Source organism: Methanohalophilus sp. DAL1, from assembly GCF_001683555.1.
Classification (GTDB): domain Archaea; phylum Halobacteriota; class Methanosarcinia; order Methanosarcinales; family Methanosarcinaceae; genus Methanohalophilus; species Methanohalophilus euhalobius.
The window spans coordinates 1-57671 of sequence record NZ_MAFX01000056.1 but is presented as its reverse complement, the minus strand read 5'-3'; the positions used below and the strand labels follow the sequence as shown (position 1 = coordinate 57671).

The window sequence follows — 57671 nt, the reverse complement described above, 5'->3', positions numbered from 1 at the left end:
ACCGCTGTGATCGTTGATGAGGTACACCTACTGGATTCGGCAAACAGGGGACCTACACTGGAAGTAACGCTTACAAAACTTAAAAGACTCAATCCGGGGGCACAGGTAGTTGCTCTTTCAGCTACAGTTGGCAATGCGATAGAAATTGCACAGTGGCTGGAAGCCAAACTCGTATTGAGTGAATGGAGACCCACGGATTTACATGAAGGGATTTTTTTCGGAGATGCCATCAATTTCGATGAAGACCAGAAGTTTATCGAAAGACGCCACAGGGAAGATACTGTAAACCTTGTGCTGGACACTGTTATCGAAGGAGGACAATGTCTTGTATTTGACAGCAGTCGTAAGAATTGCGTCGGATTTGCAAAGAAATGTGCTCCTGTTGTCGGAGAACTGCTCGACAGGCAAAATCGCAATGAACTGGAAGAAATTGCAAAAGATGTTCTGGAAAACGGGGAAACAAAACTCACTGAAACTCTTGCCGACTGCATTAAAAAGGGGGTAGCCTTTCATCATGCAGGACTGAATTCTGCCCATCGCAGAATCGTAGAGGATGCCTTCCGGAACAATTCTATAAAAATGATCTGCAGCACACCCACACTGGCAGCCGGATTGAACCTGCCTGCCCGACGTGTGATCATCCGCAGCTACAAACGTTATGACCCCAATGCAGGAATGCAACCTATCCCTGTACTTGACTACAAACAGATGGCAGGCAGGGCAGGCAGACCACATCTGGACCCTTACGGAGAGGCTGTAGTCATAGTGAAAACCTATGAAGAATTCACCGATGTGCTGCAGAGATACACCAATGCTTCTGCAGAAGACATCTGGTCCAAACTGGGTACCGAGAATGCACTGCGCACTCATATCCTTTCAACTATTGCAAGCGGTTTTGCAAATTGCCACAGGGAGATACTTACCTTTTTGGGTTCCACATTTTTTGCCCACCAGCAACAGAGCTGGAATTTCGAAGAACTGCTTGAAGACTCCCTGATCTTCCTCAAGAATGAGGGAATGCTTGAACAGGACAATGAGACCATCAGAGCAACCGCACTGGGAAAAATGATATCCTCGCTATATATTGACCCCCTTTCGGCTTCAAAAATCATCCGCGGCCTGGAAAAAACCACATATGCCACAGATATGACTTTGTTGCAACTGATTTGCAGTACACCGGATATGCGCCTGCTTTACTTGCGCAACAGGGATTATGAAATAATAAATGATTATGTGATGAATCATACAGAAGATTTTATTGAAGTTCCCAGTCCTTTCAAACAGATAGAATATGAATGGTTTCTCTCAGAGGTCAAGACCGCTTTGTTACTGCTGGAATGGATCAATGAAAAAAGCCTGGAGAAAATTGTTGAGAATTATCAGGTCGGAGAAGGAGACATTTATGCCAGCTCTGATATTGCCGAGTGGCTGATGCATGCCACCCAAAGAATTGCATCCAGGATAAATCCACAACTTGAAACTGAATGTGCTAAACTTGAAAAACGGATACATTATGGTGCAGGCAGTGAACTAATGGAATTGGTGGAAATTCCCAATGTGGGCAGAGCAAGAGCACGCAAACTTTTCAAGAAGGGGTATCGCAGCCGCCAGAAACTTGCAACAGCAGATGAAAAGGAACTTGCAGGAATAGTCGGGCCAAAGATTGCCCAAAAAATCCTTTCATACCTAGGCAGGGAAACTCACAGTAATGGTTATGTAGAGCCGGAAACATTGGAAACTAAAAAACAACAAAAAACATTTCAGGACTTTATCTGAAATAACGATTTAATACATAAACACAAAGACGGAGACTTACCCCATGCTTTATAAGAAAATTAAAGACCTCACCAATAATGAATTGAATAATCTTATGGAAAGGGCATCAGATCTGATGGCTGTAAAGGATACAGTTGAAACAATACTTGCAGATGTGAAAAAGGACGGGGATAGTGCCCTGCGTTATTATACTGAAAAATTTGACAAAGCCCGTATTGGTGCCATCGAAGTAACTGAAGACGAAATTAATGAAGCAATGACAAAAGTAGATCCGTCTTTGTTGAAACATCTGGATAAGGCTGCATCGAACATCCGGAAATTCCATGAAGCCCAATTACCCCGGGACAAATGGTTTGTGGAAATTTCCCCGGGAATTAAAGCAGGACAGAAAACCGTACCCTTAAGATCCGTAGGTGCCTATGTACCCGGGGGAAGAGCGTCTTACCCATCCACAGCACTTATGGCAATAATCCCGGCCAAAGTTGCAGGAGTGAAGGATGTAGCCATGTGCACTCCTCCCGGCCCCGATGGGAAGGTAAATCCTCTGACACTTGCATCTGCAAAGGTAGCTGGTGCTGACAGGATATACAGACTCGGCGGTGTGCAGGCTGTTGCAGCTCTTGCCTATGGAACTAAAAGCGTTAAACCTGTAGACAAGATTGTGGGGCCAGGAAATGTATTTGTGACTACGGCAAAGATGCTTATCCGCACACATGCAGAGATAGATTTCCCGGCAGGGCCCAGTGAGATCCTGATAATCGCAGATGAAACTGCAGATCCGGATTTCATCGCAGCTGACATGCTGGCACAGGCCGAACATGACCCCAACGCAATCTGTGTATTAACAACCACCTCTGAGAAAATTGCAGCGAATACGCAACAACGCTTAGGAGAACTTGCAGATACCACCCCCAGGTCAGAGATCGTGAAAGAATCCCTGCAAAATGCGGCCATCCTTATAGGTGCTTCTCTTGATGAGTGTATTGGATTATCCAACAAATTCGGACCCGAACATCTTGAGATAGTGACAGCAGATGATGATGAAGTCCTGGACAGGATTGATAGTGCCGGATCGATTTTCATGGGAAAATATGCTCCCGTTTCAACCGGTGATTATGCTTCAGGAACAAATCATGTTCTCCCTACAGCCGGATATACAAGGCTCTACTCAGGATTAAACATCAATCATTTCCTGAAATATTCCACAATACAGCAGCTGGACAGGAAAGGCTTGCAATCGCTGAGTGATACAATAATCACACTTGCAGAAGAAGAAGGGCTGTATGCTCATGCTGATGCTGTAAGGTTGCGTTTGAAGAAAAATGAATGAGTCCCTCACTCGATAATTATTTAAGAGGTGAGACTTAATAATAATTTATTCAGTTATGCATAGAGCTTGATATCAGGAGTGGAATCATGAAAATCAGAGTTGTCAGTAAAAGGAAAGAAATTGAAACACTCGATGAGGGGGAAAGAGTGATTCATCTGGCTTTCCGACCGTCCAATAAGGACATATTTGATCTCGTTAAAAGATGTAAGAATGTAGAAGTGATCCAGATACCTTCATCTTACAGGAAAACTGTATCAAAATCCATTGAAATGTTCCTTGAGATGGAAGGAATCAGACTTATAGAGGGAGATGTGTGGGGCCACAGGAAAGACATAAATGAGTATTACAGCATCTCACCTTCTGTCAATGAAAGGATAAAGGAATTGAAATCTGAGGGTATGTCAGACGAAGAAATTGCCAGAAAGATAGAAAGAGAGGGAAAACTCAACAAGGATATTTTATTATATATACTCGATAAACAATGAGTATATTTTTTCACTTTTTCTTCCCTTCGGTTCATATCCAGTACATATAACCTTTTTAACCAATCAATTCCTTAGTTCCCCAAACACGTCAATAGAGGATTAATATCATGAATAGTGGATACGGGAAAGTATATCTTGTTGGGTCCGGTCCCGGAGATCCGGAACTGCTCACAATAAAAGCAAGAAAGTTGATCGACAGCGCAGAGGTCATAGTCTATGACCAGTTGCCAGGAGAAGCAATCCTGCAGAGCATGCCCGAAACGGCAGAAAAAATAGATGCAGGAAAATATGCAGGCAATCATAAACTAACCCAGACAGAAATCAACGATATGATAGTGAAAAAGGCAGAAGAAGGAAAGAATGTCGTTCGATTAAAGGGCGGGGATCCCTATATGTTCGGCAGAGGCGGCGAAGAAGCTGAAAAACTTGTGCAGGCAGGAATCGATTTTGAGGTTGTACCCGGTATCACCTCTGCGATTGCAGTGCCTGCTTATGCCGGAATCCCTGTAACCCACAGGGACCATGCATCGATGGTTACATTCATCACCGGCCATGAAGACCCGACCAAAAAGGAAACCGGCCTTGATTGGGAAACCCTGGCCCGATTCCCCGGGACGCTGGTCATATTTATGGGAGTGAAAAGGCTGGAAGAGAATATGAATGCACTGAAAAAATATGGCAAACCTCCGACAACTCCGGTGGCAATTATCGAAAAAGGAACCCGCCCAGATCAAAGGATCACCACAGGAAACCTTGAGAACATAGCAGAAAAAGCAAAAAAGGCCAGTGTAAAGGCCCCTGCAATAACAGTTGTGGGTGACGTGGTTTCCGTACATGATATCCTGGGTATGCAAGAGGTCGTATGGGGATAACATGGATAAAAAGAGTAATACCATAGCAATAATGAGACCACGCAATTACCTTGCAAAATCCCGCGAGATGGCACAATCCATGGGATACGAGGTATTCGAGGCACCAATGATCGAACTCACCGATATGAAAGACGACATGTTCGATATATTCACCGACCATATCCTTTCTGGAAAGAGCGACTATGTTATATTTACCAGTGCCAATGGTATCGACTATACCCTGGACAAAGTAGAAGACAGGAATGAATTTACCAATGCTCTTAACAGGACAAAAGTAATAGCCATCGGCCCAAATACTAAAAAGAGGCTGGAAGAACTTGAAATTGAAGTCCTGGGTATACCAGGTGTCTACAGCTCAGAAGGACTGGTGGAATATCTCTGCCCTGATGTTAAGGGAAAGATTGTTGATACCGCACGCAGTGCTTATGGTTCAGTCCTGCTCATAGAAGGGCTTGAAAAGTGTGGCGCATCGGTTCTGGAAACACAGGTATATACACTTGTCCGACCCGAAGGGGACAAGCAGAGGGAGCTTATCAGAAGGGCGGCAGCCGGAGATATTGCTATTTTTGCCTTCACAAGTTCCATGATGGTACGCAATTTCTTCAGCCTGGCAGAAGAGATGGGAAAAACCGATGACATAAAAGAAGTTATGAAAAAGTCTATAGTGGCTGCAATTGGCACTCCTACAGCAAATACCATTCGGGAATATGGCGTGGAAACAACTATAAAGCCCTGCAAGTACACCTTCGATGAAATGCTAAAGACAATTAAAGACGAATATTTTGACTAAAGAAGGTCTATAAATGATAGGTATTTCAAAGCTCTATTGCGGAACTGTCGAACCATCGGATGCCCTGCGATATGGAAGACATTCCTCCAGATTACCTTCCCACCTACTCCAGTTCTCAAAGGACAAGAAACCTGTTGTAGTCTGGAATATCACCCGCAAATGTAACCTCAAATGCATTCACTGTTATGCCCAGGCAGATGAGAAGGATTTTGAGGGAGAACTATCCACAGAAGAAGGAAAAAGACTCATCGATGATCTGGCAGAATTCAAAACGCCTGTCATACTTTTTTCCGGAGGAGAACCTCTTGTAAGGAAAGACCTGCCTGAATTGGCCGAATATGCAGTCTCAAAAGGCCTAAGAGCAGTAATTTCCACAAATGGCACACTAATAGATATGGACATGGCAAAAAAACTAAAGGAAATCGGCCTGTCCTATGTTGGAATATCCATTGACGGCACGGAAGAGACAAATGACAGGTTCCGCGGACAACAAGGGGCTTTCAAAAAGGCGCTTGAAGGTGTCCGCAACTGCATGAAAGCAGGAATCAAGGTTGGCCTGCGTTTTACAATCAATAAAAGTAATTTCCGGGAAATCCCTGCAATATTCGACCTGCTGGAAGAAGAAGGAATTCCGCGGATTTGTTTCTATCATCTTGTGTATGCAGGCAGAGGCAGCGACCTCATAAAACAGGACCTGACACATGAAGAAAGCCGGGAAACCGTAGACCTGATCATGGATCGTACAAAACAGCTTTATGAGAAGGGAATTAAACCAGAGGTACTCACCGTGGACAATCATTGTGATGCCCCCTACCTCTACATGAAATTAAAGGACGAAGAACCCGAACGTGCAACCGAGGTCCTCGATCTTATGAAAATGAACGGAGGAAATTCCACCGGCGTAGGAATTGGTTGTGTTTCCTGGGATGGAACAGTGCACCCGGACCAGTTCTGGCGCCACTACAACATCGGGAATATCAGGGAAAGACCTTTCAGTGAGATATGGACAGATCTCAGCGACAATTTACTTGCAGGCCTGAAAGATCGCAAACCCCTATTGAAGGAACATGCAAAAAGATGTGGCCGGTGCAAGTGGCTGGACATCTGTAACGGAAATTTCCGTGTCCGTGCAGAAGCTGTTTATGGCAATGTCTGGGCAGATGACCCGGCCTGTTATCTTACAGATGAAGAGATCGGGCTGGAATAATTATTTTTTTGCGGTATTGATACCCAGATAATGATAGGGCGTACAGTGCCTTATCATTGCCGTAAATAATCCAGCCAAAGCCACCAGAGCAACCAGCCAGTTCCAGGGGGAGGTTTCTACCAGATCCATGGCCAGGGCAATCGTTGCCACTGAACCAATCAGGGCTCTGAGGAAAAGGTCAAATCCGCCGACATTTTCCTCGAGCAATATATCTTTGAAAGTCATAGTCGATTGCCTTTTAGAATTCCAATTTATCCATCTGCTTTAATACCTGCCTGCTGAAATCAGTGAAATTCTGGATACCACCTGTCCAGGCAGCGATCATCATACAATCCGTGATCTCAGTACGGGTTGCCCCAAATTTCTTGAGTCTTTCAAGAATTTTCACTGCACTTTCACTGTTATTATTGGAACAGGCAATGGAAAAGACAAGAAGATGTTTCTCCTTCATGGAGAGACCATCCTCCCTGTCTTCCCAAACAGCAGTGTAAAAGGATGCAAGGGCCTCAGAGAAGTCTTCATTTATGTCCTGGGCATACCTTATGGACCTTGGAAGGAAACCCTTGACTTCTTTTACATTATCTGCATTTGTGCCCATGAATTTCACCTAACCTTAGAGTTCGATCAGGTTCTGCCACAGGCCGTGTACATTACAATAGGACATAGCAAACACGGCCTTGAAATCGGCAACATTTAACTTAAACCTTGCAAGAGGCTCGGTAAAAGAGGGGCCAAACTCCGCACGTCCAAGATCTACTACCTGCCCATTCTCTTTCACACCATACAACTCAAGCCATACAATATGATGCTCAACCGTATTGGGATGGGCAACTTCCTTTCCCACATGGACCGTCACAAGGTCTTCCACGTCTGAACCATGGGACTTGCTGATTGAAATATCAGGTACATGTTTCTCTTTGCCTTCCGATACCTTTCCTTTAATTAATTCTTCAATATCCATATCAAATCCTCCTTTTACTGATTACTGTTCTTCCTGTGCCGGTGGGGTGAAAACCCTTGCCCCGAGTTCCTTGTCAATCATAAAAAGGCCATTGCCATCTTCACCTGCAAGTTGGAGTTTGCTGATTATTTCATTGTCATTGCTCTCTTCTTCGACCTGTTCGGTGACAAACCACTGCAGGAATATGTTTGTTGCATAGTCCTTCTCTTCATTTGCAAGAGTGACCAGTTCATTGATGGACCTTGTGATGAACTGTTCGTGTTCAAGGGTTGCCTTGAACATCTCAAGAGGCGTACCAAATTCCTTTGGTGGCTGCTCTATTGCCTTAAGCTGGATTTGTGCCCCCTGTCCATTCAAGTAATCATATATACGCATGGCATGAGTCATTTCTTCCTGATACTGCACCATAAACCAGTTCGAAAAGCCGTCAAGTCCTTTATATGAACTTGCAGCTGACATTGCCATATAAAGATAAGCAGAGTACATTTCCCTGTTTATTTGCTCGTTCAGCGCATCGATCATCTTTTCACTTAACATATTTACCTCCAAATATAGACTCAAAAAAGACAACGACAGTTAAACTGCACCACCTGTTCTCCATCTGTCAAACTCCCGTTATCCATAGAAGAGAAGATAGATAGCTATAAATTTTTATCGTTAGACAGTTTTATGTTCATTTATATTATAAAATAACAATAAAAGAAACAGTATATAGCTTCAAAGGATATATAGTAAAAAACAGCTGAAAAGCCATACATAACATAACTGTAAAACACAGAACTCAAAAGGATTTGCATGCTGCCTCTTGAACAAAAGGTACTGGAACGTATCAAACCTTCATTGAAAGAAAAAGAAAAACTGGAAAAAACTGCCGATTATCTGATGAGAAGAGCGATCCAGATAGCCAAAAAAGAACGTATTACCGATGTGAAGGTCCAGCTGGTAGGCTCAGCTGCTCGCAATACATGGATCACCGGAACACATGATCTTGATATATTCATAAGTTTTGACCCATCCCTTCCACGGGAAAAACTTGAAGAGTATGGTTTGTTCATAGGTCACGAACTCGCAAAAGAAAGCCGATTTTGGGAGGAAGGTTATGCAGAACACCCCTACACCAAAATGAACTATGCCGGATTTGATGTAGATATCGTTCCCTGCTACCGTGTAACCGACGCCTCCAGAATTATCTCAGCTGTTGACAGGACTCCTTTTCACAACCGCTTCATAAAAGAGAGGATCAAAGGTCTTGAAGATGACGTGCTTTTACTCAAACAATTCATGAAAGCCGGAGGGACATATGGCTCAGAACTGAAAACCCGGGGTTTCTCGGGCTATCTCACCGAACTGCTCATAATCCATTATGGCTCTTTCAAAAACGTGCTTGAAGCCGCAGCAGTGTGGGAGCCGAATCAGAAAATAGAGTTCCTGAAGCCCACAAAAGAATATAGCGAGCCTCTTCAGGTGATTGACCCCACAGATGCAGGAAGAAACGTAGCCGCTGCTCTATCCCTGGATAAATTTTGCCTCTTCGTTGATCTCTGCCGCCAGTATCTGAAAGAACCAAATGAATCTTTTTTTGTCCGAAAAAATCCTGTTCCACTGTCCGATGAACAAGTAATCCAGAGAATGAATAAAAGAACAAGCTCCATAATTGCATTGAAGTTCCATACTCCTGAAGTTGTAGAAGATATATTGTATCCCCAGCTTTTCAAAATGCAAAAGTCCGTGGAAGCATTACTTGAAAAACAGGACTTTCAACTCATTAAAAGTGGTATATGGGTAGGCAAGGATGTCGTACTTATCATTGAACTGGAAAATTCCCAGATTGCAACGGTCAAAAAACACAGGGGTCCGCCAGTATGGGTTAAGCAACATGCTGAAATGTTCAGGGAGAAATACACCAACAGAACAGATGTGTTTGCATTCTACATAGAAGACGGGAAATATGTAGCTGAAGTACCGCGCAAATATACTACAGCCTCTTCATTACTTGAAAATGAAATTTACAACTGTTCCCTGGGAAAACAGGTTGCAAAGAACATTAAAGACGAGTATGAAATCCTGTCCGGGAAAAATATCCTGCAAATAAAGGATAACGACTACCGGGCTTTTCTCAATGAATTTCTTTAATCCATTCCACTACCCAGTTTACCTTCACGCCTGTGCTGATAGAAAAGATACTGCTGGGCATAACCACAGTAATGTCCAAAATAGGATCGTGCCCACTCAGCCATTCTGGGTTTGGTATAAGGTCCTTCAAAAATATCGGAATAATAATTTCTGATGACCTTGTCAACATGGGTATCTACAGGAAAAGCTTCCATTTTCCCATAGGAGAAAAGGAGGATACAATCAGCCACCTTTTCCCCGATACCTTCTATATTCATCAATTGCTGCTTGGCCTGAAAATAATCCATATCATACAGCCCATAAAGGTCTAATTCCCCTGATTCTATCATCCTGGCAGCTTTGATAAGTCGGCGTGCTCTGAAACCCAGACTGCAGTCACAAAGATCCTCACCACAACAAGCTGCAAGGGCAGATATTTCAGGAAAGGCATAAATCCCATCTACAATTTCCCTACCCAGCAGCCGGGACAGTTTCTCTATGGATTTCATTATACGAGGAATATTCGAAGCAGTTGCTATCATATAAGACACAAGGCATTCCCAGGGATCCTGCCTAATCAGGCGCAACCCCCTGTATTTTGATATTGCTTCATGTACGTAAGGATCATGATCGATTGAAGAAAAGATACAGGGCAGGTCATCATCCAGCCTGAAATATTTCACAAAAAACTCAACAGGGAGACGGGAATCAATGTAAAGGGTCTCCGCCTCCTGTTCATAGAAGGCATGTACATAATCTCCCTGTACCACACCGTGCCACCAGTCATCTTCTTTTGTCCAGCGAAATACCTGACCACATCCCAGAGTGTGGTCAAGGTCAAAGCATGAAACCGGTATACTGTACATGGTAATATTGTTACTGTCTTGTTGTTTCCCTGCCCAGCCGGAATGCCTTCAGGTTGGTATCAATGGTCTTGGGGGGTACCATATTCCTTGTACATTCCACCAAGATTTCCCCGGGGATTGGAAGATAAGAGGAAATTGCCCCCAGCATCACGACATTCAGGGTTTTCATATTCCCGGCCTGCCTGGCAAGGGCCACAGCATCAAAGGCCACAACCCTGTAATCCTTCTCAAGTCTGGCAACAATTTCCTGCAGGTCAGGGTAGGTGCATTGTCCCGATGTAACGGTTATCGGATAAATCGGGGAGGTATTCATCACCACTATTCCATCCTTTGCAACATCATGAATGTAGCGCATTGCCTCTACAGGCTCCAGTGCCAGCATACCATGGGCACTGCCGCAGGGTATAAGAGATCCCAACTCACAACCAAGTCTTACATAGTTCACAACAGAACCACCACGCTGAGCCATCCCATGGGTCTCTGCTGCCCGGACATCCATCCCTTCAGAAACCGCTGCCTTGCCTATTATATCGGAAACCTTGACAGCACCCTGACCTCCCACACCGGCTATCACAAGATCAAAATCTGATAAATCGGAAGTCATTTTTTCACCTCCACAATAGCATTGAAAGTGCATATTTCAGCACACAATCCACAACCGCTGCACATCGAATTGATAATGGCCTTCTTGGAGTTTTCATCAAATTCAATTGCAGGGCAGCCAAATTTCAAGCATTTCCGGCAACCTTTACAGAGATCTGTATCAACCATAAACGGAGTGTATCGTATACCTTCCCTTGCTGCGGAAATAACACAGGCACGTTTGGCTATCACAACTGAGACCCCTTCATGCGCTTTTGCTCTCTCAAGTACGTCCTCTGTGGCGGCCATGTCGTAGGGGTCAACCACTTCCACGAATTCAGCACCCATTGCACTGCACAATTTATCAAACGCAACTTCCACGGTTGGTTCACGGGTTGCTGTCTTACCCATACCCGGATTAGGTTGGTGACCGGTCATCGCAGTAGTCCTGTTATCGAGTATCAGTACAGTGATATCAGATTTATTGTAGATAGCATTCATTAAACTGTTAATCCCGGTGTGGAAAAAGGTAGAATCACCGATTGTACAGCATATGGGTTTTTTCTCACCGGCATCATAAATTCCAGAAGCAACACTGATACTGGCCCCCATGCAGAGAGTGGTATCCACCGTCCCATGCTGGATACCCAGAGTATAACAGCCGATATCACTGGGAAATACCGCATCTTCACCAAATACTTTTTTCATTACATGGAAAGTACCCCTGTGGGAACAACCCGCACACATTGCAGGCGGTCTTACAGGCAGTTCCATATCCTGCTTTGCAGGTTTACATTCACATGAATCAATTCCAAAGGCTTTAGCAATTCCCTCCATGCAAATATCAACATTGAATTCACCTGTACGGGGAAGAAGGCCATCTGCTTTGCCAACGATTTCAGTTTCAAACTCTACATCTCTTGCAATTACCTTGCACTGGTCCTCAATAACAGGTTCAAGTTCCTCTATCACAATTACCTGTTCTGTTTTCGCGAGAAGTTGACGAACACTGTCTTCTGGAATTGGATACGTCCCTATCTTCAAGAAAGAAGCAGTAATACCAAGCCGTTCAAGCGCTTCTTTTGCATAAACCGCAGCTGTTCCACAAGCAATGATACCAACAGTACTTTCTGCTTCTATGGAAAGTTCATTCCAGCCGGAAACTTCAAGCTCGCCGCGAATGTTCTGCTGTATCGAGAGCAGGTGAGGATGTCGTACCCTCGCATTTTTAGGAACCATTACCCAGCGGTCAGGATTCTTTTCAAATTTAATTTCACCTGTCTTCTGCCTGACTGGAGCCAGTTCGATATCTGACTTCCCGTGGGATATACGTGTTGTGGAGCGAAAGATTACCGGTATTTCATATTTTTCAGATAATTCAAAGGCATAAGGAATCATGTCCTTGGCCTGCTGGGAGGTTGATGGTTCAAGACAGGGAACCTGTGAGAACACGGAATACCTGCGGGTATCCTGCTCGTTCTGGGAAGAATGGCAGGAAGGGTCATCGGCCACTATAATAACCATGCCTCCCTTGACACCCATATATGCCAGAGTCATCAGGGGATCAGCAGCTACATTCAGACCTACGTGTTTCATGGTAACCACGGAACGGGCTCCTGCCATAGAGGCACCGGCAGCCACTTCCATTGCAACCTTTTCATTTACGGACCATTCAATATAGAAGTCCCTTTCTTTCATAGAAGCCAGAGTATCCACTATTTCAGAAGAAGGGGTTCCTGGGTAACCGGACACAACGTCCACAGCCCCTTCTACAATACCGCGGGCAATGGCAACGTTGCCTAGCATATATTCACGACCGCTCATGGTAATCGCCTGCTACTTCATAATATACATTATTGATAAATATATCTCGTAATACCATGAGTACTGCTAATTTTTGGCAACATACAGCAGTTGTTAAAAGCGTTTATATATGCTGTGGATTATAGACAGTACTGTAAATTAAAAGAGGTATTGGAATGATAGACTTTGCCTGCAAAGAATTCCGTTTAAACGATGTTATCAAATGTGCCCTGAAACTTACAAGAGCCGACATGAAGGTCATCGGGTTATTCTTTGATATGCCTGAAAAATGGGTAAATACCGAAGATGTAGCAAATGATACCGGGCTTGACCTTTCAACTGTCCAGAGATCGGTTAAAAAATTACATGAAAAAGAAATCCTTACCAAATCCCAAACAAATCTGGATCGTGGAGGATACACCTATATCTATAAACTGAAGGAAAAAAATGAGATAAAGGAAATTATTATGCAAATTGTACATGAGTGGGTAAACAAAGTCGATAAAGAGCTGGAGGCATGGTGAAATGTTGAATATAACACGTTATTTGTGGGTACTTGTACTTATTGTTACTCTGGGAGGATTGTGGTATCCATACCTGGGATATGTCATGGCTGTAGTAATGCTAACCCTGATGATCACTGCCGTCTTCCGTGGACGCTGGTTCTGTGGAAATCTCTGCCCACGTGGAAGTTTCAATGATTTTGTACTGAACAAAATCTCGAGGAAAAAGAACATACCCGGTGTTCTCAGAAGTTTGTGGGTAAGAGTGCCTCTTTTCATTCTGATTATGTCATTGATGATATACAGGGTATCAATTGTATTTGCCACCCGTAATATGTTCGAAAAGATTGGAGTGATATTGGTATCCATGTGTATCGTGACAACTGTAGCAGCAATCCTGCTTGGTGGATATTACAATTCCAGGGCCTGGTGTACGGTATGCCCGATGGGAACTGCACAAAGAATAATCGGAGGAGACCGCTACCAGCTTAAAATGGCACATGATCTTTGCATAGATTGCAAGAAATGCGAAAAAATTTGCCCCATGGAACTGACGGTCAGGGATATAGGCAATAATCCCGACTGCATAAAATGTGGCCGATGTGTAGAAGCCTGTCCAAAAGATGCCCTGTACTTTTAAATGATCAAAACAACAGGTTTTCTAATTCCCGGGGATCGTTGACCGGAGGAGCGCAGCTTTGTCCTTTGCAGACATAAGCTGTAGTTCTCCCTTCTTTTACATCCATATCAAACGTATAAGGGGCAATCCTGGCCAGATCTCTGGCAGATTTGGGGTTTTTCAATAACAATATTGTTTGGAGAAGATTATTTTTCCTTACAACACCCATCATTTCCTTAAGCCCGATTTTTTCAGAATCTGTAACTATTACCACAAGGGTAGCCTCTGCTTCAAGCATGAGGCCTGTTAACATGTAGCTATAGGCCGGTGGAGAACGCTGCAGCATTCCACCAAACGCCGACAGGGTTGTACGGGCTAACTCACGGTAGCGCACATGACACCAGTGACATGTTGAATACCCAATGGAAAGGAAGACCGGGAGGTTTTTCCTTGTCGCCTGCTCAAAAGCTTCTTCTGACCACGGATACCAATCAACAGGATTTGTGGAATGTTGTCTCAGGTAGGGACTGTTTTCCCGGGCAAGCCTGTTGATTTTGGGATTCATGATTAACCTCAGGAAAAATTCTCAAACACACTGTCCAGCTTTGCAAAATCGTATTGTTTTCCTGTAAGTGGTCCCTTTTTTAGTACCTCCAGTTTGGACTCGAATGGCTCTGAATCTCTCTTATAGAACACACCTGTAGGAATCCGGTCACCCCATTCAAGAGCTTTCTCAAAAGCTGCAATCCTGTTTGCAGGATCATGCCCATCATCTTCCATTTTGTAAACTCGGTCATGATACCACTTGTATGTATTGAGTTTATTGAAGGTAACACAAGGCTGAAGAACATCCACAAGGGAAAATCCCTTGTGAGAAATCGCCTGTGAGAGCAATGATGAAAGATGATCGACATCACCGGCAAATCCTCGTGCCACGAAGGGACAATCCAGAGATATAGCAACTGCCAGAGGATTGAAAGGGGTATGGAGAACACCATGCGTCTGCACCTTGGTTTTCATGCCCAATTCACTTGTAGGGGAGGCCTGGCCTTTGGTCAAACCGTATATCTGGTTGTCATGTGCTATCAAAGTAATATCGGGATTGCGGCGAATGGCATGTATGAAGTGGTTTCCTCCCTCACCATAGGAATCCCCGTCACCACCTACCGCAATCACAGTGAGTTCAGGATTGGCAACCTTTGCTCCAGTAGCCGGAGGCAGGGTCCTGCCATGAAGGCTGTTGAATGTATTGCATTTCAGGTAGTGTGGTAATTTACCCGACTGACCGATTCCTGATACCATCAAAACTTCGCGGGGCTCTTTACCAAGGTCCACAAGAGAGCGTTTCACAGCCTCAAGTATGTTGAAATTGCCACACCCGGGACACCATTCAGTTTCACCGTCTTTATAGTTGTCCATTGTTACCATTTCAGATCACCCCCATTCCTTTAAGCTCCCTGATTACCGATTGTGGTGTAAAGGGCAGGCCATCATACCTTAACATCTTCTTTGAAACTTCAAATCCTAATTCGGCCCGCAGCAGGCGTGCAAACTGGCCTGTTGCATTATTTTCCACGCATATAGTGGTGTTCAACCCATCCAGTAAACTGACAGTATCATGAGAAAACGGGTAAATATCACTAAAATGAATCAAATTTATGGATACTTCATCACGATTCAGGATCTCAACTGCCTCTGCAAGGGGACCATAGGTAGATCCCCAGCCTATCAGGGAAATATCTGCTCCGTCTATACCATGAATAGCTGGCATCTGCATTTCATCCGTAAGTCCATCTACCTTGCGCAGACGTTTTTCATTCATACGAATGCGGTTACCAGTAGTCTGATCGATATGACCTGATTCGTTGTGTTCATCACTGTCTGCAACCACCAGTGCACCGTTCTGGCCGGGAATAGCCCTCGGTGATATACCGGATTCGGTAATTGTATATCTCTGGTAGTCACTTCCCACAGCCCTGTCTTCCAGAAGATGCCTGTTAATCTTCAGGCCGGATGTATCAAACATCTCATAGGTAAAGAGACCATCTGCAAGATGCTGGTCACTCAATATCAGAACCGGGATCTGGTATTTGTCAGCTATGTCGAATGCCCGTCTTGTCTGGTTGAAGGCGTCTTTTGCCGTACGAGGGGCAAGTACACAACGGGGAAATTCCCCCTGTGCCGCATGAAGCACAAAATTAAGGTCCCCCTGTTCGGTCATTGTGGGAAGGCCGGTAGCAGGCCCGGGACGCTGGCCCAGAAAGATGACAATCGGTGTCTCAGTAATGCCGGAGAGACCCAATCCTTCTGTCATCAGGCAGAAACCTCCACCTGAAGTAGTAGTCATGGCACGCACCCCTGCAAAGGATGCTCCGATAGCCATATTTATGGCAGCGATCTCATCCTCGGCCTGCTCCACAACAGCATTGAAATCGTCTGCATGTGCTGCTACTCGGGTCATGACACCAGTTGAAGGGGTCATGGGATATGCCGAAAGGAATTGCACTCCTGCAGCAAGGGCACCCACTCCCACACTGTCATTACCATTTATCAAAATCCGCCTGTTAGTCGGTTGTGGGCTGAGATTATAGTTACAAATCCCCTCAAATTTACCATTTTTTACATAATCATAACCTGCTTGTGCTGCCTTTATGTTTTTCTCTACAACCTCATCACCTTTTCTTTTGAAAGTCTCGGAAAGGAACTTTTTAAGTGTTGAAAGATCATAGCAAAGCAGTCCAAATACAGCTCCTACAGCAACGGTATTTGAAAATAATTTTTTACCACTTACATCCTTTGCGATTTCTGTGAAAGGAACAGATACAATCTTTTCATCTACATTGTCCCTGACAATAGATTCATCGGCAAGCACGAATCCTTCTTTGACCTCTTCAATATGCTCAGGAATTGTCTGGTTGTCAAGAGCCACCAATACGTCTATCTTTTCATCCAGTGCATATACAGGGTGATCACTCACCCTTATGTGGAAATAGTTGTGTCCGCCCCGCACCCTGGAAAGATAGAACTGATTTCCATAAACATAGAAACCATCCCTTACAAATGTTCTTGAAAGAACCAATCCTATAGTTTGTATGCCCTGACCGGCTTCTCCACCTATTTTTATGTTTATATCGACGATAATGATTCCCCCTGAAATAACACCTAAACAAAAAGTCATTGTAATAATGTTGAAACCTGAAATATAAATAATAATGGTTTAAAGAGACTTTCATCTATAGCATGTTCAAATTACACTAAATCAATATCTAAATACCCTATATAGACACGTATATTTTGAGTTTGCCAAAAGACTTCCATTTAATCTTCTATATATACAATTAAAAATAACCAGGCTACTAATCAGCTTAATTGTGTTTAAGTAGTCGGGATGAAATATGAATCTATATTTAATTGTAGTAATAATTTCGGCTCTGTAGAAATCCTTTTCTCTAAATTCAGCTAAGCTGGTATAATTTTAATAAGAAGAAGTCCCCTGTGTACTTTTGCACTAGAAACACAAGGGGATGATTGTGTTTGTCTAACAAGTACTTAAATTTTATTGATATAGCATTGCAAGTAACACGGTATTCACACCGCCACTCTACAGCTGCAAATATTCCAAACAAACATACACACAACACCAGCTATTGACGTTGGTTTTGTTAAAGGAATATTTAGGAGAAGATTACAGGGATTTTGTTGATCTTGTTGAATTGATGAGTTCTATCCAGACTAAACTTGGATTAACCAAAGTGCCTCATTTTACTACACTTCAAAAATTTGTTACTCGAATCTATTCAGTAATACTTGATCGTATTTTCAAAAAGACATTAGACTTATTTTACAAGAATGGAGAGTCAGTTGAAGTTACTGGTATCGATTCAACTGGTTTTACAAGTGGGTATTGTAGCAACTACTATTCCTGGAGAATCAAGAAGTGGAGGCGAAATTATGTCAAGACCAGTATTTCAGTTGATGTGCAGAAATTTGTCATAACTGGATACAAAATATCAGGTAAACCTGTTCATGATGCAAAACATGCAAAGACATTGCTTTAGCAATGTCATCGCAACAGGAAATCAAGATATTATGTAATGGATAAAGCGTATGATTCTGAAAGCATACATGAATTGACGAGAGAAAAACTCGGATCAATAGCAATTGTTCCACTGAGACAGCGTGAAAGAAAGAGTATAAAAGGACATTATAGAAAGAAAATGTTACGAGAATTTGATGATAAAATTTACTCGCTGCGAAATTTGAGTGAAACGATGTTCTCTGTATTGAAAAGAAAATATGGGGAAAATCTGAGAGCCAGGAAATATAGAAACCAAGTAAAAGAAGTGAAATTAAAAGTGGTATTGCACAATCTTGACAGATCTGTCAAGATTGTATGTTTTGTCTGGTTGAGGATTTCTACAAAGCCCAAATTTACTATTTAGTTTAAACCGGGCTGATTCCAACAAGCTTGAACCTGCCCGTTTTTATTTAATCAAGTATATGCTGCTTCCTCCTGGAAGTATGTGAATTTCCACTTCCCAACGTGGGATTCACCTCCCAGCATCAACAGCGATTCGTTATTTCATTTATAATATTACAATAAACGATCTTTATAGAATACAAACGCTAACATCATTAGACATAAAAATGCTCCAAATCCAGGAGTGGATCGATCTTCTCCAGTGTCCTTAGAATCGCTGATGTTAGTTTCTTTATTATCTTCTAAAGTCTCATCCAGGGATCCAAAATTCACATCATAGTAACCAACCACATCAATATTGTTTGTAAGCCTAAAAACAACTGGTATGTTTTCTATCCCATTCTTGTCTGCTTCTTCTTTTACAATATTGTATATCTTCTCTATTTCTTCATCAGAATACGTTGTATTATTATCATTCCTGTAAAGATCAATTGCAAAATAACCGGTTGCTGTATTGTATCCATAAAGCACAACATCTCCTTCAGGATAGAAATCGGGACCAATTTTATCATAAGAATTAGCTCTTATATCTCTCAAAGTATAGATATATGAAACTAACTGGCCAGTATTTTCAATCTCTGGGAGCTCACCGTATACTTTGATGACATTTGGATCATAGATGTTACTAGCAGGATTTGTGAAACTTGAGATCTTCTCATTTTTTAATCCAAGATAAACTGATAATGCCCTTTCATCTGTATAATAATCTACATATTCAATATCATCAAAATTTGCAGACCCCATATTAGTAAAAAGAATCAGCAACATTGAAAGTGTGACAATAATTTTGTACATGTTTATTCTCCAAAAAGATAAAGGCACGAAATGTGCCTTTAAATGAGGTTACACATGATAGTTAACCTCTTCAGAATCATGCTTCAAGAGGTGTAACATCCAATTTTGATGTCACTTCACTGCATGGTATATAGAATGTAACATCCGCATTATTATATGTTCCATATGCAGAGATGATGCCTACAACCTTGTTGCGACCATAGTATGTGTAGTATACTGGTCCACCACTGTCTCCCTGTTGACATTCATTATCCATAACTTTAACTTTGTCCATGTAATGTCCAAGAATAGTTACTCCAGTTAAAACTGCCTCATAGTCACCAAGTTCTACACCGCTCACACAACCTGATCTTTGCAAGTACATGGATGTTATACCACCTGAGTAATATCCATCTACATCAATAGTGTAGCCTCCTCCTACGTGAATCTTTCCAACCACATTATCGTAAGGAACGAATGCAACATCGGAGTCACTTCCAATAAGGGAAGAAGTTCCTGACTCGTTACCAACTCCTGGAAGAGGCTGGTATGTCTGTATTCCTGAAGACCAGAAACTAACATGTCCAGCGGTGACGTATCCTTTCTGGTTGTCAGAGTCTCTTTCTGCAGCAAATCCAACGGTTCCAACCTGTCCAATAGTTCCATTGGTTGTTGTCATTGCAATACCTCCTATAATAGGGCGGTATTTTAAAGAATATGAAGGCAAAGCTGGCCAGTCGCCAGTGGCAGGTTTTATTTGTTCATCAAGTGTAAAAATGATTGGTACATCTTTTATGCCTACTTTTCCTGCATTGTTTCGAATGATTTTTGTTATTCCCGCAATGTCTTCTTCTTTTATGTTAGGATAATCCTTGTAAAGCATTACAGTAACATATCCATCAGCATCTGTACCATAGGCAATCAGTGGACCGTTTGGATAGAAATAATCAGAGAGTTCTTTATTTTTGTTTATGTTGGTTCTAATCTGATCTAGATTGTTTACCCATTCATACACTTCTGGACCAGTTTTCAATTCAGGAATTTTTCCATAAGCTCTGAATCTATGATCAACATTTTCGGTTGCTTCTAAATCTACAGCTTTTATTGCTGGTATATCATGAAGAAGAGCATTTAATTCTGGATGTTTTCCATTTTCTGAGATGTCGTCTGGGGCACTGGATGCTCCTGCAAGTGGAACAAGCAGCATGCTCGCAACTACCATCATCAATAGTAGTTTTTTCAGTTCAATTTTTTGTACTAACATTTTGTTTCCTTTGTTTCTTTACTCCAAAAACCTTGTCAAGTAAAGCTTAAATATTTACAAAGCTTGTCAAAAAGGCCTTTGGGCACATGGAGTTCAGTTGATATTTCGAAGTTGATCTGAACTCCATCTTTCAAAGGAAATGAGGTTATAATATATATCATTTTGTAAAAATTTCTCGATATAATTATTATTTTATATTTAAATAACTTCTATTTTAGTTTTTATGATTATATTCTAGATTTTGTGAATGCGTGTTTTTAGTATGTTCTTTTTGTGAATTAAACAATGGCACTTTTGCTCTAGACTAAAGTTCAACTAGTATAAACATGGCACTCCAAAGCGAGTAATACCTTTGTATCGACGAATCATTAAATTATTATTGTGAACTAATTTTGGTTTTTAGTAACTATTATTTATATTAGATAATTGTAAATAAGATATACTCAGCATTTATAATATGAACAACTAAAGTAAAAAGGCGGATTTGTCACCCAGAAGCCAAATAGGGTTTCAAACAGTAAGATTTATGTGCTTTTCCCTGATTGAGTTAAGAAATACTTATACTGCATAAAATACAAACCTCACATAAAGAAAAAAAGAGAACGAGGTAACAATATGGAAGAAATTGACCTTTATCTGAATAAAATCAATGATTGCACAATAACACCTTCTGATATAGACCTGATTATTAAAATGCTCAATGAGGATACCAAGAAGGGAAGAATCAAAGCCACAAAGGAAGATATTCAATGGTTTGAAATATACAAGTTTGGTCTGGAAGAACTCGAACTTGAAAAAAGTGGCGAATCTAAGATGCAGGTGGGGGACTGGAGAAATAACCTCAATTACAGCAAGGCCAGGTTCTTTGTGGATGAAATGGATGAATTGGGCCTGATTGAAAACGTCTCATGGCATACTCAGGGAGTAGTCATATTTGACATCAAGAATACAGATGTCTACAGGATTCATCTCTTTAAGAAAATAAAGAATGCCCTGTGTGAACTGTACGGCCTGTAAAAACAGGCATCTCTTTTTTAAGGACCTGCCGGGAATCGAACCCGGGTTCTAAGCTCCGGAGGCTAAAGTGATATCCTCTACACTACAGGCCCACCAGATTTGCTTTTATTGAGTAAAGATGGATATATAGTTTATCCTGACAAAGAAGTGAGATTTCTGGTCGGACAGTACAAGTACAAATGGCCTTCACTTATGCTTGGGAAAGCAATCATTCCTCAGACACAGAGTAATAACACCTTTTAGGGGAACATACAAGTCCTTTTTTCTTAAGTTTGGTTATTGTCTTGCTGACCACTTTCTTATCAATATCTGTAGCTTCGGCAACTTCACCGGATCGCATAGGTTTTCCGCTTTCTTTTAATGCACTATAGACCTTACCTTCGGTTTCATCCTCTATTTCTTCTGACATATAGATCACTCAGGATAAGAAGTAAATTTAATAAATATAATTAACGGTGTGAAAATGTGCAGGAATAGAGAATTAGCAATTAATTAAAAACAAAAGAAAGAGAGGGAAATTTCCCTCAATTCTGAAGAACGATTTCAATATTGATGTCCTTAGGCACCTGAATGCGCATTAGCTGTCTGAGAGCACGCTCATCTGCAGCTATGTCGATCAGGCGTTTGTGCACACGCATTTCCCAGTGATCCCAGGAAGCGGTTCCGTCACCACTTGGGCTTTTGCGTGCTGGTACCACCATTTTTTTGGTGGGCAGCGGGACAGGCCCGGCTATACTTACACCTGTGCGTTCAGCGATGGATTTTACCTGATCGCAGACACCGTCCAGGTTTACCGGATCTATTCCCGACAGTCTTATTCTTGCTTTCTGTGCCATTATTCATTCCCCCTAAAAAGGGTAAAATTGAGTGTTTACTTTTTCTCTTTAACACTCATGCACATACCGGCAGCGATGGTCATACCCATATCACGGATAGCGAACCTTCCGAGCTGTGGGATTTCCTTGACAGGTTCAATGACCATTGGCCTTGTTGGCTTGACTGTTATGATTGCTGCGTCACCAGCCTTAATGAAGGTTGGATTTTCTTCTTTGACCTGACCGGATTTTGGATCCAGTTTCTTGTCAATGGACATCAGTGTACAGGCAGTCTGGGTCGTGTGGCAGTGGAATACAGGTGTGTAACCGATTGTGATTGCGGATGGATGTTGCAGAACAACAACCTGACCTGTGAATTCATCAGCGACTGTTGGTGGATTCTTGGATTCACCACAGACATCCCCACGCCTGACATCGGCTTTACCGACACCCCTGACGTTCCATCCGATATTGTCACCGGGTCTGGCTTCGTTTGCTTCTTCGTGGTGCATCTCAATAGACTTTACTTCACCGCTTGCTCCACTTGGCATGAATGTGACCATCTGGCCTTTCTTCATTACACCGGTTTCTACACGACCTACAGGTACTGTACCGATACCGGAAATTGTGTATGCATCCTGTACAGGTACACGGAGAGGCAGATCGTCTGGAGCTTCTGGAAGTTTCAGACTGTTCAGGCACTCGAGGATAGTTGGACCATTGTACCATGGAGTATTGGAACTGTTCTTAGATACATTGTCACCTTCAAAGGCAGAGGTTGGAATGAATGGGACATCTGCAGCCTTGAAACCAACCATACCCAGAAGTTCGGATACGTCCTTTTTGACCTGGTTGTACTTGTCCTCACTGTAGTCAGTTGCATCCATCTTATTGACAGCGATAATGAGCTGGTTGATACCGAGGGTCCTGGAAAGGAAAACGTGTTCCTTTGTCTGTGCCATTACACCGTCTGTTGCTGCTACCACAAGGACTGCGGCATCTGCCTGGGATGCACCGGTGATCATGTTCTTAACGAAGTCACGGTGACCTGGACAATCCACGATTGTAAAGTAGTACTTGTCGGTGTCAAACCTCTTGTGGGCGATATCAATAGTGATACCCCTCTCACGTTCTTCTTTGAGAGAGTCCATTACCCATGCGAAGGCAAAGGATTCTTTTCCTTTCTCTTTTGCTTCTTCCCTGAATTTGTCGATAACGTGCTGTGGGATAGCACCGGTTTCGTACATGAGCCTACCGACAAGGGTGGACTTTCCGTGGTCGATGTGACCGATAACTGCTAAGTTCATATGTGGTTTGTCTGCCATATATCGATTCTCCTTCTAATTTGATGTTATTATAGGGTTTTTTGTCTGTAATAGTCGTTAATAGGTTTAAATCTTTCTAACGACATTAGAAAGTAAGAAGGGGATTCCCTCCTCACATACTAAGGAAATCTTCAGGCTGCGGGACGCCTGCCTTGAGACCTTTCCTTTCTCTTATCTCATTAACTATCTCTGTAACCATATTGGCAGGCAGAGACTCAAATCCTGCAAATTCAGTACTCCACATGGCACGGCCTTCGGTTGCAGAACGTATGTCACCTGCAAATCCAAAAAGTTCTGATACCGGAGCCTTGGATTCGATCACTGTAGTGTCACCTTCAGATGTCATATTCAATATGATTCCACGGCGACCCTGTATTTCTTTGGTTGCGCCGCCCATCTGTTCCTGTGGCACCTGGATAAATACTTTCTGGTACGGTTCGAAGAGAACATCTCCTGCCAGAAGCATTGCCGCCTGGATAGCCTGTCTTGATGCAGGAATTACCTGTGCAGGACCACGGTGGACAGCATCTTCGTGGAGCTTGGCATCCATGAGTTTGACTTTTACACCCATGCATGGTTCCCTGGCAAGAGGACCTTCTTTCATAACCTCTGTGAAACCTTCAAGAATTAATTCCATTGTTTCGTTCAGGTACTGAATACCCTTGGTCATGTCAAGGAAGATATTGCTTTCATAAATATCTACAAGGCCTTTGGCCTCTTCCTTGCTCATACCGGCATTCATAAGCAGTTCCCTTCTTTCAAGTTCAGGCATCCTCATGTTGATTTCGCCGTCCTTGATAAGCTTGATGATTTCAGGGTCAAGTGGCTCAATCTCGATATAGAACCTGTTATGCCTGTTAGGGGACTTTCCTTCAACAGGACCTGCATGAGATTTTACAGATTCACGGTAAACAACGATTGGAGGGGTGGTAGTGATTTCTACACCCTTATCACGTTCAATCCTGTGACCTATGACTTCAAGGTGTAACTCACCCATTCCTGCAAGAAGATGCTCACCGGTTTCTTCGTCAAGTTTTATTTGAAGAGTTGGATCCTCTTTAGCTACCTGACGCAAGACCTCTACCAATTTTGGAAGATCCTTCATATGTTTGGCTTCAACAGCCACTGTTACTACAGGTTCACTTGCATGCTGAATGCTTTCAAATGGCACCATATCTTCCAGGGTGGTGACAGTAGAACCTACAATAGCATCCTTGAGACCCGTCACAGCGGCAATATTGCCTGCAGGAATCTTTTCCACTTCCAGCCTTTCAGGACCCATAAACACACCGACCTGCTGAATCCTGTTTTTGGCGGTTGTTCCTGAAACGTTAACCTCCATACCTCTGGTTAAAGAGCCACTGAAGAGTCTTCCTGTAGCAACTTCACCTGCATGCGGGTCCATTGCAATATCGGTAACCATGAAAGCAAGATCTCCATTTGCATCGGCGTCTTTCATAGCCTTGCCTATTTCAGAGGTTTTATCGCCATGCCAGATGGCACCGACACGCCCTTCCTGTGCCTCGATCGGACTTGGAAGGTGCCTGATTACCATATCGTTGACTGCTTCATGGAGAGGACATTTTTCAGCAAGTGTCTTCATATCTTCATTGCGGCAGTATTCATAAACGTCATTGAAACTTACACCGGTCTTCTGCATCATTGGAACACTGATTGCCCAGTTATAAAGAGCTGAACCGAATGCAACAGTACCGCCTGCAGCATCGATTTTCCAGCCGGCCTTATAACGTTCCTCATTCATACCTTTGATGAGTTTGTTAACAAGATCAATAAGCTTCCCGAGACGCATCTGCATTTCCTGTCCGCCTTCCTGAAGTTCATTGATCAGACGATCAACTTTGTTAATGAAAAGTACAGGTCTTACGTGTTCCTTAAGTGCCTGTCTCAGAACAGTCTCAGTCTGTGGCATTGTGCCTTCAACAGCATCTATTACAACAACAGCACCATCCACTGCACGCATGGCACGTGTAACATCGCCACCGAAGTCAACGTGACCGGGGGTGTCTATGAGGTTAATGAGGTATTCATTGTTATCATATTCGTGCACCATTGAAACGTTAGCTGAATCAATGGTAATACCTCTTTCCTGTTCTTCCTCATCAGAGTCCATGAAAAGTTGCCTTCCGGCAAGGTCCTGAGAAATCATCCCTGCACCTGCCAGAAGATTATCTGATAAAGTGGTTTTACCATGATCGATGTGTGCTACAATACCGATATTTCGGATCATATCGGGATTACTCATAAGCGCTTTTACACGCTCTACCATTTTTTTCCTTCGTCCCATAACTACAACCTACGCAGTAATTCACTATAATACAAGATTAACGTGCAGCCTTTGCAACCCTTTCTTTTGCATCTTTCCTGTTCACAGAGAAGCACTTTGCATCCCCGTTTGATGCTGCGATAAGTTCTGTCGCAAGACAGCTGGCAAATGAACGTTTGGATTTGAAAGATGTCTGCTTGGTACCCATAGCAATATACCTCAGTGCAGAATCAACTCTTCTCTGAGGTGCGGTATCCACCGCTTTTGGTACAGAGATTCCACCGTATTTAAGGCGTACTACCTCTTCCCTTGGACCAGTATGGGAAATTGCCTCAACAAGTACCTGAACAGGATTTTTGTCCGTTTTGGAATGGATAATATCAAAAGCTTCCTTTACAGCAGTCATTGTGCACTGCTTCTTACCTGTATTCTCCTCTCCACGCATCAGATTGGTAATAAGTCTTTCAACAATTGAAAGATCGGACTTATTGAACTGCTGTCTTGCGTGCCTGCCGCCTGTATTGGGAATTGCAATTGGATCGACATTCACATACCTTCTGAGACCGGGGTCGGCCACTTCAACCTCAGTCATATCCCATTTACCGAATAATTTATTCATAAGAATTATCTCCTTGGCTTCTCCTTTTTGCCGATGACCATCTCGTTCAAACTGACGTTATTAACAGCTGTGACCTTAAAGCGCACACCGGGAATATCACCCTTTGCACCACCCATGCGTCCACCAATTCTTTCCACTGTTATTTCGTCATGTTCATCAATGAAATTGATGGCACCGTCCCCGGGACAGAAAGCAGTTGCCTGCCTACCGTTCTTGATCAATTGAATCCTTACACATTTCCTGATAGCAGAGTTGGGCTGTTTGGCTTCAATACCTACCTTTTCCAGCACAATACCGCGCCCCTGAGGAGCTCCTGATAAAGGATCAGACTTTACATTCAGTCCAAGGGTTCGCCTGCTGTAGCGAGTATCTTTCCACCTTGCATTTTTACGTGCCGCTTTAAGTTTATGAGCTGCATATTTTCCATTTGTCATTTAGTATCCTCCAATAGATGAGTTAAATATTTGAAACCCGGATTATTGTAATATTAAATCTTCGATATCATGATGACGGTTTACAATCCGTTTTATCTTATCAATATTTCGACCGCTTTTCCCGATGGCCAGACCTTTATTCATACTGGAAACCTCAACATAGGCAACCTTTTTATCGTTCTTATCGCTGATTTCTACAGATTCTGTAGGAATTGTGCCAAATACGTTCTTGATGAAGGTTACCGGATCATCGGAATACTCTATTAAATCCACCTGCTTGTCGACTGCTTTTTTGAAGCGGTTAATATTATCTCCATGCTTCCCGATTGCAGCACCCATATCGCCATTGTTGACCACGCAGATAATTCGATCATCGTCTATAAGACAATCCTTAATGGATGCCCCGGTCATACTTTCAAACAGGGCTATATATCTGATAGCATCTGTTGAAAGTTTGATATCACTCAAAAATAAAACACCCTCTATTTTAAACTAATCCTATAATATCAGATTCACCAGCATCAACGATTGCCATGGTGGTGATAGTGTACGGTTTACCACAAACAGTGCCAAGATCCATACTTGAACCTGCGTATTTCAGTACTGGTAAATCTGTTTCCTCGATTTTTTCCCTGATGTATGCCGGGCAGTTTGCAGAAACTACTACCATTTTTGCATCTCCGTTTGTAGCTACATCAATGGTCCTGTTTGCCCCGACCACAACATCTCCTGTCCTAATGACTTTAAGCAATGCCTTATCAACATTAATATCCATATAGATCAACCCTTTTGAATTTAAGATTGGTACTTTAATACCTGATTCCTTATATCTAGTTTCTGGTTACAGTTTCATCCCTGTAGAGGATTTCTGGAAACGAGATGAACATCTCCTGTTCCGAGTTTGATTGGCTGGCCGACAATAATATTCTCAGTAACACCACTCAATTCATCAACCTCTCCACGCAAACCTGCATCAAGCAAATGATTTACGGTTACTTCGAAAGCCGCACGTGCAAACACACTGGCTTTTTCACCGGATATTCCATGACGACCTATCTGTTTTACTTCACCGTCACAGGACATTATATCCGCCACCAACATAATATGCCTCACATCAACTTCAAGACCCTGTTCACGCAGGGTATCTGTAGCCTCTTTGATTATTGCATTTCTTGCAGCTTCGATACCAAAGACCTCATAGATCTCCCCAATGTTATTGGTGCTTGTCCTTGTGGGATCTATACCATCAATTTCAAGGACTTTCTTGAGTTCGGAACCTTCTGTATAGAGCCTGTATTCACCATCCTCTTTTCTGACAACTACTCTCTTGATGCCATCAATACCCTTCAATGTAATGGTATTGATCTTCTTTGCAAGCTGTAATAGCTCACGATAGGAGGGTTCTTTCAGTTTTATAAGAAGCTGGTTGGAAACTTCACTGGCCTGAACAACGGAAACACCAAGACCATGCTCAAGTTTTTCCATTACCGATTCAATACCTACTTCCCTTTTATTCATGGCCTTTTCATTCAAATCAATAACAAGCTGCATGTTAGAAAGATCAGTAGTGACATCGGCAAGGTGCTCAACATGCGTAGCTTCAATCATCCAGGCAATCTTGTTTGCAAACTCCCTGTCTTCGAGATACTCATTGTCAAGATGGACGGTCATCATTGGTGTACTGGGACGTTTACGTGCATCAACAATCTCAATCAACCTGGGCAAACCCAGTGTAACATTGATCTCAGCCACACCAGCATAGTGGAAAGTACGCATTGTCATCTGTGTACCTGGCTCACCGATCGACTGTGCAGAAATAACACCTACAGCTTCACAGGGTTCCACGCAGGATTTATCATAAGTTTCCAGGAGTTTTTCAATAATTTCCTCCATCTGCTTCTTATTTACACTCGCCTTAACCGAATCACTAATAAGAGTCTGCTTTACATCACTGGGAAGAGGTAAGTCTTTGACCATACCTTCAATTGTTGCTTCCTGAAGTACCATTTATTTCACCTCCTTACCAGTAACAGAACTTACTATGTTATGTACCGTATCCTTACTGTTGTAATCGCTCTTGGTAGAATCTATACCATCCTCTCCGTACTTGAATTGTACAATAACACCACGTGTCTCACGTACGGATCGATCATATTGTACTTCGAGGTCCTGAAGAGCGTTTACAAGACGACGCTGAAGATAACCGGACTGGGATGTACGCACCGCAGTATCAACAAGACCTTCCCTACCTCCCACTGCATGGAAGAAGTATTCCGTAGGGTTTAAGCCACTCTTATAGCTGGACTTTACGAAACCATGTGCATCAGCACCAAGGTCACCTCTATCAAAGTGTGGCAGTGTACGTCCTTCATAGCCTCTCCTGATACGCTCACCACGCACAGCCTGCTGACCCACACAGGCTGCCATCTGTGTCAGGTTCAGCATAGAACCACGTGCACCGGATTTTGCCATGATCACAGCAGAATTTTCCAGTCCCAGATGGTTTCCTGCAATGGTACCTGCATGGTCCCTCGCCTTACCCAGAGACTGCATGATCTTAAGCTCGATGGTTTCAGCGAGAGTTCGGCCCGGGAGGGGTTCAAGTTCTTTTGCTTCATAAGCTTGAATAAGTTCTGCAACTTCGTTTTCAGCCCGTTCAAGTTCCTCATCGATATTCAGTCTTGCTTCACGAGGAATGTCCTCATCACTGATACCAAAACTAAGGCCGGTACGCATCACACCACGAATCGCAAGCCGAGTCATATCGTCCACAAACTGAGCAGCCTCGGTTGAACCATATCTTTTCACAATGGAGTCAAGTATCTTGCCCTTAAAGGCACCGATTGCTTTCTCATCGATTGTTCCGGCCACCAGTTCACCATTTTCAACCACCACATAAGAATCATACTCACAATCCCTGCCCTTGCATACATCACACTTGAAACATACATTGGCTTTAAATTCAAGATTGAGATCATTTGGAAGAATCTGGCTGAAAATCTGTTTACCTGTCCAGAAAGGATCTCCTGCATCATTATAACCTGCAGGCTCCGGAAGCTCACGTACTTCTGATTTACGTAAAAGTTCCAGAGCATCGTTCTTACTGATCATCTTTTCATTACGCGTCAGCAGGAACATACCTGAAATATGGTCATGAATACCACCTATGATAGGACCGCCAAAACGAGGAGACAGGATGTTTTCCTGAACCTGCATCAAAATGCTTGCTTCCGCGCGGGATTCTTCCGTCTGCAGAACGTGCATATTCATTTCATCGCCGTCAAAGTCCGCATTGTAAGGAGGACAGACAGATGGATTAAGTTTGAACGTCTTATTTGGCAAAACCTTGACCTTATGTGCCATTATACTCATTTTGTGAAGAGAAGGCTGCCTGTTAAAGAGAACAATGTCCCCATCCTGCATCTGCCTTTCAACTGTCCAGCCAGGTTCGAGTTTTTCAGCAAGTTCTTCTTTGTTGGCTTCGGTGATCTTGAGTCTGCGACCATCTTCACGGAATACATAATTAGCACCGGGATGAGTTTCTCCCCCTCTTGCAACATATGCACGCATCATTTCAAGGTTTCTGGAGATAACCCTTACAGGAATTGTCATTTGCCTGGCAATTGCGTAGGGTACACCCACCTCATTGATACTAAGGTTGGGATCCGGAGACACAACCGTACGTGCAGAGAAATTCACACGTTTACCGGAAAGACTTCCCCTGAAACGACCTTCCTTTCCTTTAAGACGCTGTGTAAGAGTCTTTAGGGGACGACCAGACCTGTGTCTTGCCGGAGGAACGCCTGAAACTTCGTTGTCAAAGAACGTAGTAAGGTGATACTGCAACAGTTCCCAGAGATCCTCGATTATAAGTTGTGGTGCACCTGCATCACGATTTTCCTGAAAACGCTGGTTTATACGAATAATATCCACAAGTTTGTGAGTTAGATCATCTTCACTACGCTGACCTGATTCCAGAGTAATAGAAGGACGAACTGTTACAGGAGGAACTGCGAGCACTGTAAGAACCATCCATTCAGGTCTTGCAGAAACAGGATCCATACCCATGACCTTTAGGTCATCATCCGGGATATGTTCAAGACGATCACGGATTTCAGTCGGTGTCAACTTGTAATCATTCTCTATGTAATCCGAGGGTTTTTCGAATTTTATCTCAAGTTGCTCTTCACCACAATATGGGCAAATCTTGGTCTTTCGTGCTTCTTTGAATACATTATTAATCAGATCATCAGGCAGATGACTCATTACATCCAGTTTGGCAAACTGATTAAGATAGGCCTTCTTCTGTTTGTCCTCAAGAAGAAGATGGCTGCAGTTACGACAGGTTGAACGTAGTATTTTTCTTATTACCTTATTAAATCCTACGTGTAGTACCGGTGCCACAAGTTCAATATGACCGAAGTGGCCCGGACATTCACCGGCCCTGCCTCCACAGGTCTTACACCTCAAACCCGGATCTATAACACCCAGTCTAAGGTCCATTAAACCCATGTCAATTGGATAACCATCGTCGTCATATGTGTCAGCAGTAATAATAGAAGTAACACTCATTTTACGGATTTCCCGTGGAGACAGGAGACCGAATCTGATTGCACCAATTCTCTGGGGAATAGAGGGTATAGTATTATCCATTGATATCACCATCACACAGCATCATCAAGTCTGAGCCTCGGAGCTACTCCAAGGGATTTGATTTCATCCAGCAAAAGTTTGAATGCATAGCTCATTTCTACACGGTGGATGTCCGTTTCTGATCCACAGTTTGAACAGTACCTCACATTACGCCTGCGGTCAAAGGTCGCGATCATGCCACAATTACTACAGACAAGCTCTTCAACCTTATCAGATTCATCAAGCAATCTTTCCTTAAGGGTCATCGCTGCACCATGACCAATAAGTACATCCCTTTCCATTTCACCAAATCGCAGACCACCTTCACGGGCACGTCCTTCGGTTGGCTGGCGTGTGAGAACCTGAACTGGGCCACGGGACCTTGCATGCATCTTGGATGCTACCATGTGGTGTAGCTTCTGATAAAGAATAACACCAACAAATATATCGGCCTGGACCTTTTTACCGGTCACACCATCATAAAAGACTTCTTTACCGGTGTGCGAAAAACCATGTTTCTGTAAACCTGCACGCAGGTCATCTTCTTTTTCTCCGGAAAAGGCAGTTGCATTGATACGTCTTCCTTCTACAGATCCTACTTTACCACCGATCATTTCCAGAACATGTGCAACTGTCATACGTGAAGGGATTGCATGAGGATTGATTACCAGATCCGGAACCATTCCGGATTCTGTGAAGGGCATATCGTGATATGGAACTATAAGTCCGATTACTCCTTTCTGACCGTGCCTTGAAGCAAACTTGTCACCAATCTCAGGAATCCTTTGATCCCTGACCTTTACCTTGGTGAGCCTGGTACCGTTAATGGATTCAGTAAGCAGAACAGTATCAACCACACCTTTTTCATTGGAGCGCATGGTGATTGCACTTTCCCTTCTCTGTTCTACGGTGATACCGAAATCCGTTTGTTCTTCAAGGAAACGCGGAGGACTGGTCTTACCGATCAATACTGAATTAGGCCCAACTGTGGTCTCCGGATTGACAAGCCCGTCAACATCCAGGTTCGCATAGGCTTCCGCACTACGTGCACCCCTGAATTCCGAATCGGGAATCTCAAATTTATCTTCCTGCCCACCGGGATAACGACGTTCTTCGCCCTCAAAAGTCCTGAGGAAGTGGCTTCTACCCAGACCTCTTTCAATGGATCCTTTGTTAAAAACCAGCGCATCTTCAATATTATAACCTTCATAGGACATTACAGCCACAACAAAGTTCTGACCCGCAGGCCTTTCATCAAAGTTAATTGATTCACATGTCTGTGTGCGTGTGAGTGCTTTCTGGGGGTAATGTAACACGTGTGCACGAGTATCAGGCCTGAGTTTCAGATTGGAAGTGGACACCCCAATACATTGTTTGATCATAGCCGAACCCATGGTAATCCTGGGGGATGCATTATGTTCCGGATAAGGGACCATACCTGCACAGATACCCAGAATCAGAGAGGGATCTATTTCAAGGTGTGTGTGTTTGGGAGTGATATCACTCTCATAGAGAGCTACATATGAATTTTCTTCTTCTTCGGCATCCAGGTATTCAATACGACCCTGCCGGATGAGATCTGCACTCGTCAAATCTCCGCTTTTGAGCTTGTCAATATGGTCTTCAGTAACAAGAGGCGAGCCGTTTTCCACTACTACAAGCGCCCTTCTTGCCCTACCTATATCGGAATTGATGATCACTTCATGAATATCTTCGTAAAGAGCTACATTTATCTGTCTGGAAAGCATACCGGCCCTTCTTTGCTTGCGAATATCTTCCACAAGATTGACAGGATCAGGATGCGTGCCTATTAATTCACCATTCAGGAATACTTTGGCATCAGTCACCAAGAATCACCTTCCCATTACCGAGAGATTTCTTACCACTATGATCAGTAATATCCTGATATCCGGGGGATTTGATCAAATCATCTACTGGCATTTCATGTTCCTCTGCATCAATTCCTATCTCATTGGAATACTTAAGGATCTTTTCAGGCACATGAAACTGCACCGGTGCCACACCAAGTCCATAAAGAACATTTTTCACTTTATCGAAATCATCCACCCCTGTGGATAGTTCCACCATCTGGGCAAAATTTTTCACCAAACCACAGTTGGGACCTTCTGGTGTTTCTGAAGGACACAATCTGCCCCACTGAGTAGAGTGCAGATCACGGGCTTCAAAGTGAGGTTGTGCCCTGGAAAGAGGAGATATTACTCGCCTGAGGTGGGAAAGTGTAGAGATATAATCAGTACGATCAAGCAACTGGGATACACCACTCCTTCCTCCAACCCAATTACCTGTTGCAAGTGGATGCTGGAGGCGGTCTGTAAGGACATCTGCCCTAACCAATGTAGAAACATTCAATTCCCTGTTCCTCATATTTGCTCTTTCAAGCTGGTATTTGACATCACGTGTCAGGCGGTTGAATGCCACCCTGAAAAGATCTTCCAGCAAGTCACCCGTTAGTTTCAGGCGCTTGTTGGAATAGTGATCCTTATCATCCGCACTACGACGGTCAAGAGCCAGTTCAAAACATGATTCGGCCATGCGACCCAGGAAATGGGCTTTTGCCACCCTGTCCTCCGGTTCATTACCTAGATGTGGAAGCAGATACCTGTCGATAACATAATTTGCCCTCTTGACCTGATACTCGCTTGCCTGGCCGGAGGCCACCTTCATACCAATCTTCTCAATCGCTTCTTCTACTGTATCTACTTCCGACTCTTCGAGGTTTTCGAACATGAACTTCATTATTTCCGGATCTGTTGAAACCGTTTTGACGACATCTTCATCTGTTTCAACACCAAGAGCCCTGAGAAGAGTGATGAAATTAATCCTTCCGGAGATGGAGGGGAAGGAAACTTCCAGCAGGGCTTTCCTGCCTCTTTCAACCACCACAAGTGCCCTGTAACCTCTGCGCTGGGAGAAAACCTTTGCAACTTCTATACGATCTCCATAACGCTCTCCGATTTCGGCCAGTATCTTGTTGGGTGCAAGATCCTCCAGGGTCATAACTACCCTTTCGGTACCATTAACGATAAAGTAGCCTCCTGGATCAAGCGGATCCTCTCCGTGTTCGATCATTTCCTCATCATCGATTCCAACAAGATTACAGATCTCGGATTTGATCATAACCGGTAGTTGTCCAATTTTGGCTTCCCTTGGTTCGGATTCTTCTCCATCTTTGACCACGGACATTTCGAGGAAAAGAGGAGCAGAATAAGAAAGGTTGCGGAGTCTGGCCTCATTGGGGTAGAGGTTTTCAATTGCACCATCCGCCTCCTTGACAACCGGTTTTTCAACTCTGATGCGGCCTAATTTGACGTATATATCCTCAATGTCAGTCTCGATGACATGTTGTTCATCGATAACTTTCTGAAGACCGTTGTTTAAAAATTTGTTATATGAATCGATGTGGTGTTGTACGATTTTATCCCTTGTAAAATAGGCTTCCGACAGAAAACTGGTATCCAAAGCGATGCTAGCACCTTCTTTTAAGTTAATATAGAATATTCAGGCAAACAACGTAGCGCATGCGAATGTAAGCGTGAGAACAAAATCAATGAACGGGACAGAAACCCGGCGAATATTAGTCATGCATGTCATTCAATTACATACCGATAATAGGGGGCCTCTCCTGCAGTCTGGCTTTTGCGGGTAATTTTTACTACGTCTCCCACTTCAGCACCAATTTCTTTAATAACAGGATCTTCTATCTTGATTTTAGGTAGATGTTCCCTACCAATATTATACTCTTTAAGAACAGATTTTATTTCATCCTCATCAATAATTTCATGACGGGGAATGAATTCATGATCAAGCAGGCTGAACTTACTCAAATAATATCCTCCTAAAAAATCTGCAGGTAAATGTTTCCCATAATTTTGTGGCGGGCTCGTAGGGATTTGAACCCTAGACCGTCTGGTTAAAAGCCAGACGCTCTGCCTGACTAAGCTACGAGCCCACAATATTTGCTGCATACACCATTTATGCCACCCTTAGGCAGCGCCAATACATGAGTGGCATTGTATATAAGGTTTATTGTAGAGGGCACTTCTACCGAAAATCAAATGCCTCCAACGCATAAAAATGAACCATAATTGCGGAAAATAAAGAAGCAGTAGGACACTACTACAAACAAGATATATATAGCATCATTTCCGGACTTTACAAAGTTAGCTGTTTATGTTCCACATTCCCAGCCACCCATATATTCTGCCTGTTTGGGGGAATATGAGTCTATTTCGACACCAAGAGATTCCAGTTTCAGCCTGGCCACACGCACATCCAGATCATAAGGTACCGCATGCACCCCTATGTCGAGTTTATTCTCGGCAATATAACGCGCACATTGGGCCTGGTTCGCAAAACTCATATCCATCACTTCAGCCGGATGACCATCGCCTGCAGCAAGATTTACCAACCTGCCATCGGCAAGAACATTAATGTGTTTACCGCCTACCGTATATTCTTTGATATTTTTCCTGACATCCCTTACTGAAGAAGACAATGCAACAAGATCTTCCAGATTTATTTCCACATTGAAGTGCCCGGAATTGGCAAGTATTGCACCATCTTTCATCAACTCAAAATGATCCCTGTTCAGTACATCAGTGTTCCCAGTAGTCATCACAAAGATATCACCATAAAGAGCGGCTTTTTGCATAGGCATGACCCTGAAGCCATCCATTTTTGCTTCAAGAGCACGTATTGGATCCACTTCCGTCACAATGAGATTTGCACCCAGACCTGAAGCCCGCATCGCAGCACCACGACCACACCAGCCATAGCCACCAATGACAACGGTCTTACCCGCCACTAACAGGTTGGTAGTCCTCATGATCGCATCCCAGGAAGATTGCCCCGTACCATAACGGTTATCAAAAAGGAATTTGGTCATAGCGTCATTTACGGCAATTACCGGCATCCTCAGGGCTCCTTCCGCTTCCATTGCCTTGAGACGATGGATTCCTGTGGTAGTTTCCTCACACCCACCCTGTATTGAATCAAGGAGTTCGGTCCTTTCCGTATGAAGCTTAAAAATCAGGTCCGCACCGTCATCGATGGTTATATCCGGATCAATATCAAGTACTCTGTCAATAGAGCCGTAATATTCCTTGCTGGAACAATCATATTTTGCAAAACAATCGATATTATCCTTCGTATCCAGAGCCATAGCCACATCATTCTGCGTACTCAGAGGATTGCAACCGGTAATAGCAATCTCGGCGCCTCCTGCAGCAAGGGTTTCTACCAATACGGCGGTCTTTGCCTCTACATGAAGTGCCATTGCTATCCTGTGACCTTTCAGAGGTTTTTCTTCTTCGAATTCCTTCCTGATTATAGAAAGAACAGGCATATGATTCCTGGCCCACTCGATCTTTTGTTCACCAGATTCAATAAGTCCCTCATCGATCATACAATACCTCATTTGATAATGATTCTATAGAAAAACTATTTACAATTTCTAATCCCACACAAAGGAAACACCGACAATATTTGGGAAAAACAAAAACTGATGAATGAATATACTTTGTCTGTAAAATACTTAAACCTTATTAATGCAACCATAGACGTCACGACAGGTTGCAATATTGCAACCCGCACTTGTAAATTAACCACAAATGCAAATAACCCCAAAATTCCCAAATCATTTGCATGTGTAATTGCAACATAAGCAACCCCATCAATACAAATACAAATAGCTCCAAATAAACAAAATAAGAAGAAATTATGGTGTAATAGACCAGAACTTCTTCCACCTGAAATTAGTCCGATTTTGTTTAAAAGACCGTACCGAAGGCTTCCTTGAAACGTCTCTTGAAATCTGCTAGCTTAAAGTGATGGTTCTGGGTACCCTGGTGTTCAATTTTTATAGCACCCATCAAAGATGCAATCCGTCCTGTGGTTTCCCAATCCAGGTCATTTGTTAGACCATAGAGCAAGCCAGCACGATATGCGTCCCCACAACCCGTGGGATCCTGCAAAGCAGCTGGTTTGGCAGCAGGAATCTGGATTACCTCCCCGTCTTTATAGATCAATGAACCTTCCGGACCTTTTGTAACTATAAGAGCTTTGAGCTTTGCAGATATCTCCTCCTGACTCTTGCCAGTCCTCTCTTGAATCAATTGCCACTCATAGTCGTTAACTGTCAACCAGGTAGCCTGCTCTATGAATTCCATCAATTCATCACCATCAAACATAGGCAGGCCCTGACCGGGGTCAAAGATGAAAGGTATACCCGCACTCACAAATTCCCGTGCGTGCTGAATCATACCCTCCCTGCCATCCGGTGATACAATGCCCACCGCAGGATCATTTACATCAAGTACTGAATAATTATGAGAATAGTTCATTGCCCCGGGATGGAAGGCAGTTATCTGGTTGTCATCCATATCTGTTGTAATGAAAGCCTGTGCTGTAAATGTGCCATCAACCACATTCACATGTTCCCGGTTGATACCCTTCTCATCCATCCATTTTGCATAATCCTCAAAATCTGTACCAACCGTCCCCATCGGGAGGGGATTACCACCTAGTAACTTGAGATTATAGGCTATGTTTCCCGCACAACCTCCAAACTCACGACGCAGTTCAGGTACAAGGAATGACACATTTAATATATGCACTTTATCCGGCAAAATATGATTCTTGAACTGGTCATTAAAAACCATGATATTATCAAAAGCAAAAGATCCACAAATTAAAGCTTTGTCCATTTATATGTACTCCTAAATTATGATTCTAGTTTGAATTATAGACCATCCATATGAAAATAAAAAAAGGTAATTATTCCAATTATTTTTTACGTAAGTGGAATATACCCCAGGTAAGATATCCGTTATTACCACCGTGTACCCAGTGATTGAGACCCTGTTTCATATTATTGATGTAGTTCTGACTGACTACCCTGGAGAGCTCATCTTCCTGGCTTTCAGTTTCTTTCAACACTCTTCCATAATGAGTCGGCAGCTGGGAAGCATGTTCCTCAAATTCAATTTCCTTCATACCATACTTTTTGGCAGATTCCCGATAAAAACCGGGTGAACCGAGAGATTCCAGATGGATACGGTCCAGTATTGGTTGCAAGACCCCTTCCGGACAATCGTCAGTCTGCATCGGATCAGTAAATACAAAATCTCCGCCACTTTTCAGCACACGGGCAACTTCTTTGAGAACCTGTTCACGATTACCACTATGAAGGATTGCATCCTGGGACCACACTACATCGAAAGAGAAATCGGGATAGGGAATTTCTTCAAAGCTACCATCAACAACTGTTATAAGATGGTCAAGACCCTGATCTTCATTCATTTTTCGGTCGCGTTCATTTTCTACTTCACTCAAATTAAGAGCAACTACCTGACATCCATATTTTTTGGCCAGATACCTGGCAGCTCCACCATAACCAGCTCCGATATCCAGAATCTTACTATCCTTATCCAGATTGCTTATTTTTGATGCCATCCTTTCAATTGTACGTCGACTGGCGTCAAATATTGGTTCATCTTCTGAATTATAGAGACCAACATGGATATCCTCGCCGCCCCAAATGGTAAAGTAAAAATTGTCGGCGTCATCGCTGTTGTAGTATTCCTGTGCTTTATCTACTGCGGTTTTTTGGTTTTCAGACATGTTGAATTCATCTTCCCATATTTTTTAATTTTTTTCTGCAACATGGAGGAAGAAATCAGGCTCATCCTCTTTGTAGGTCTCTTGGAAATCCCCTAAGGTGTTTATTTTCTGGAAACCAACTTCATGCAGAAGTTGCCTGGTGTAATCTTTTCTCAAGGGGAACATATTGAGATTGTAGACAGAACCATCCGAGAATTCATATTTGAAGCGGGCAAGCCCTTCATCAACATGTTCCGGATAGACTGATACAGTATCACCACAGTAATAATGGGCATGTTTACTGGAATAACCATCATCCAGTATGGCATCATAGTTACGCTGGTCAAGAAGCAATACACCATCATGTTTCAACAGCGTATAAAACTCAGCCAGAGCTTTTCTGCGGTCGTCTTCATCGAAAAGGTGTGTAAATGAATTACCCAGACATATAACAGCATCGAATTTGTCATGGATATCTTTATTCATCCATCTCCAATCAGCCTGAACGGTCCTCATCAAATACCCATGATCACGGGCATTATCAAAGGCCTTGACAAGCATTTCTGCACTGCCATCTGCACTTACGACATCAAAACCTGCCTCAAGTAAACGAACAGAGTTAAAACCGGTGCCTGTTGCCACATCGAGTACTTTCTTAACACCCCTTTCTTTCAGGATGTTTATGATAGTGTCCCCTTCGCTCTTGGCACGGCTTTCCCAATCGATGAGTTCGTCCCATTTATCAACAAATCCAGGAACATACTCTTCCTCATAATGGTCAGATTCCCTTACTTCTATTGGATTCTCTCCAAAATCCTGTTTTTCATATTGGTTCATGTAGATCCTCCTATTGTTATTTATGTAGTATATTTACAAATACAGTCGATTGTTGCTATTCGCCTGGCTCATGCATTCATGAATACAGAATGAATTAAGTGAAATAAAATAAGGACTCCCACCCTGGCAGCCCTCATCAAAACATCCATAACTTAATTATTTAGTACCGGTAGTGTTCTGGTTTGTACGGCCCTTCAACAGGGAAACCGATGTATTCAGCCTGTTCCTGTGACATCTTGGTCAATTTAGCACCCAGTTTTTCAAGGTGCAACCTTGCGACCTCTTCATCCAGCACTTTTGACAATCGATAAACACCCACTTCCTTTGGGGTCTCCCAGAGATCGATCTGTGCAAGTGTCTGGTTTGTGAAACTGTTGGACATGACAAAACTCGGGTGACCTGTTGCAAGACCCAGATTGACAAGCCTGCCTTCTGCCAGCACATATATAGAATGCCCATCCGGGAACTGGTATTCATCTACCTGTGGCTTGATGTTGACCTTTTTCACATTATCCATCTTGTTAAGTGCATCAACCTGAATCTCATTATCAAAATGGCCTATATTACAGACGATTGCCTGGTCTTTCATGTTAGACATGTGTTCGGTTGTGAGGACATCACAGTTTCCTGTTGTGGTCACGTAAATATCCCCGTAGGGTAGTGCATCCTCAACAGTCATAACAGAGTATCCTTCCATCAATGCCTGCAGTGCGCAGATTGGATCGGTTTCTGTAATAATCACTCTTGCTTTGTGATTGGCAAGTGCTGCTGCTGAGCCTTTACCGACATCACCATAGCCACAGACTACTGCGACCTTACCTGCAATCATCACATCAGTACCACGTTTAATGGCATCCACAAGAGATTCCCTGCATCCGTAAACATTATCGAATTTACTTTTGGTTACAGAGTCATTGACATTTATAGCAGGTGCAAGAAGATCTCCCTTCCTTTCCCAGTGATACAATCTGTGCACACCGGTGGTTGTTTCCTCGGACACACCCTTCCAATCAGCAACCGCTTTATGCCAGAATTGAGGATCTTCCTTCAGGGATTTTCTAAGCACTTCGTTCTGGGCTATAAGTTCCTTGTTGTCTGTAGGTTCATCAAGGATTGAAGGATCATCTTCTACTGCATACCCACGATGCATCATCAGGGTGGCATCTCCACCATCATCCACAATGAGATTGGGGCCTTTACCATCTGGCCAGGTCAATGCCTGTTTGGTGCACCACCAGTAATCATCAAGTGTTTCACCCTTCCATGCAAAAACCGGAACACCTGTTTCTGCTATTGCAGCTGCTGCTTCATCCTGGGTCGAGAAAATATTACATGACGCCCAGCGCACATCTGCACCGAGTTCAACCAGTGTTTCAATAAGTACTGCAGTTTGAACAGTCATGTGAAGACTGCCACTTATACGTGCTCCTTTAAGTGGTTTCATAGGCCCGTACTTTTCACGTGTGGCCATAAGACCCGGCATTTCCTGTTCAGCTATATCTAACTGCTTGCGACCTGCGTCAGCAAGTCCAATATCCTTAACTTTATAATCCTTATTTGTAACCATGTTTTCACCAATAATTAAAAATCATTTCACTACGTTGAGATTGAATTTTCCTTTGAGGCTATCCACCTTGTCAAGCTGTTCCCAGGGGAAAATATTCCTGCCAAAATGGCCATAAGAAGATGCCTGCCTGTATGACCACCCTTTAGGATGCAGTAAATTCAGATCTTCTATCAGGGCTGCCGGTCTGAAATCAAATATTTCACCGGATTCCAGTACATTCTGGATTTCCTGATCTTCTACTACACCTGTACCATAGGTATCAACATTGATACTGAGAGGCTTTGCGACACCAATGGCATAGGCCACCTGGATTTCACATTTATCAGCAAGACCTGCTGCAACTATGTTTTTGGCGACATATCTTGCATAGTATGCTGCTGAGCGATCAACCTTGGAAGGATCTTTACCCGAGAAAGCTCCCCCACCATGGCTGCCCACTCCTCCATAAGTATCCACAATTATCTTACGTCCGGTAAGTCCTGCATCTGCATAGGGACCTCCTAGAACGAATCCGCCTGTTGGGTTTATGTAATACTCGGTGTCTGACCTCAACATGCCGGTTGGCTCAAGGACTTCATTGATAAATCCTACCATGTCATTACGAATTGTTTCAAGTGGGATGTCGTCAGTCTGCTGTGATATAACTACAGCTGTTATGTGGTCTGGTTTTCCATTTACATATTTCACTGAAACCTGTGATTTGGCATCCGGTCTTAAGTAGGACACCCTACCTTCCTTACGGATAGAATCCAGATACCGGAGTAACCTGTGGCTAAATGCAATTGGAGCAGGCATATATTCATCTGTTTCATTGGTAGCATAACCAAACATCATACCCTGGTCCCCTGCACCCTGTTCTTCATATAACCCAGTGCCCTCGGTAACTCCCATAGAAATATCAGGGGATTGTTCGTGGATTTTTGAAATGTATTCAAAGGATTTGTCCCAGAAAAGAAGGTCCTTATGATCATACCCTATATCACGAACAACTTCACGTGCTATACTCTCTGTATCAATCTGTTCCATACCTTTACAGGTAATTTCACCTGCATTTACCACAAGGTCATGGGCTACAAGTGTTTCACATGCCACACGACTGTCAGGATCAACTTCCAGACATGCATCCAGAACTGCATCAGACACCTGATCACATATCTTATCTGGATGCCCTGCCCCGACTGCTTCTGAAGTAAATACGTGGTCATATTTGAGTTTGCTCATTTTCACACTCCTGTTTTATCTTAAAGGTCCGATTGAACGGATACACTAAGGGTCCGATTGAACGGATACACTAAGGGTCCGATTGAACGGATACGTTATAAGGTCCGATTGAACGGATACGTTAAAGGCCCGGATGAACGGACATACATTTAGATTTGAATTCGCAATCAAATGTCAAGAATGGATAATTCCACACTGTAACATCCCTATAGCATAATATAGTGGGAAGTTCGAGGATCAATGGAAATCATTGTTTACCACGAACATAATAATTCCACCATAATTTTAATCGTAATTGATTGACATCACATACTACGCCATACTATATATGTGTTTCCAAATTGAAGGTTTTTAAATTATTTTTACAGAATATAAGAAAGCAGATATATATTTCACTTCAAAAATAATAAATAGAATCTGTTTTTATGGATCTCTAGCCAAATATTGCGAGTAGGTATTGAAAGAGAGCCACCTGATTGTAGCCACAGACGTTCAATATTAAAAGTTATATAGTGGATAAAATTACTGATCATCTGAATAATCCTGCAAACCCAGAACATCAATCAGATGCTGACTGTCAGTCTTTTTCGCAGCTTTAGAAGCTTCCACCATTATCTCATATTCATTCATACATAGAACCTGACCGTTTTCCATGAGCACTTTTCCATCCACCAACACTGTTGTGACATCACTACCAAGAGCCGAATATACAAGATGCGAATCGATATCATACAATGGAGTGAGATGCGGACGTTTCATATCCACAACAATCAAATCGGCATAGTAGCCTTCCTTGATCATACCGGCCTCAATTCCAAGTGCCTTTGCCCCGTTTACAGTGGCCATCTCAAGCACTTTCCGGGCATCAATGACAGTTAGGTCCATACTGTCAACTTTATGAAGAAGGGCGGCCATTTTCATTACCCCGAACATATCAAGATTATTGTTTGAAGCACATCCATCCGTACTCAGGGATACATTCACACCCTTTTCAAGCAGCTTTGGCACCGGTGCGATCCCTGCTGCCATTTTCATATTACTCACTGGATCATGACTCACATGAACTCCCATTTCAGCCAAAATGTCCATATCTCCCTCTGAAAGCCAGATACAATGAGCAGCAAGTACATCACTGTCAAAAAAACCAATGTCATGAAGCATGTTGACCGAACACTTGCCATACTTCTCTTTCATCTGGTTCAGTTCAGCTTCGGTTTCAAGCACATGGATATGAACTTTTACACCATCCTTGCGAGCCTGCTTACGCACATCCCGCAGGAATTGCTGAGAGCAGGTATGAGGGGCATGTGGACCATACATAGCAGATATGCGCCCATTGGCTGCACCATTGAAATCCTTTACAAAATTCCTGCCTTTTAACAGGGAAGATGCTGCCCTTTGAGGATCTCCAAAATCAATCATACCATAGGAAAGGGCTGCACGCATACCACAATCCTCAACTGCACGAGCAGCTGCCTGCTCATGAATATACATGTCAGCAAAGGTGGTTGTTCCGGATTTTATCATCTCCAGGCATGCCAGCCTAACCCCTGCATAGATTTCTTCCGGCCCCAATTTTTCTTCCACAGGCCAGATATAATCCTCAAGCCATTCTGCAAGGGGCAGATCATCGGCATAACCCCTTAAAAGTGTCATTCCTGCATGATTATGGGTATTTACCAGACCGGGCATGACCACCGAACCGCTTGCATCTATTATTTTGTCTGCCTTGCCATTATAAGAGAGACCCACATAGACAATCCTGCCATTTTCAATGGCAACCTCCCCTTTTTTGAGATCTCCTGAATCAGGATCCATAGTAAGGACGTGACCGTTCTTGATCAAAATATCAACCATAAAACCCCTCCAATATCAATAAACTTCCTTTTTGAGCTGTTCAAGGAAAGTTTCCATAATTTTCAGCCTTTCTGTTGCAATATCCCTGGAAGTGCATGTATTCAGACTGTCCATTATCTTAAAAGGCTTCCTTTCCATATATTCTTCAAAACCTTCAAAAGGATTTTGTGCATAGGCATTCATGGAACTTTCCTTCACAGTACCATTGGCATGTTTTAAGCCTCGCAAAGCCCCCATTGAAACCAGTGACCTGAAAATACCTACCGCACCCAGGGCATCAATCCTATCCGCATCCTGTAGAATTTGCCCTTCGATTGATTCGGGAATCATACCCCGGCTGAATCTGTGAGTACGTATGCAGGATACAACGTGTTCAATGGTTTTTTCATCAACTTCTTTGTCAGCCAGAAAAGAATCTGCGATTTCAGCACCATACAATGCATGATCACCGCCTTCCTCATGTTCGCGAACAAAACCCACATCATGCAATAGGGCAGCAAGCCTCAATACATCAGGATTTCCCCCTTCCTTTTCCCCTATATACATGCAAAGGGATTCGACCCGCTCCACGTGACCCATATCATGGCTACCGGGTTCATCGGAGAGTACATCTGACACATAATCTCTTGTAATTTCAATAATATCCATAAATGATCACCTTCACTGATTCTTAAGATTCTCCATTAGTTCTCCAACAGCTTCTCTGAGAAATGTAGCGTTATCAAAATCCCCTGCAATTTGCTCAAGCTCTTCATGACTACAGTTTCCAAACTGCCGGGAATAACTGATTAGATTTACCATCGCACGGCTCACGTTGTCCACAATCGTAAGGGTGGCTGTCTTTGATGTGCGTGAAAATGGATTCAAATCGATTGCAATAACAGTTTTACCCATCTCCACCAATTTCTGGCATCTATCCCCGTCCTCCAGGGGAACAAGAACCACATCTGCACTGTAGATTCCTTCCTGGTCCACAATAGCCCGGGCATGTTCAAGATCAAGCCTGCCATCCCCTCGTACCCCAAGCACACGGGTCGCACCAAAGGATTCCAGATGAGAGATTATACGAGAAACTCTCTCCTCGGTACGGTGAAAGAGATTGACTTCAAGGGATGCTCCTGTGACAGATGCAAGCTCAACCATTTTTTCAGGGACAAGGGCCGATGTATTGCCATTTACCGAAATGACCGGTCTATCTGCCAGGAGAAGCAATGCAGAAGCTATCTTTTCTGCAAGTAAAGCCGAAGGAACAGTCCTTTCACCAAGCAGGTAGTCAAAACATTCACCTCTGCCCTGAGCCACAAGACCCTGCATACTCGTAATACCTTTATTCACACCTTCAACAATATTTTCCCTTGCAATCAGGGAATGATAACGAGGATGTGTTCGGGGAATGCCAGTCAATTTTTTACACCTCAATAATCAGAACAAATATAAATCGACCAATTAATTGTTGCTTCAAAAGAAAAACAGGTATTTGCACCTTCTTATAACTCGGGATTTAAACCCTTATAGTACTCGTCCCTTGCTTCCACGAAGGCTTTCAGGTTCTCAAGCGAAGTATATGGTGCAAGTCCACAACCCGGGGCAAGAATATCCACACCGTCTTCAAGACACATCTTAGCCTGTCTTTTCACTTCTTCCGCAGGAGTCGAAAGGAGGATATCTACAGGCGAGACGTTGCCTATTAAACAAGCCCTGTCCCCAATTATCCTTTTGGCATATTTGGCATCCACTTTTTCTTCAATACTCAATCCTTCAAATCCGGAACAAGCCATAGGTTCAAGGATTGCAGTGGCATCTCCGCACATATGCAATATCATTGGCCCATCAGTGCCGGCACAGATTTTGCCATATTCCGGAAGAACCAGGGATTCAAAGATATCTGGAGGTAGCAAATCAGGTCCTGCTTCGGAATCCGGCATACAGATTGCATCCGCACCCCTTTCGAAAAGGGCATTTGAATATTTCACACATACTTCTACACCCATACCGAGCAGTTCACGCATAATTTCCGGCTCCGTGAGGGACCACATAAGGTAATTCTTTGCACCCACAAGAGAGATAGCAATCGCAGCAGGACCAAGCATGCCTGCAACAACAGGAATGTCTTCCCCAACCCTTTCCCGGACAATTTTCGTGGCATCCAGTATGGTGGATATGCGTTCGCTTTCCAGGAAATTATCAGGGAGATTGAATTTCCCTACATCCTCCTTATTGCTACAGGGATTGTCAAGAACAGATGGCTGTGAATCAAAAGTTCCTTCCTTTATTGTGCATCCCAGGGTCTGGGCTATGGCCGTACCGTCAAAAGGATAACGTACGGCTTCCAGACCGGCCACCTCATACCCACCTATAGCCAGTGCAGCCATTTTTTCAGCATCATAATGTGCCTCCGGCCAATGGCTGCCCGTGGCTTCCATCAGTTCAATTGTACCTGTCTGGGTAACCGAACAGACCGGTACCCTGTCAACATCCTTTCCTGCAAGGGAATCTAAAAATCTTTGTTTTAGTGTGATGCCTGTCATTAAATGCCTCCGGATACAAAATATCAAATTGCAATCCTGCAAGGAAATCCAGATATGAGATTCAGACGTGGTTATCTGCAGCTAATTTTATGAATAATCTCACCTGAAGACTACTTCAATCTATCGACTAAAGCGCAGATTTAACACCAAATACACCAATCAGCCAATGTGAATCCACAAATGAACCGGAGAATCCAAAATGATCCCTGTTGAACTTATGGCAATCTTTTTTGGCCTTGCATCTGCCGTTTCCTGGGGGGCGGGGGATTTCACCGGTGGTTGTGCTTCAAGGCGCACTAACGTATATTCAGTAGTTCTGGTAACCCAGATTGTAGGAGTTGTACTTTTTCCAATACTCGCATTTGTTTTCTCAGAAAACCTGCCCCCATTAAGTAAATTGTTATGGGGATGTCTTGCAGGTTTTTTTGGAACATCCGGATTGTTAGCCCTCTATCAGGGATTGGTTGAAGGAAAAATGGGTATAGTTGCCCCGGTGGCTGCAATGATATCGGCCATTGTCCCGGTAATTTACTCTGCGTTTTATGAAGGATTTCCGGAAATCCTGCGAATTGCAGGATTCATTTTCGCTTTTATAGCAGTGTGGCTTATTGTCAGTATGGATAACGGACCAAAAGTCAAAATAAATGACCTGAAGTATCCTTTTCTAGCGGGAATGGGCTTTGGACTCTTTTTTATATCCATAGATAATTTCAGTGAAACTGCCATATTCTGGCCACTGGCCTTTGCCAGAGGAACAGCCTTATTGATGTTTGTAGGTTTTGTCACACTGACAGGATCAGTAAAAGTGAAACCCCCTTCCATTGACGTACTGCCTGTAATTGTTCTTGCAGGACTTTTCAATACCGGAGGAGGTACATTCTTTACCCTGGCTTCAGAAGCAGGCAGACTGGATATTACCACAATTCTATCCTCATTAAGCCCGGGTATCACGGTATTGCTTGCATATTTTATACTAAAAGAAAAACTTGCCCCCAGACAGTGGTTAGGAGTGATATCCGCCCTTTTTGCAATAATTCTTATGTCAATATGAAAGAAAAAGATAGAATTTGCAGAGATGTCAATAAGTACCTGCAATTGTACTGCTAAATACTGTACCGAATTCACTTATCGTATCCCTGATGACAGCATCGGTACACTCCGGGCCAGCAATAGCAAAAACCGCATCTCCAAGCATAGCCTGTGAAGCAAATCCACCAACATTTTCCACAGCCTCGATAATGTCTTTTGCCCCCTTGCTCAAAAGACCCAGTTCAAAACTAAAACTGCGGGATTGGCGCATAAATTCTTCAATTGTCGGATTCTGTAGCAAGTTATTCATTGCGGTTTTGCCAGCAATATTGATCTTTCCAGTCATAGATGAATCGTCAAGGGTTGTTTTTGTAGACAATTTACCCAGAGCCACACAGTGTACACTAAAAGAGGAAGAAACGATACGATCCAGCAGGCCTCCTTTTGTAATCGGAGCCGGTCTTTTCCTGATGACAATCCCGCCGTGTGCCTGGGCTTCCACATCGCCCAGTCCACCTCCCCCTACAACTTCGGCAATATGAGCAGCTTCCACGAGTTCATTTTGAGTCAGGCCCAATGAGAAAAGATCATTTAAGCAATAGGAAGTTGCCAGTGCACCTGCACCGGAAGCACCAAAGCCACAGCCTACGGGGATATCAGCATGAGATTCTATCCTTACAGGTTCACAGGTGAGAGAGGCAACCAGATGAGAAGTTACAGGTGCTTGTTTCCTTGAACCACTCAGGAATATCTCTGTCTCTGTAATATCGGGCCCCACACCTACTTTTGCAGTGACCCCTCTGTTAAGAACTACACCACAACCCGTAGTGCCCTTCAAGGCCGGGTCATCGTTTTCATGGATTGTGAAAAAACCCGTTATATGTCCCGGAGCAAAGCATGTTACACATTTTTGTTTTGGGTCCATAGAAACCCTCACAACAGGATTTGCTCAAGCTGGTCCATTATTACAGATGCAAGGTAACGTTTGGACCCACTATAATGAGATGGTGAAAGACCCTCCTGCAGGATATATACGGAATTGTCAGAGGTGCCCATTCCCCCTCCCCCCACATCATTGGCAACTACCATGTCAAGACCGTATTCTTCAAGCATACGGGCCGCACTTCCCACAAGCTCTTTTTCATCAACACCGGTTTCAGCTTTAAAGCCCACAATCACTATGTAGGGATGATTGCCTCGTACCTGTGGCAAAATCTTTTCAGTGGGATGCATTTCAAGAATAAGGTTCTGGCCTGATTTTATTTTGGATCTTGAAGAATCAAGTGTATAATCCGAAATCGCAGCCGAGCTTATGAATACATCGCATCCCCTGTCTATTTCTTCCATGCACCTATCCAGCATACTGGCTGCACTTTCTGCATAAACCTCATTTATACCATCCACATCCAGTTCATTCCTGTGGATTATTGTAACATCCCCGCCCCGCCGGAAGGCTTCCCTGGCCAATTCCTGACCGGTTTTGCCGGAAGCCCGGTTTGTGAGTATACGGATAGGATCAATGGCTTCGGCAGTTGCACCGGATGTCAGCACTATTTTCTTGCCTGCAAGTTTTTTCCCCATAAGTTGCCGCTCAACTGCCAGGACAATATCATCATTTGAAGCTATCTTGGCAATCCCTTCCTCTACACGCGGACCAACTAAACTGATGTCATAACTTCCAAGCTTTTCGAGATTGGAATGCACCGCAGGATGGTCATACATGGACTGATGCATTGCAGGTACAACTATTGTGGGCATCCCGCTACCTATAGCAGTGGTTGCGAAAGTTGTTACAGGCGTATCATCAATTCCCATTGCGATTTTGCTAATAGTATTCGCCGTTGCCGGAGCTATCAATAAGAGGTCTGCCATACCCTGCATACCGCACATTCCCACATGCTCCACTCCTCCGGTTATATCCGTAATCACTTCATGACCGGTAGCATAATGTAATGCATCAGGATGGAGAATACGCGTGGCCGCTTCACTCATCACAGCATAGACATTTGCACCGTTGCGTATTAATTCACGTGCCAGTTCCACAACCCTTACGGCTGCAATACTACCAGTAACTGCCAGCACAACGGTCTTACCCTCAAGGGATTTACTTTTAGTTCCTTTGATCCATAGTGTAGAATGCATGATTTTCGCCTGTGTTATGGAAGAGTGTAAACCATCCAATTATTTAAAAATAGCCTGACAACCACTTGAACGTCACGGGCATGACATTATTAAGCCATAAATGATACAGAAATAATCATGATTTCAATTGAAGAACTTTCCGGGATAATTGATGTACTGGGAGCAGCCACGATACACGAGATTACCTGCACTGCCCAGGAAATCACCTATGCAAGGGATGATGAACCCCCTGCAGAGGAAGATATACTCAAGATGTGTGAAAAGGGTTGTTCCAGACATTTTCTGGAAAAGGTATCCTGTGAAGAAATAATAGGAATGGAAAACACATAGGGGGCAGAATATTTTATTCTGGGGCCAGATGCGTTTCCTGAATACCCACAGGAACTGAGTGATGCACTCGATTTGCTTGGGTTAGAAAAAAGAGAACTGGATATGGGAAAAGTAGCAACACGCTTTAAAAGAAGATTGAAGATGCGGACCACACATCTGGAGAACCTTATCAATGATGTGCAGACCCCTGCAGAACCTGAATACATACAGGATCTGGAGGAAAAATACATGGATCTTGTAAATATTTACTACGATTTTGATACATGGGTTCCTGATGCACTCACCGAGATAGAGGAAAATATATTCTCATTGAGTGCGCGAATAGAGGAACTTAAAGAGGCATAACCTTTTATACTTATATAATGAAGGAAGCAATCCAATGGCAAGGCATAGAAGAGATACATATTACTGGCGTGCAAAAGCCGAAGGTTATCGCTCAAGGGCAGCTTACAAACTCCAGCAGATTAACAAGAAGTTTAATGTAATCAGAGAAGACAGTGATGTTGTAGATCTCGGAGCCGCTCCGGGTGGGTGGCTTGAAGTCGCAAGAGAACTGACGAAAAGGAAAGTTGTCGGTGTAGACATATTGCGCATCAAGCCAATGGACAGAATAACCATAATTCGTGGTGATATTACCCGGGAAGAGACTGCAAATCAGATCAAGGAAGCAGTAGGAGAAGAAGGAGCTGATACTGTTATCTGTGACGCTGCACCCAATCTTTCCGGAAACTGGAACCTGGATCATGCACGCTCCGTCGCTTTGGCCGAATCAGCACTTGAATGTGCAACCCGCATCCTTAAACCCCAGGGAAATTTTGTAGTAAAAGTATTCCAGGGAGATATGTTCAAGGAATACCTGGATAAAGTAAAAGGTGAATTTACCTATGTCCGGGCCCATTCACCAGAGGCTTCAAGGTCAGAAAGTGCCGAAATATACGTCGTAGGCAAAAAATTCCTTACCGCACCAATCAGGAGAGGGGAGGAATATGATGTTGTTATCGAAAGAATAGGATCCGGCGGCGACGGTACTGCTTTTGTGGAAGGGTTTGTAGTATTCATCTGTGACACTGAAAAAGGAGAAAAAGTGCGCATAAAGGTAAGAGATGTAAAACCCAATTTTGCTTTTGCAGATGTTATACAGAGACTTGAGAGTCCTGAAGAAGAAAAATGAGAATCACCTATCCTGGTGAGTCTCCACTTCTTCGATGATTTTTTTACCGGCTGCAATCTCATCTACGCTATGGACCACGGCACCCATATTCTCTATTTCCTGACGGATAAGTTCATAGTCAAGATCAAGCCCTTCCAGGGTGATTTTTACATTTTCGGTTTTCTGATCCATTTCATAAAGACTAAGATTGACACCATCAACTCCTTCCAAATCACCCAACACACCTGCAAGTTCAACTATGGAAGGATTATGTGGCTTCAGAACATCCAGAACCAACCTGCGAATCCCTGACTTATTATTCATCATTCATTATCTCCAACATGAAGAATTATTTAGATATCCATTCCATGCATATGATATAAAAATATGGACATCTATCACAGAAGATATTATCAATGCAAACAATAAATACTTTGTACAAAACACAACAGGAATTATCATGATAGATCTGCATACACATACAATATTCAGCGACGGAGAACTTATTCCAAGTGAGCAGGTCCGCAGGGCAAAAACCTTCGGATATGAGGCAATCGGCCTAACAGACCATGCCGATTTCACCAATGTAGAACACATCCTCAACTGTGTTACCAAGGCAAAATACCTGGAAGAGCTAATGGACATAAAGGTGCTTCCCGGAATTGAGATAACACATGTCCCCCCTGAAAAAATAGCATCCCTTGCAAAACTTGCAAGAGAACTGGGGGCCGAAATTGTTGTTGTACACGGGGAAAGTCCGGTAGAACCAGTTTTGCCCGGCACAAACCGTGCAGCTGCACAATGTCTGGATGTAGATATCCTGGCACATCCCGGATTTATCACTAAAGAAGAAGCTAAAATTGCAGCGGATAACAATGTATGCCTGGAAATTACCGCAAGAGGCGGACATAACCGCACCAATGGCCATGTTGCCAAAATCGCAAAACTCAGCGGTGCGACAATGGTAGTGGATACCGATTCTCACCATCCTTCAGACCTGATAACAACAAGTACTGCATTGAAAGTGGCAATGGGAGCAGGTCTTGAAAAGGATGAAGCAGAGCAGGTGCTGGAAAATTCAAGGATTTTTATCTGAAATGACATAGGAAATTATTGATATTACACAATCCATCGGTCCTGAAACCAGGGTTTATCCGGGGGATCCAAAAGTTACTGTCGAGAGAGTTGCTTCCATCGAATCCTGTGGATACAGTGTCTCAAAACTCGAAATGGGAAGTCACACTGCAACCCATATCGATGCTCCTGCTCACATATTTGAGAGTGGGCGCACAGTGGATGAATTGGAATTAGCCTCTCTTGTGGGCAGGGCTTATCTGATCGATCATTCCGGGAAAACCGAAATTGGAAATGATGAAATGGAAAAAACTTTTTCCTTCAAAGACAAAAGCAGTGAAATCATATTGCTGAAAACTGAATCATCAGACCAAAAATTTGCAAAGATACTCCCGGATGCTGCAGAATGGATTGTAAAAAAAGGATTCCTGACTGTGGGTATCGATTCTGAGTCGATGGATTCCGGGGAAGGACTGGATAACCACAGGATTTTGCTTGGAAAAGGAATCAATATTATTGAGAATCTGGACCTTAAAAAGGTTGAGCCGGGTTATTATGGATTTGTCTGTCTGCCACTAAAAATAAAAGGGTGTGATGGGGCACCGGCTCGAGCAATACTTCTCCAATCATAAATTTGAGTCAACCCATTCCACAAACCTGTCCACAGCACGCTTTCTGTGGGATACTTTATTCTTTTCCTCATCTCCCATCTCACCAAATGTCCGGGCACCATACAGAAAGATAGGATCATAGCCAAAACCACCTTCTCCTTTTTCCTCATAGGCGATGTTGCCTTCAACAGTACCGGTAAACGTCAGGGGTTCTTTACCCGGCTCACAGTAGCCAATAACGGATTTGAAATAAGCACTGCGATTTTCTTCATCCTCCATTAATTTCAGGACTTTGGGATTGCCAAGCTTATCTTCCACAAAGGCAGAATAGGGGCCAGGGAAACCATTCAGGGCATCAATGAAAAGCCCGGAATCATCAACCATCACGGGCATTCCCAGTTTTTCACAGGCCCAGCGGGCACCCTCGGCTGCGATTGGTTCCAGATCATCCTCCTGCAACTCAGGATAACCATCAGTGTTCTGGAGGACCTCAATCCCCCTCTGTCCCAGGATTGCCTTGATTTCCCTGAACTTGCCGCTGTTACCGGTAACGAATACGATTTTGCGCATGGTATCACACTATGGGCTATTAATAGATTATATATGACTGTACAAGAACAAAAATGTATGATAAAGATTACTCAGGAGTATCTTCCCCTCGATTCAATTTCAACAACCCTCTCCAGTACATCTTTCGCAGATTCAAGAGTGCGATAATAACCCCTGCAGAAGGCATCTATGAGTGCCTCATGGTTGGGATGGGAACTTTGAAGGGTCTGGAAGAGCACATGAACATCTACACCACGGGATTCGAGGTCCTCTGCACTGAAAGCAAGCCCGAAATCGATAAGCCACATCCTGCTTCCATCCCAGATGATATTCGAGGTCGTAAGGTCTCCGTGAATTATACCTGCAGCATGGAGCCTGCCCACGAGTTCCCCGAGTTTTTCACACAAATCTTCAGAGATGACATATTTTAATGGCTTACCCTCAATGTAGTCCATCTCAATGGTGGAATTATAAATATCATAGATAACAGGTGTCGCCACCCCGGCCCTGCGGGCTTGTGATATCAGACGGGCCTCTGCACGGGTGCGCTCCCTGCGTATCCGCTCATCCAATTCCCGCACACGATAGCGTTTGGGGATACGACTCTTGACCAGACGGTTATTCTTCCGAATGACCTTTGCCTCTGCACCATCCCTGACCATTTCATTTACTCCTTCAGCCATGTCACATCCACCATGTCAGGACGATAATTGGGATTTACATGAGAATCTTCGACCCCTATTGTATCGCCTGCCTTATACATAAGAAGACCAAGCCAGGCGATCATAGCACCATTATCTCCCATGAAACGTTTTTCAGGAACATAAAAAGATGCACCACGGTCATCACACATGATATCAAGCATCTCCCGCAGGCGCATGTTCGCACCGACACCACCACCAAGCAACACCTCAGTCTTACCTGTATGTGCCAGTGCCCGCTCGGTCACCTCCACAAGCATTGCAAAAGCATTCTCCTGCAGAGAATAACAAACATCCTCCAGCGTATGTTTTTGCAGGGCATCTGTGGCTGCAGTTGAAAGCCCGGAAAAAGAGAAATCCATACCCTTTACCACATAGGGCAGGTTTACGTAATTCACCGAATCCTTTGCATACCTCTCAATCTGCGGCCCACCCGGATGGGACAGGCCTGCGCTGCGGGCAAATTTGTCAAGGGCATTTCCTACACCAATATCCAGAGTCTCCCCGAATACGCGGTATTTTCCTCGCCTGTAGGCCAGTACCTGGGTATTTGCACCACTTGCATAGAGAACCACAGGGTCCTTTGCAGGTGTTTTCCACCTACCAATCTCCACATGGGCTACGCAGTGGTTCACCCCCACCAGAGGAATTTCAAGGGAGAGGGAAAGAGCCCTGGCAGCAGTTGCCACGGTCCTCAAACAGGCACCCAGACCCGGACCCTGTGAAAAAGAGATTGCATCAATATCATTGGGACTTATGCTTTTATCTGCCAGTTCGTCGAAAAGATTGGACATCACCCAGGAAGCAAACCGGGCATGATGTTGAGCCGCTTCTCTAGGATGAATGCCCCCAGTTGCCGGTTTATATGTATGCGTCACCTCACAGACAACTTCATCTTCATTAACAACAGCCGCACTCAGATTCCATGCGGTGCCCTCTATGCCAAGAACCAGCGTCACTTGCAATAACTCCTTTGCGCTAATGGGAAGTGAGGAATATTAAGTTTACTGATGCAAACCCAGGTAAGTTATATATTGAGGGAAATGCAAAAAGGGATGCCATGTCAGAAGAGAAAACCGAGCAAACAAAAACAGAGGCACAGGTGTCCGTGAAAGAATGGAAGATAGGGGAAATGGGATTTCCCGACCGTCTGGCCACACCTGATGAAGGCATTAATTATGTCCCCCATAAAACAAGCGGCCTTCAGAGTGCGGCTGATATGTGGATTGACAGGGACAGGATGCTGGAAGGCCTCCATACAAAAAAGAGTGTTGACGAACTGCTGCAACGCACAAAATTCTTTGAATGATTTTCTTTAAATTATACCCATATCTGAAAGCCTGTCGGGCAGGTATGTCTTTGTGACAAAGTCCAGACCCTTGCCCGCAAAGGCCTGCTGTTCTGCCTTTTTCCCAATATCAAGCTGCAGGTTAATCTGTTCTTTCCAGTAATCGGTTTCAAATCTCGGGTCTGTAAGTTCACTGCGCAGGGCATCGACATCCTTATCGGTCAATTTATCGGTGGACAATTCATACTCCACGATATCCGAAGGCTGCACTCCGACAAACTTGGCTGCAGGAGTTGCCATGAACTCGGAAAGGTGGGCACTCTTGATGGCACCGTATGCAACTGAAGCATAGATACGATAGGACCAGGGGTCACCGTCAGTAAAAACCACAACTGGAATACCCAGCTCCTCATTCATACGCTTGATCATACGCCGGGTCGAGCGAGCGGGCTGGCCTTTGAGATGTACAAGTATAGCATCATTTAGTTCATCAAAACCATTCTCAATCAAACGGGCATACATACCACCGGTCTCAATCGCTATTATAAATTTGGCATCATGATCTATGAAATCGATATTCTCCACATTGAAAGGGATCTGATAACCACTTTCACCCACATCCTCCTGGCAATGGATATCACGGTCCCCTCGCTTGGTCTCTTCCCGCAGCTGCAGGGGACCAAAAAGTGTAGCACCGTCTTCTTCGGGACGCATGTGGAAATATTCCCTCTGGAGACTGGAAATAATCTCAAGGTCCTCAACCAGACGATCACTTTCGGGTTGTTCCTTGAACTTGGCAATATCCCAGTTCTCGGAAATATAGTATAATTCCCTCAAAGTTGAACCACGGTTATTCCCGATATGGTTCTTTAAAAGAAAATCAAGCACATGAGAGGTTTTCAATAACTGGAATGCACCTTTGACGGTCTTGGCACTTCTTTCACTCTCCCGGCCGCCATACACCCATACATCACTATTTTCATTAAATTCAATATTGTTCTTGGTTCTGCTGGGCATATTCACATAAGGAATCTTTCCATCCACAAAATGCGAATACAACTCCGATGCAAGACCCGTTAACCTTTGCTCTGCAAGCCTGTCATGCTCCTTACGGTGTTCATTCTTAGCCATTATACAACCCCCTTTATCGCTCTGGCACCTGTAACAATCTCTTCCTCAACCCCTTCAACAATAGGTGTCTCCCTGATCGAGTTCACATCCGACGGGTCAGGTAACTGGTAATTGACGGCAAAAGCCTCACCTGGTTTGAGAACAATTTTCCATATGTAATCATAATCATTGCCCATACTGACCACTTTGGGTGACGGGGTTGCCTCGACCTGGAAAGGCAACATCTCATGTAATTTGAATTCTACTTTCTTACTTCCAAAATTCTTTGTCCTGATGGATACATTGGTATTACCATCATCATATTGCCTGTCAACGAGCAGGTTGCCCATTACCCTGGCAACAACAGGATTGATATCCGGTACTTCCCTGTCAAGTGTTTCTGCCAGTTTTTCCGCCATGCGGGGCAATACCTTGTTAATAATAACTTCCTTTTCCTTGCGTTTTTTAAGGGAACCTTTCTTTTTAAGGAAGCGATTTAGTTTCCTT

At 43.5% G+C, this 57671-nt stretch carries 59 protein-coding genes, 2 tRNA genes and 2 pseudogenes (1 of these 63 running past the window's edge); 18 read left to right on the top strand and 45 right to left on the bottom strand.

Going from position 1 to position 57671, the window contains the following annotated elements; translation table 11 throughout:
- The 6 genes from A9957_RS09865 to ahbC all read left to right on the top strand — a co-directional run.
- Positions 1 to 1776: the 3' portion of an ATP-dependent DNA helicase gene (locus A9957_RS09865; RefSeq protein ID WP_292344071.1), read on the top strand. The gene continues 414 nt to the left of window position 1, outside the view; only the last 1776 of its 2190 coding nucleotides appear in the window; its start codon lies beyond the left edge, outside the window; the stop codon is at positions 1774 to 1776.
- Between the two features lie 43 nt (positions 1777 to 1819).
- Positions 1820 to 3106 carry a histidinol dehydrogenase gene (hisD, locus tag A9957_RS09860; protein ID WP_292344070.1) on the top strand — a complete coding sequence of 429 codons (1287 nt, stop codon included), beginning with the start codon at positions 1820 to 1822 and terminating at the stop codon, positions 3104 to 3106.
- A gap of 86 nt (positions 3107 to 3192) precedes the next feature.
- On the top strand, positions 3193 to 3591 hold the full coding sequence (locus A9957_RS09855) for a DUF1699 family protein (RefSeq protein ID WP_292344068.1): 399 nt from the start codon (positions 3193 to 3195) through the stop codon (positions 3589 to 3591).
- Between the two features lie 107 nt (positions 3592 to 3698).
- Positions 3699 to 4463 carry a uroporphyrinogen-III C-methyltransferase gene (gene cobA / locus A9957_RS09850; RefSeq protein WP_292344067.1) on the top strand — a complete coding sequence of 255 codons (765 nt, stop codon included), beginning with the start codon at positions 3699 to 3701 and terminating at the stop codon, positions 4461 to 4463.
- 1 nt (position 4464) lies between these two features.
- Entirely contained in the window at positions 4465 to 5253 is a 789-nt protein-coding gene (locus tag A9957_RS09845; RefSeq protein WP_292344064.1) for a uroporphyrinogen-III synthase, read from the top strand.
- A 13-nt stretch (positions 5254 to 5266) separates the two neighbouring features.
- Positions 5267 to 6460 carry a 12,18-didecarboxysiroheme deacetylase gene (gene ahbC, locus A9957_RS09840; RefSeq protein WP_292344062.1) on the top strand — a complete coding sequence of 398 codons (1194 nt, stop codon included), beginning with the start codon at positions 5267 to 5269 and terminating at the stop codon, positions 6458 to 6460.
- Here ahbC and A9957_RS09835 read toward each other — a convergent pair whose 3' ends face one another.
- Genes A9957_RS09835 through A9957_RS09820 form a run of 4 tightly spaced genes read right to left on the bottom strand, consistent with a single transcriptional unit; the run spans position 6461 to position 7958 of the window.
- Positions 6461 to 6685, bottom strand: coding sequence for a DUF2892 domain-containing protein (locus tag A9957_RS09835; protein WP_105460690.1), 225 nt, complete (start codon positions 6683 to 6685; stop codon positions 6461 to 6463).
- 13 nt (positions 6686 to 6698) lie between these two features.
- Positions 6699 to 7058, bottom strand: a complete 360-nt coding sequence (locus A9957_RS09830) for a carboxymuconolactone decarboxylase family protein (protein ID WP_105460691.1) — start codon at positions 7056 to 7058, stop codon at positions 6699 to 6701.
- Positions 7059 to 7073: 15 nt separating this feature from the next.
- Complete coding sequence (locus A9957_RS09825) at positions 7074 to 7421, bottom strand: desulfoferrodoxin family protein (protein WP_105460692.1); 348 nt, start codon at positions 7419 to 7421, stop codon at positions 7074 to 7076.
- Positions 7422 to 7442: 21 nt separating this feature from the next.
- Positions 7443 to 7958: a ferritin gene (locus A9957_RS09820; RefSeq protein ID WP_096712169.1), complete on the bottom strand. Its 516-nt coding sequence runs from the start codon at positions 7956 to 7958 to the stop codon at positions 7443 to 7445.
- A 258-nt stretch (positions 7959 to 8216) separates the two neighbouring features.
- On the opposite strand from A9957_RS09820, the gene cca reads away from it, so the two are divergent.
- Positions 8217 to 9554: a CCA tRNA nucleotidyltransferase gene (cca, locus tag A9957_RS09815; RefSeq protein ID WP_105460693.1), complete on the top strand. Its 1338-nt coding sequence runs from the start codon at positions 8217 to 8219 to the stop codon at positions 9552 to 9554.
- On the opposite strand, the gene A9957_RS09810 is transcribed toward cca, so the two are convergent.
- Genes A9957_RS09810 through iorA form a run of 3 tightly spaced genes read right to left on the bottom strand, consistent with a single transcriptional unit; the run spans position 9551 to position 12805 of the window.
- Positions 9551 to 10399 carry a DNA-3-methyladenine glycosylase gene (locus A9957_RS09810; RefSeq protein WP_105460694.1) on the bottom strand — a complete coding sequence of 283 codons (849 nt, stop codon included), beginning with the start codon at positions 10397 to 10399 and terminating at the stop codon, positions 9551 to 9553. The genes cca and A9957_RS09810 overlap by 4 nt on opposite strands.
- 10 nt (positions 10400 to 10409) lie before the next feature.
- Positions 10410 to 11003 (bottom strand): indolepyruvate oxidoreductase subunit beta, encoded by a 594-nt coding sequence (locus A9957_RS09805; RefSeq protein ID WP_105460695.1) that lies wholly within the window; start codon positions 11001 to 11003, stop codon positions 10410 to 10412.
- Entirely contained in the window at positions 11000 to 12805 is a 1806-nt protein-coding gene (iorA, locus tag A9957_RS09800) for an indolepyruvate ferredoxin oxidoreductase subunit alpha (RefSeq protein WP_105460696.1), read from the bottom strand. Before iorA ends, A9957_RS09805 begins: the two co-directional genes overlap by 4 nt.
- Before the next feature lie 155 nt (positions 12806 to 12960).
- On the opposite strand from iorA, the gene A9957_RS09795 reads away from it, so the two are divergent.
- Together A9957_RS09795 and A9957_RS09790 are read left to right on the top strand one after the other, a co-directional pair.
- Positions 12961 to 13308 (top strand): MarR family transcriptional regulator, encoded by a 348-nt coding sequence (locus tag A9957_RS09795; protein ID WP_096712164.1) that lies wholly within the window; start codon positions 12961 to 12963, stop codon positions 13306 to 13308.
- Between the two features lies 1 nt (position 13309).
- On the top strand, positions 13310 to 13927 hold the full coding sequence (locus A9957_RS09790) for a 4Fe-4S binding protein (protein ID WP_096712163.1): 618 nt from the start codon (positions 13310 to 13312) through the stop codon (positions 13925 to 13927).
- A 4-nt stretch (positions 13928 to 13931) separates the two neighbouring features.
- Here the strand turns inward: A9957_RS09790 and A9957_RS09785 are convergent, their stop codons facing one another.
- The 3 genes from A9957_RS09785 to A9957_RS09775 are packed head-to-tail and all read right to left on the bottom strand — an operon-like array spanning position 13932 to position 17084.
- The gene (locus A9957_RS09785; protein WP_292344060.1) at positions 13932 to 14471 is read right to left on the bottom strand and encodes a DUF255 domain-containing protein; all 540 of its coding nucleotides are present in this window, start codon (positions 14469 to 14471) and stop codon (positions 13932 to 13934) included.
- Between the two features lie 8 nt (positions 14472 to 14479).
- Positions 14480 to 15334: a 2-oxoacid:ferredoxin oxidoreductase subunit beta gene (locus A9957_RS09780; protein WP_096712162.1), complete on the bottom strand. Its 855-nt coding sequence runs from the start codon at positions 15332 to 15334 to the stop codon at positions 14480 to 14482.
- Between the two features lies 1 nt (position 15335).
- Positions 15336 to 17084: a 2-oxoacid:acceptor oxidoreductase subunit alpha gene (locus tag A9957_RS09775; RefSeq protein WP_096712161.1), complete on the bottom strand. Its 1749-nt coding sequence runs from the start codon at positions 17082 to 17084 to the stop codon at positions 15336 to 15338.
- Between the two features lie 356 nt (positions 17085 to 17440).
- Between A9957_RS09775 and A9957_RS09770 the strand changes: the two are divergent.
- Positions 17441 to 18348: pseudogene (locus A9957_RS09770) on the top strand (IS5 family transposase).
- Between the two features lie 152 nt (positions 18349 to 18500).
- Here A9957_RS09770 and A9957_RS09765 read toward each other — a convergent pair.
- Positions 18501 to 19181: a hypothetical protein gene (locus A9957_RS09765; protein WP_096712160.1), complete on the bottom strand. Its 681-nt coding sequence runs from the start codon at positions 19179 to 19181 to the stop codon at positions 18501 to 18503.
- A 76-nt stretch (positions 19182 to 19257) separates the two neighbouring features.
- The gene (locus tag A9957_RS09760) at positions 19258 to 20424 is read right to left on the bottom strand and encodes a hypothetical protein (RefSeq protein ID WP_292344058.1); all 1167 of its coding nucleotides are present in this window, start codon (positions 20422 to 20424) and stop codon (positions 19258 to 19260) included.
- Between the two features lie 615 nt (positions 20425 to 21039).
- Here A9957_RS09760 and A9957_RS09755 point away from each other — a divergent pair.
- Positions 21040 to 21441: a hypothetical protein gene (locus tag A9957_RS09755; protein ID WP_096712930.1), complete on the top strand. Its 402-nt coding sequence runs from the start codon at positions 21040 to 21042 to the stop codon at positions 21439 to 21441.
- Positions 21442 to 21461: 20 nt separating this feature from the next.
- On the opposite strand, the gene A9957_RS09750 is transcribed toward A9957_RS09755, so the two are convergent.
- From A9957_RS09750 to mtaA, 25 genes are all read right to left on the bottom strand, one after another.
- Positions 21462 to 21533 (bottom strand) — tRNA-Arg (locus tag A9957_RS09750).
- A gap of 116 nt (positions 21534 to 21649) precedes the next feature.
- Positions 21650 to 21850 carry a helix-turn-helix domain-containing protein gene (locus A9957_RS09745; protein WP_096712931.1) on the bottom strand — a complete coding sequence of 67 codons (201 nt, stop codon included), beginning with the start codon at positions 21848 to 21850 and terminating at the stop codon, positions 21650 to 21652.
- Between the two features lie 115 nt (positions 21851 to 21965).
- On the bottom strand, positions 21966 to 22277 hold the full coding sequence (gene rpsJ / locus A9957_RS09740; protein WP_096712932.1) for a 30S ribosomal protein S10: 312 nt from the start codon (positions 22275 to 22277) through the stop codon (positions 21966 to 21968).
- A 35-nt stretch (positions 22278 to 22312) separates the two neighbouring features.
- Positions 22313 to 23581: a translation elongation factor EF-1 subunit alpha gene (gene tuf / locus A9957_RS09735; protein WP_096712933.1), complete on the bottom strand. Its 1269-nt coding sequence runs from the start codon at positions 23579 to 23581 to the stop codon at positions 22313 to 22315.
- A gap of 112 nt (positions 23582 to 23693) precedes the next feature.
- The gene (locus A9957_RS09730; RefSeq protein ID WP_096712934.1) at positions 23694 to 25886 is read right to left on the bottom strand and encodes an elongation factor EF-2; all 2193 of its coding nucleotides are present in this window, start codon (positions 25884 to 25886) and stop codon (positions 23694 to 23696) included.
- Between the two features lie 37 nt (positions 25887 to 25923).
- Positions 25924 to 26484: a 30S ribosomal protein S7 gene (locus tag A9957_RS09725; protein ID WP_373420710.1), complete on the bottom strand. Its 561-nt coding sequence runs from the start codon at positions 26482 to 26484 to the stop codon at positions 25924 to 25926.
- A 5-nt stretch (positions 26485 to 26489) separates the two neighbouring features.
- Positions 26490 to 26918 carry a 30S ribosomal protein S12 gene (locus A9957_RS09720; RefSeq protein WP_072359284.1) on the bottom strand — a complete coding sequence of 143 codons (429 nt, stop codon included), beginning with the start codon at positions 26916 to 26918 and terminating at the stop codon, positions 26490 to 26492.
- A 42-nt stretch (positions 26919 to 26960) separates the two neighbouring features.
- On the bottom strand, positions 26961 to 27386 hold the full coding sequence (locus tag A9957_RS09715; RefSeq protein WP_096712936.1) for a NusA-like transcription termination signal-binding factor: 426 nt from the start codon (positions 27384 to 27386) through the stop codon (positions 26961 to 26963).
- 19 nt (positions 27387 to 27405) lie between these two features.
- On the bottom strand, positions 27406 to 27693 hold the full coding sequence (locus tag A9957_RS09710) for a 50S ribosomal protein L30e (RefSeq protein WP_105460699.1): 288 nt from the start codon (positions 27691 to 27693) through the stop codon (positions 27406 to 27408).
- A gap of 74 nt (positions 27694 to 27767) precedes the next feature.
- Positions 27768 to 28895 (bottom strand): DNA-directed RNA polymerase subunit A'', encoded by a 1128-nt coding sequence (gene rpoA2 / locus A9957_RS09705; protein ID WP_394328818.1) that lies wholly within the window; start codon positions 28893 to 28895, stop codon positions 27768 to 27770.
- Between the two features lie 30 nt (positions 28896 to 28925).
- A complete protein-coding gene (locus tag A9957_RS09700; protein WP_096712967.1) occupies positions 28926 to 31571 on the bottom strand; it encodes a DNA-directed RNA polymerase subunit A' in 2646 nt (881 codons plus the stop codon).
- 11 nt (positions 31572 to 31582) lie between these two features.
- Positions 31583 to 33397 (bottom strand): DNA-directed RNA polymerase subunit B, encoded by a 1815-nt coding sequence (gene rpoB, locus A9957_RS09695; RefSeq protein ID WP_292344056.1) that lies wholly within the window; start codon positions 33395 to 33397, stop codon positions 31583 to 31585.
- Positions 33390 to 35030, bottom strand: a complete 1641-nt coding sequence (locus A9957_RS09690; protein WP_292344054.1) for a DNA-directed RNA polymerase subunit B'' — start codon at positions 35028 to 35030, stop codon at positions 33390 to 33392. The genes rpoB and A9957_RS09690 overlap by 8 nt, the downstream gene beginning before the upstream one ends.
- 128 nt (positions 35031 to 35158) lie before the next feature.
- Entirely contained in the window at positions 35159 to 35395 is a 237-nt protein-coding gene (locus A9957_RS09685) for a DNA-directed RNA polymerase subunit H (RefSeq protein ID WP_105460701.1), read from the bottom strand.
- A gap of 48 nt (positions 35396 to 35443) precedes the next feature.
- A tRNA-Lys gene (locus tag A9957_RS09680) sits at positions 35444 to 35520 on the bottom strand.
- Positions 35521 to 35739: 219 nt separating this feature from the next.
- Positions 35740 to 36975: an adenosylhomocysteinase gene (locus A9957_RS09675; RefSeq protein WP_096712940.1), complete on the bottom strand. Its 1236-nt coding sequence runs from the start codon at positions 36973 to 36975 to the stop codon at positions 35740 to 35742.
- A gap of 364 nt (positions 36976 to 37339) precedes the next feature.
- Positions 37340 to 38275 carry a carbohydrate kinase family protein gene (locus A9957_RS09670; protein ID WP_096712941.1) on the bottom strand — a complete coding sequence of 312 codons (936 nt, stop codon included), beginning with the start codon at positions 38273 to 38275 and terminating at the stop codon, positions 37340 to 37342.
- A gap of 79 nt (positions 38276 to 38354) precedes the next feature.
- Positions 38355 to 39191, bottom strand: a complete 837-nt coding sequence (locus A9957_RS09665; RefSeq protein WP_096712942.1) for a class I SAM-dependent methyltransferase — start codon at positions 39189 to 39191, stop codon at positions 38355 to 38357.
- A gap of 24 nt (positions 39192 to 39215) precedes the next feature.
- On the bottom strand, positions 39216 to 40007 hold the full coding sequence (locus tag A9957_RS09660; protein WP_096712943.1) for a class I SAM-dependent methyltransferase: 792 nt from the start codon (positions 40005 to 40007) through the stop codon (positions 39216 to 39218).
- 160 nt (positions 40008 to 40167) lie between these two features.
- On the bottom strand, positions 40168 to 41574 hold the full coding sequence (gene ahcY / locus A9957_RS09655; RefSeq protein ID WP_096712944.1) for an adenosylhomocysteinase: 1407 nt from the start codon (positions 41572 to 41574) through the stop codon (positions 40168 to 40170).
- Positions 41575 to 41595: 21 nt separating this feature from the next.
- A complete protein-coding gene (metK, locus tag A9957_RS09650) occupies positions 41596 to 42795 on the bottom strand; it encodes a methionine adenosyltransferase (RefSeq protein WP_096712945.1) in 1200 nt (399 codons plus the stop codon).
- A 522-nt stretch (positions 42796 to 43317) separates the two neighbouring features.
- Positions 43318 to 44652: an amidohydrolase family protein gene (locus tag A9957_RS09645; protein ID WP_096712946.1), complete on the bottom strand. Its 1335-nt coding sequence runs from the start codon at positions 44650 to 44652 to the stop codon at positions 43318 to 43320.
- A gap of 15 nt (positions 44653 to 44667) precedes the next feature.
- The gene (locus tag A9957_RS09640) at positions 44668 to 45300 is read right to left on the bottom strand and encodes an HD domain-containing protein (RefSeq protein ID WP_292344052.1); all 633 of its coding nucleotides are present in this window, start codon (positions 45298 to 45300) and stop codon (positions 44668 to 44670) included.
- A gap of 12 nt (positions 45301 to 45312) precedes the next feature.
- Positions 45313 to 46056: a 4-phosphopantoate--beta-alanine ligase gene (locus A9957_RS09635; RefSeq protein WP_292344050.1), complete on the bottom strand. Its 744-nt coding sequence runs from the start codon at positions 46054 to 46056 to the stop codon at positions 45313 to 45315.
- Positions 46057 to 46139: 83 nt separating this feature from the next.
- Positions 46140 to 47180, bottom strand: coding sequence for a methylcobamide:CoM methyltransferase MtaA (mtaA, locus tag A9957_RS09630; protein WP_292344048.1), 1041 nt, complete (start codon positions 47178 to 47180; stop codon positions 46140 to 46142).
- Between the two features lie 199 nt (positions 47181 to 47379).
- Here mtaA and A9957_RS09625 point away from each other — a divergent pair, with 199 nt between their 5' ends.
- Positions 47380 to 48231, top strand: coding sequence for a DMT family transporter (locus A9957_RS09625; RefSeq protein WP_292344046.1), 852 nt, complete (start codon positions 47380 to 47382; stop codon positions 48229 to 48231).
- Between the two features lie 27 nt (positions 48232 to 48258).
- Here A9957_RS09625 and A9957_RS09620 read toward each other — a convergent pair whose 3' ends face one another.
- Complete coding sequence (locus tag A9957_RS09620; protein WP_128754530.1) at positions 48259 to 49134, bottom strand: pantoate kinase; 876 nt, start codon at positions 49132 to 49134, stop codon at positions 48259 to 48261.
- A gap of 8 nt (positions 49135 to 49142) precedes the next feature.
- Positions 49143 to 50351, bottom strand: coding sequence for a bifunctional phosphopantothenoylcysteine decarboxylase/phosphopantothenate--cysteine ligase CoaBC (coaBC, locus tag A9957_RS09615; protein WP_292344044.1), 1209 nt, complete (start codon positions 50349 to 50351; stop codon positions 49143 to 49145).
- Positions 50352 to 50468: 117 nt separating this feature from the next.
- On the opposite strand from coaBC, the gene A9957_RS09610 reads away from it, so the two are divergent.
- From A9957_RS09610 to A9957_RS09600, 3 genes are all read left to right on the top strand, one after another.
- The gene (locus A9957_RS09610) at positions 50469 to 50681 is read left to right on the top strand and encodes a hypothetical protein (protein ID WP_292344042.1); all 213 of its coding nucleotides are present in this window, start codon (positions 50469 to 50471) and stop codon (positions 50679 to 50681) included.
- Positions 50682 to 50783: 102 nt separating this feature from the next.
- Positions 50784 to 51026, top strand: a complete 243-nt coding sequence (locus A9957_RS09605) for a hypothetical protein (RefSeq protein ID WP_123151397.1) — start codon at positions 50784 to 50786, stop codon at positions 51024 to 51026.
- 34 nt (positions 51027 to 51060) lie between these two features.
- Positions 51061 to 51852: a 23S rRNA (uridine(2552)-2'-O)-methyltransferase gene (locus A9957_RS09600; protein WP_292344040.1), complete on the top strand. Its 792-nt coding sequence runs from the start codon at positions 51061 to 51063 to the stop codon at positions 51850 to 51852.
- Positions 51853 to 51855: 3 nt separating this feature from the next.
- On the opposite strand, the gene A9957_RS09595 is transcribed toward A9957_RS09600, so the two are convergent.
- Positions 51856 to 52158 carry a DUF211 domain-containing protein gene (locus A9957_RS09595; RefSeq protein WP_096712956.1) on the bottom strand — a complete coding sequence of 101 codons (303 nt, stop codon included), beginning with the start codon at positions 52156 to 52158 and terminating at the stop codon, positions 51856 to 51858.
- A 133-nt stretch (positions 52159 to 52291) separates the two neighbouring features.
- Here A9957_RS09595 and A9957_RS09590 point away from each other — a divergent pair, with 133 nt between their 5' ends.
- Both A9957_RS09590 and A9957_RS09585 read left to right on the top strand, forming a co-directional pair.
- On the top strand, positions 52292 to 52927 hold the full coding sequence (locus A9957_RS09590) for a histidinol phosphate phosphatase domain-containing protein (RefSeq protein ID WP_292344038.1): 636 nt from the start codon (positions 52292 to 52294) through the stop codon (positions 52925 to 52927).
- Between the two features lie 13 nt (positions 52928 to 52940).
- Positions 52941 to 53537 carry a cyclase family protein gene (locus tag A9957_RS09585; RefSeq protein ID WP_096712958.1) on the top strand — a complete coding sequence of 199 codons (597 nt, stop codon included), beginning with the start codon at positions 52941 to 52943 and terminating at the stop codon, positions 53535 to 53537.
- Here the strand turns inward: A9957_RS09585 and A9957_RS09580 are convergent.
- From A9957_RS09580 to A9957_RS09570, 3 genes are all read right to left on the bottom strand, one after another.
- Entirely contained in the window at positions 53532 to 54086 is a 555-nt protein-coding gene (locus A9957_RS09580; RefSeq protein ID WP_096712959.1) for an XTP/dITP diphosphatase, read from the bottom strand. The genes A9957_RS09585 and A9957_RS09580 overlap by 6 nt on opposite strands.
- Positions 54087 to 54157: 71 nt before the next feature.
- Complete coding sequence (locus A9957_RS09575) at positions 54158 to 54748, bottom strand: Kae1-associated kinase Bud32 (RefSeq protein WP_241645985.1); 591 nt, start codon at positions 54746 to 54748, stop codon at positions 54158 to 54160.
- On the bottom strand, positions 54733 to 55725 hold the full coding sequence (locus A9957_RS09570) for a bifunctional N(6)-L-threonylcarbamoyladenine synthase/serine/threonine protein kinase (protein ID WP_096712960.1): 993 nt from the start codon (positions 55723 to 55725) through the stop codon (positions 54733 to 54735). Before A9957_RS09570 ends, A9957_RS09575 begins: the two co-directional genes overlap by 16 nt.
- Positions 55726 to 55826: 101 nt before the next feature.
- Between A9957_RS09570 and A9957_RS09565 the strand changes: the two genes are divergently transcribed.
- Entirely contained in the window at positions 55827 to 56075 is a 249-nt protein-coding gene (locus A9957_RS09565) for a hypothetical protein (RefSeq protein WP_128754525.1), read from the top strand.
- A 6-nt stretch (positions 56076 to 56081) separates the two neighbouring features.
- On the opposite strand, the gene A9957_RS09560 is transcribed toward A9957_RS09565, so the two are convergent.
- Both A9957_RS09560 and A9957_RS09555 read right to left on the bottom strand, forming a co-directional pair.
- Entirely contained in the window at positions 56082 to 57185 is a 1104-nt protein-coding gene (locus tag A9957_RS09560; protein ID WP_096712962.1) for a DNA topoisomerase IV subunit A, read from the bottom strand.
- Positions 57185 to 57671 (bottom strand): annotated as a pseudogene (locus tag A9957_RS09555) (DNA topoisomerase VI subunit B); the annotation flags it as partial. The gene A9957_RS09560 and the pseudogene A9957_RS09555, both read right to left, overlap by 1 nt.

Excerpts from the sequence above, each read along its gene's own strand:
- rpsJ (WP_096712932.1), bottom strand. The coding sequence starts at position 22,277 with ATGGCACAGAAAGCAAGAATAAGACTGTCGGGAATAGATCCGGTAAAC.
- A9957_RS09795 (WP_096712164.1), top strand. The coding sequence starts at position 12,961 with ATGATAGACTTTGCCTGCAAAGAATTCCGTTTAAACGATGTTATCAAA.
- iorA (WP_105460696.1), bottom strand. The coding sequence starts at position 12,805 with ATGAGCGGTCGTGAATATATGCTAGGCAACGTTGCCATTGCCCGCGGT.
- A9957_RS09725 (WP_373420710.1), bottom strand. The coding sequence starts at position 26,484 with ATGAATAAATTATTCGGTAAATGGGATATGACTGAGGTTGAAGTGGCC.
- metK (WP_096712945.1), bottom strand. The coding sequence starts at position 42,795 with ATGAGCAAACTCAAATATGACCACGTATTTACTTCAGAAGCAGTCGGG.
- A9957_RS09755 (WP_096712930.1), top strand. The coding sequence starts at position 21,040 with ATGGAAGAAATTGACCTTTATCTGAATAAAATCAATGATTGCACAATA.
- A9957_RS09640 (WP_292344052.1), bottom strand. The coding sequence starts at position 45,300 with ATGGATATTATTGAAATTACAAGAGATTATGTGTCAGATGTACTCTCC.
- A9957_RS09610 (WP_292344042.1), top strand. The coding sequence starts at position 50,469 with ATGATTTCAATTGAAGAACTTTCCGGGATAATTGATGTACTGGGAGCA.
- A9957_RS09825 (WP_105460692.1), bottom strand. The coding sequence starts at position 7,421 with ATGGATATTGAAGAATTAATTAAAGGAAAGGTATCGGAAGGCAAAGAG.
- A9957_RS09730 (WP_096712934.1), bottom strand. The coding sequence starts at position 25,886 with ATGGGACGAAGGAAAAAAATGGTAGAGCGTGTAAAAGCGCTTATGAGT.
- mtaA (WP_292344048.1), bottom strand. The coding sequence starts at position 47,180 with ATGACAGGCATCACACTAAAACAAAGATTTTTAGATTCCCTTGCAGGA.
- A9957_RS09785 (WP_292344060.1), bottom strand. The coding sequence starts at position 14,471 with ATGAATCCCAAAATCAACAGGCTTGCCCGGGAAAACAGTCCCTACCTG.
- rpoA2 (WP_394328818.1), bottom strand. The coding sequence starts at position 28,895 with ATGGTCAAAGACTTACCTCTTCCCAGTGATGTAAAGCAGACTCTTATT.
- A9957_RS09675 (WP_096712940.1), bottom strand. The coding sequence starts at position 36,975 with ATGATCGATGAGGGACTTATTGAATCTGGTGAACAAAAGATCGAGTGG.
- ahbC (WP_292344062.1), top strand. The coding sequence starts at position 5,267 with ATGATAGGTATTTCAAAGCTCTATTGCGGAACTGTCGAACCATCGGAT.
- hisD (WP_292344070.1), top strand. The coding sequence starts at position 1,820 with ATGCTTTATAAGAAAATTAAAGACCTCACCAATAATGAATTGAATAAT.
- A9957_RS09720 (WP_072359284.1), bottom strand. The coding sequence starts at position 26,918 with ATGACAAATGGAAAATATGCAGCTCATAAACTTAAAGCGGCACGTAAA.
- cobA (WP_292344067.1), top strand. The coding sequence starts at position 3,699 with ATGAATAGTGGATACGGGAAAGTATATCTTGTTGGGTCCGGTCCCGGA.
- A9957_RS09665 (WP_096712942.1), bottom strand. The coding sequence starts at position 39,191 with ATGTCTGAAAACCAAAAAACCGCAGTAGATAAAGCACAGGAATACTAC.
- A9957_RS09765 (WP_096712160.1), bottom strand. The coding sequence starts at position 19,181 with ATGTACAAAATTATTGTCACACTTTCAATGTTGCTGATTCTTTTTACT.
- A9957_RS09830 (WP_105460691.1), bottom strand. The coding sequence starts at position 7,058 with ATGGGCACAAATGCAGATAATGTAAAAGAAGTCAAGGGTTTCCTTCCA.
- A9957_RS09605 (WP_123151397.1), top strand. The coding sequence starts at position 50,784 with ATGGGAAAAGTAGCAACACGCTTTAAAAGAAGATTGAAGATGCGGACC.
- A9957_RS09700 (WP_096712967.1), bottom strand. The coding sequence starts at position 31,571 with ATGGATAATACTATACCCTCTATTCCCCAGAGAATTGGTGCAATCAGA.
- A9957_RS09580 (WP_096712959.1), bottom strand. The coding sequence starts at position 54,086 with ATGCGCAAAATCGTATTCGTTACCGGTAACAGCGGCAAGTTCAGGGAA.
- A9957_RS09745 (WP_096712931.1), bottom strand. The coding sequence starts at position 21,850 with ATGTCAGAAGAAATAGAGGATGAAACCGAAGGTAAGGTCTATAGTGCA.
- A9957_RS09560 (WP_096712962.1), bottom strand. The coding sequence starts at position 57,185 with ATGGCTAAGAATGAACACCGTAAGGAGCATGACAGGCTTGCAGAGCAA.
- ahcY (WP_096712944.1), bottom strand. The coding sequence starts at position 41,574 with ATGGTTACAAATAAGGATTATAAAGTTAAGGATATTGGACTTGCTGAC.
- coaBC (WP_292344044.1), bottom strand. The coding sequence starts at position 50,351 with ATGCATTCTACACTATGGATCAAAGGAACTAAAAGTAAATCCCTTGAG.
- A9957_RS09805 (WP_105460695.1), bottom strand. The coding sequence starts at position 11,003 with ATGACTTCCGATTTATCAGATTTTGATCTTGTGATAGCCGGTGTGGGA.
- A9957_RS09775 (WP_096712161.1), bottom strand. The coding sequence starts at position 17,084 with ATGACTTTTTGTTTAGGTGTTATTTCAGGGGGAATCATTATCGTCGAT.
- A9957_RS09810 (WP_105460694.1), bottom strand. The coding sequence starts at position 10,399 with ATGTACAGTATACCGGTTTCATGCTTTGACCTTGACCACACTCTGGGA.
- tuf (WP_096712933.1), bottom strand. The coding sequence starts at position 23,581 with ATGGCAGACAAACCACATATGAACTTAGCAGTTATCGGTCACATCGAC.
- A9957_RS09645 (WP_096712946.1), bottom strand. The coding sequence starts at position 44,652 with ATGGTTGATATTTTGATCAAGAACGGTCACGTCCTTACTATGGATCCT.
- A9957_RS09575 (WP_241645985.1), bottom strand. The coding sequence starts at position 54,748 with ATGGCTGAAGGAGTAAATGAAATGGTCAGGGATGGTGCAGAGGCAAAG.
- A9957_RS09855 (WP_292344068.1), top strand. The coding sequence starts at position 3,193 with ATGAAAATCAGAGTTGTCAGTAAAAGGAAAGAAATTGAAACACTCGAT.
- A9957_RS09595 (WP_096712956.1), bottom strand. The coding sequence starts at position 52,158 with ATGATGAATAATAAGTCAGGGATTCGCAGGTTGGTTCTGGATGTTCTG.
- A9957_RS09820 (WP_096712169.1), bottom strand. The coding sequence starts at position 7,958 with ATGTTAAGTGAAAAGATGATCGATGCGCTGAACGAGCAAATAAACAGG.
- A9957_RS09565 (WP_128754525.1), top strand. The coding sequence starts at position 55,827 with ATGTCAGAAGAGAAAACCGAGCAAACAAAAACAGAGGCACAGGTGTCC.
- A9957_RS09600 (WP_292344040.1), top strand. The coding sequence starts at position 51,061 with ATGGCAAGGCATAGAAGAGATACATATTACTGGCGTGCAAAAGCCGAA.
- A9957_RS09625 (WP_292344046.1), top strand. The coding sequence starts at position 47,380 with ATGATCCCTGTTGAACTTATGGCAATCTTTTTTGGCCTTGCATCTGCC.
- A9957_RS09780 (WP_096712162.1), bottom strand. The coding sequence starts at position 15,334 with ATGGTAACAATGGACAACTATAAAGACGGTGAAACTGAATGGTGTCCC.
- A9957_RS09670 (WP_096712941.1), bottom strand. The coding sequence starts at position 38,275 with ATGGACAAAGCTTTAATTTGTGGATCTTTTGCTTTTGATAATATCATG.
- A9957_RS09710 (WP_105460699.1), bottom strand. The coding sequence starts at position 27,693 with ATGGATATTAATGTTGATAAGGCATTGCTTAAAGTCATTAGGACAGGA.
- A9957_RS09835 (WP_105460690.1), bottom strand. The coding sequence starts at position 6,685 with ATGACTTTCAAAGATATATTGCTCGAGGAAAATGTCGGCGGATTTGAC.
- A9957_RS09590 (WP_292344038.1), top strand. The coding sequence starts at position 52,292 with ATGATAGATCTGCATACACATACAATATTCAGCGACGGAGAACTTATT.
- A9957_RS09620 (WP_128754530.1), bottom strand. The coding sequence starts at position 49,134 with ATGGACCCAAAACAAAAATGTGTAACATGCTTTGCTCCGGGACATATA.
- cca (WP_105460693.1), top strand. The coding sequence starts at position 8,217 with ATGCTGCCTCTTGAACAAAAGGTACTGGAACGTATCAAACCTTCATTG.
- A9957_RS09760 (WP_292344058.1), bottom strand. The coding sequence starts at position 20,424 with ATGTTAGTACAAAAAATTGAACTGAAAAAACTACTATTGATGATGGTA.
- A9957_RS09845 (WP_292344064.1), top strand. The coding sequence starts at position 4,465 with ATGGATAAAAAGAGTAATACCATAGCAATAATGAGACCACGCAATTAC.
- A9957_RS09790 (WP_096712163.1), top strand. The coding sequence starts at position 13,310 with ATGTTGAATATAACACGTTATTTGTGGGTACTTGTACTTATTGTTACT.
- A9957_RS09660 (WP_096712943.1), bottom strand. The coding sequence starts at position 40,007 with ATGAACCAATATGAAAAACAGGATTTTGGAGAGAATCCAATAGAAGTA.